General features: G+C 64.0%; 63 protein-coding genes (2 of these 63 running past the window's edge). 24 read left to right on the plus strand and 39 right to left on the minus strand.

All coding sequences use genetic code 11. The features are described 5' to 3' along the window. The 3 genes from ffh to ACTHNE_RS11125 form a co-directional block, all read right to left on the minus strand. Positions 1-379: the start of a signal recognition particle protein gene (ffh, locus tag ACTHNE_RS11115; protein WP_440269282.1), read on the minus strand. It extends 1,007 nt beyond the left edge of the window; only the first 379 of its 1,386 coding nucleotides appear in the window; the start codon lies at positions 377-379; the stop codon falls past the left edge of the window. A gap of 88 nt (positions 380-467) precedes the next feature. Then, positions 468-1,112 (minus strand): SdpI family protein, encoded by a 645-nt coding sequence (locus ACTHNE_RS11120; protein WP_440269283.1) that lies wholly within the window; start codon positions 1,110-1,112, stop codon positions 468-470. After that, a complete protein-coding gene (locus ACTHNE_RS11125) occupies positions 1,109-1,396 on the minus strand; it encodes an autorepressor SdpR family transcription factor (RefSeq protein WP_324947154.1) in 288 nt (95 codons plus the stop codon). The genes ACTHNE_RS11120 and ACTHNE_RS11125 overlap by 4 nt, the downstream gene beginning before the upstream one ends. Positions 1,397-1,516: 120 nt before the next feature. Between ACTHNE_RS11125 and ACTHNE_RS11130 the strand changes: the two genes are divergently transcribed. Further along, entirely contained in the window at positions 1,517-2,323 is an 807-nt protein-coding gene (locus ACTHNE_RS11130) for a cytochrome C assembly family protein (protein ID WP_324947156.1), read from the plus strand. A gap of 6 nt (positions 2,324-2,329) precedes the next feature. Here the strand turns inward: ACTHNE_RS11130 and radA are convergent, their stop codons facing one another. The 9 genes from radA to ACTHNE_RS11175 all read right to left on the minus strand — a co-directional run bounded on the left by radA (position 2,330) and on the right by ACTHNE_RS11175 (position 9,196). Further along, positions 2,330-3,709 carry a DNA repair protein RadA gene (gene radA, locus ACTHNE_RS11135; RefSeq protein ID WP_324947157.1) on the minus strand — a complete coding sequence of 460 codons (1,380 nt, stop codon included), beginning with the start codon at positions 3,707-3,709 and terminating at the stop codon, positions 2,330-2,332. Positions 3,710-3,820: 111 nt separating this feature from the next. Continuing rightward, on the minus strand, positions 3,821-4,129 hold the full coding sequence (locus ACTHNE_RS11140; RefSeq protein WP_324947159.1) for a type II toxin-antitoxin system RelE/ParE family toxin: 309 nt from the start codon (positions 4,127-4,129) through the stop codon (positions 3,821-3,823). 14 nt (positions 4,130-4,143) lie between these two features. Next, positions 4,144-4,419 (minus strand): type II toxin-antitoxin system Phd/YefM family antitoxin, encoded by a 276-nt coding sequence (locus tag ACTHNE_RS11145; RefSeq protein ID WP_324947161.1) that lies wholly within the window; start codon positions 4,417-4,419, stop codon positions 4,144-4,146. Positions 4,420-4,470: 51 nt separating this feature from the next. Further along, positions 4,471-5,559, minus strand: a complete 1,089-nt coding sequence (alr, locus tag ACTHNE_RS11150; protein WP_324947164.1) for an alanine racemase — start codon at positions 5,557-5,559, stop codon at positions 4,471-4,473. A gap of 122 nt (positions 5,560-5,681) precedes the next feature. Further along, the gene (locus ACTHNE_RS11155; protein WP_324947166.1) at positions 5,682-7,073 is read right to left on the minus strand and encodes a replicative DNA helicase; all 1,392 of its coding nucleotides are present in this window, start codon (positions 7,071-7,073) and stop codon (positions 5,682-5,684) included. 326 nt (positions 7,074-7,399) lie between these two features. Further along, positions 7,400-7,852, minus strand: a complete 453-nt coding sequence (rplI, locus tag ACTHNE_RS11160; protein ID WP_324947168.1) for a 50S ribosomal protein L9 — start codon at positions 7,850-7,852, stop codon at positions 7,400-7,402. A 101-nt stretch (positions 7,853-7,953) separates the two neighbouring features. After that, positions 7,954-8,184 (minus strand): 30S ribosomal protein S18, encoded by a 231-nt coding sequence (gene rpsR / locus ACTHNE_RS11165; RefSeq protein WP_324148854.1) that lies wholly within the window; start codon positions 8,182-8,184, stop codon positions 7,954-7,956. Positions 8,185-8,201: 17 nt separating this feature from the next. Then, the gene (gene rpsF / locus ACTHNE_RS11170) at positions 8,202-8,630 is read right to left on the minus strand and encodes a 30S ribosomal protein S6 (protein WP_324947172.1); all 429 of its coding nucleotides are present in this window, start codon (positions 8,628-8,630) and stop codon (positions 8,202-8,204) included. 239 nt (positions 8,631-8,869) lie between these two features. Then, positions 8,870-9,196: a HesB/IscA family protein gene (locus ACTHNE_RS11175; protein WP_324947174.1), complete on the minus strand. Its 327-nt coding sequence runs from the start codon at positions 9,194-9,196 to the stop codon at positions 8,870-8,872. Positions 9,197-9,325: 129 nt separating this feature from the next. Here ACTHNE_RS11175 and asnS point away from each other — a divergent pair, with 129 nt between their 5' ends. From asnS to ACTHNE_RS11210, 7 genes are all read left to right on the plus strand, one after another. Beyond that, positions 9,326-10,726, plus strand: a complete 1,401-nt coding sequence (gene asnS, locus ACTHNE_RS11180; protein WP_324947176.1) for an asparagine--tRNA ligase — start codon at positions 9,326-9,328, stop codon at positions 10,724-10,726. A gap of 14 nt (positions 10,727-10,740) precedes the next feature. Next, positions 10,741-11,541, plus strand: a complete 801-nt coding sequence (locus tag ACTHNE_RS11185) for a MalM family protein (protein WP_324947178.1) — start codon at positions 10,741-10,743, stop codon at positions 11,539-11,541. After that, a complete protein-coding gene (locus tag ACTHNE_RS11190) occupies positions 11,538-11,861 on the plus strand; it encodes a hypothetical protein (RefSeq protein WP_324947181.1) in 324 nt (107 codons plus the stop codon). The genes ACTHNE_RS11185 and ACTHNE_RS11190 overlap by 4 nt, the downstream gene beginning before the upstream one ends. A 31-nt stretch (positions 11,862-11,892) precedes the next feature. After that, positions 11,893-12,684 (plus strand): SDR family oxidoreductase, encoded by a 792-nt coding sequence (locus ACTHNE_RS11195; protein ID WP_324947183.1) that lies wholly within the window; start codon positions 11,893-11,895, stop codon positions 12,682-12,684. 42 nt (positions 12,685-12,726) lie between these two features. Continuing rightward, complete coding sequence (locus tag ACTHNE_RS11200; RefSeq protein WP_440269284.1) at positions 12,727-14,181, plus strand: aldehyde dehydrogenase; 1,455 nt, start codon at positions 12,727-12,729, stop codon at positions 14,179-14,181. Between the two features lie 177 nt (positions 14,182-14,358). Continuing rightward, positions 14,359-15,027 (plus strand): carbonate dehydratase, encoded by a 669-nt coding sequence (gene can / locus ACTHNE_RS11205; RefSeq protein WP_324947187.1) that lies wholly within the window; start codon positions 14,359-14,361, stop codon positions 15,025-15,027. Beyond that, complete coding sequence (locus ACTHNE_RS11210) at positions 15,024-15,455, plus strand: RidA family protein (RefSeq protein WP_440269285.1); 432 nt, start codon at positions 15,024-15,026, stop codon at positions 15,453-15,455. Before can ends, ACTHNE_RS11210 begins: the two co-directional genes overlap by 4 nt. 55 nt (positions 15,456-15,510) lie before the next feature. Here ACTHNE_RS11210 and ACTHNE_RS11215 read toward each other — a convergent pair whose 3' ends face one another. The 4 genes from ACTHNE_RS11215 to ACTHNE_RS11230 all read right to left on the minus strand — a co-directional run bounded on the left by ACTHNE_RS11215 (position 15,511) and on the right by ACTHNE_RS11230 (position 19,426). Beyond that, positions 15,511-15,735, minus strand: a complete 225-nt coding sequence (locus ACTHNE_RS11215; protein ID WP_324947190.1) for a hypothetical protein — start codon at positions 15,733-15,735, stop codon at positions 15,511-15,513. 182 nt (positions 15,736-15,917) lie between these two features. Then, positions 15,918-16,697, minus strand: coding sequence for an N-formylglutamate deformylase (gene hutG, locus ACTHNE_RS11220; RefSeq protein WP_324947192.1), 780 nt, complete (start codon positions 16,695-16,697; stop codon positions 15,918-15,920). A gap of 24 nt (positions 16,698-16,721) precedes the next feature. Beyond that, complete coding sequence (gene gorA / locus ACTHNE_RS11225; RefSeq protein ID WP_440269286.1) at positions 16,722-18,068, minus strand: glutathione-disulfide reductase; 1,347 nt, start codon at positions 18,066-18,068, stop codon at positions 16,722-16,724. Positions 18,069-18,166: 98 nt separating this feature from the next. Beyond that, positions 18,167-19,426 carry an NAD(P)/FAD-dependent oxidoreductase gene (locus ACTHNE_RS11230; protein ID WP_440269287.1) on the minus strand — a complete coding sequence of 420 codons (1,260 nt, stop codon included), beginning with the start codon at positions 19,424-19,426 and terminating at the stop codon, positions 18,167-18,169. Between the two features lie 194 nt (positions 19,427-19,620). Between ACTHNE_RS11230 and ACTHNE_RS11235 the strand changes: the two genes are divergently transcribed. From ACTHNE_RS11235 to ACTHNE_RS11250, 4 genes are all read left to right on the plus strand, one after another. Continuing rightward, positions 19,621-20,958 carry a hypothetical protein gene (locus ACTHNE_RS11235; protein ID WP_324944060.1) on the plus strand — a complete coding sequence of 446 codons (1,338 nt, stop codon included), beginning with the start codon at positions 19,621-19,623 and terminating at the stop codon, positions 20,956-20,958. Positions 20,959-21,239: 281 nt separating this feature from the next. Continuing rightward, complete coding sequence (locus ACTHNE_RS11240) at positions 21,240-21,755, plus strand: C40 family peptidase (protein ID WP_324944066.1); 516 nt, start codon at positions 21,240-21,242, stop codon at positions 21,753-21,755. Between the two features lie 132 nt (positions 21,756-21,887). Then, entirely contained in the window at positions 21,888-22,355 is a 468-nt protein-coding gene (locus ACTHNE_RS11245) for a MarR family winged helix-turn-helix transcriptional regulator (RefSeq protein WP_440269288.1), read from the plus strand. Continuing rightward, complete coding sequence (locus tag ACTHNE_RS11250; RefSeq protein WP_440269289.1) at positions 22,352-22,783, plus strand: organic hydroperoxide resistance protein; 432 nt, start codon at positions 22,352-22,354, stop codon at positions 22,781-22,783. Before ACTHNE_RS11245 ends, ACTHNE_RS11250 begins: the two co-directional genes overlap by 4 nt. A gap of 141 nt (positions 22,784-22,924) precedes the next feature. On the opposite strand, the gene ACTHNE_RS11255 is transcribed toward ACTHNE_RS11250, so the two are convergent. Together ACTHNE_RS11255 and ACTHNE_RS11260 are read right to left on the minus strand one after the other, a co-directional pair. Beyond that, positions 22,925-23,410: an FKBP-type peptidyl-prolyl cis-trans isomerase gene (locus ACTHNE_RS11255; protein ID WP_440269290.1), complete on the minus strand. Its 486-nt coding sequence runs from the start codon at positions 23,408-23,410 to the stop codon at positions 22,925-22,927. Positions 23,411-23,445: 35 nt separating this feature from the next. Beyond that, positions 23,446-24,666: an MFS transporter gene (locus ACTHNE_RS11260; RefSeq protein WP_324937170.1), complete on the minus strand. Its 1,221-nt coding sequence runs from the start codon at positions 24,664-24,666 to the stop codon at positions 23,446-23,448. Positions 24,667-24,844: 178 nt separating this feature from the next. Between ACTHNE_RS11260 and ACTHNE_RS11265 the strand changes: the two genes are divergently transcribed. Next, a complete protein-coding gene (locus tag ACTHNE_RS11265; RefSeq protein ID WP_440269291.1) occupies positions 24,845-26,164 on the plus strand; it encodes a DEAD/DEAH box helicase in 1,320 nt (439 codons plus the stop codon). 96 nt (positions 26,165-26,260) lie between these two features. Here the strand turns inward: ACTHNE_RS11265 and ACTHNE_RS11270 are convergent, their stop codons facing one another. Beyond that, a complete protein-coding gene (locus ACTHNE_RS11270; protein WP_440269292.1) occupies positions 26,261-26,815 on the minus strand; it encodes a GNAT family N-acetyltransferase in 555 nt (184 codons plus the stop codon). A gap of 4 nt (positions 26,816-26,819) precedes the next feature. Further along, positions 26,820-27,569: an SDR family NAD(P)-dependent oxidoreductase gene (locus ACTHNE_RS11275; RefSeq protein ID WP_440269293.1), complete on the minus strand. Its 750-nt coding sequence runs from the start codon at positions 27,567-27,569 to the stop codon at positions 26,820-26,822. Between the two features lie 111 nt (positions 27,570-27,680). Here ACTHNE_RS11275 and ACTHNE_RS11280 point away from each other — a divergent pair, with 111 nt between their 5' ends. Together ACTHNE_RS11280 and ACTHNE_RS11285 are read left to right on the plus strand one after the other, a co-directional pair. After that, positions 27,681-29,525 carry a DEAD/DEAH box helicase gene (locus ACTHNE_RS11280; RefSeq protein ID WP_440269294.1) on the plus strand — a complete coding sequence of 615 codons (1,845 nt, stop codon included), beginning with the start codon at positions 27,681-27,683 and terminating at the stop codon, positions 29,523-29,525. A gap of 188 nt (positions 29,526-29,713) precedes the next feature. Continuing rightward, positions 29,714-30,523, plus strand: coding sequence for a DODA-type extradiol aromatic ring-opening family dioxygenase (locus tag ACTHNE_RS11285; protein ID WP_440269295.1), 810 nt, complete (start codon positions 29,714-29,716; stop codon positions 30,521-30,523). Here ACTHNE_RS11285 and ACTHNE_RS11290 read toward each other — a convergent pair. Continuing rightward, on the minus strand, positions 30,510-30,833 hold the full coding sequence (locus tag ACTHNE_RS11290) for a cupredoxin domain-containing protein (RefSeq protein ID WP_440269296.1): 324 nt from the start codon (positions 30,831-30,833) through the stop codon (positions 30,510-30,512). The genes ACTHNE_RS11285 and ACTHNE_RS11290 overlap by 14 nt on opposite strands. Before the next feature lie 29 nt (positions 30,834-30,862). Next, complete coding sequence (locus tag ACTHNE_RS11295) at positions 30,863-31,810, minus strand: metallophosphoesterase family protein (RefSeq protein WP_440269297.1); 948 nt, start codon at positions 31,808-31,810, stop codon at positions 30,863-30,865. Positions 31,811-31,932: 122 nt separating this feature from the next. Between ACTHNE_RS11295 and ACTHNE_RS11300 the strand changes: the two genes are divergently transcribed. Beyond that, positions 31,933-32,496, plus strand: coding sequence for a sigma-70 family RNA polymerase sigma factor (locus tag ACTHNE_RS11300; protein ID WP_440269298.1), 564 nt, complete (start codon positions 31,933-31,935; stop codon positions 32,494-32,496). Beyond that, positions 32,483-33,232 carry an anti-sigma factor family protein gene (locus tag ACTHNE_RS11305; RefSeq protein WP_440269299.1) on the plus strand — a complete coding sequence of 250 codons (750 nt, stop codon included), beginning with the start codon at positions 32,483-32,485 and terminating at the stop codon, positions 33,230-33,232. The genes ACTHNE_RS11300 and ACTHNE_RS11305 overlap by 14 nt, the downstream gene beginning before the upstream one ends. A 198-nt stretch (positions 33,233-33,430) precedes the next feature. Here the strand turns inward: ACTHNE_RS11305 and ACTHNE_RS11310 are convergent, their stop codons facing one another. Together ACTHNE_RS11310 and ypfJ are read right to left on the minus strand one after the other, a co-directional pair. Further along, entirely contained in the window at positions 33,431-33,775 is a 345-nt protein-coding gene (locus tag ACTHNE_RS11310; protein ID WP_324938022.1) for a YkgJ family cysteine cluster protein, read from the minus strand. Positions 33,776-33,791: 16 nt separating this feature from the next. After that, positions 33,792-34,646 carry a KPN_02809 family neutral zinc metallopeptidase gene (ypfJ, locus tag ACTHNE_RS11315; protein ID WP_324938020.1) on the minus strand — a complete coding sequence of 285 codons (855 nt, stop codon included), beginning with the start codon at positions 34,644-34,646 and terminating at the stop codon, positions 33,792-33,794. A 101-nt stretch (positions 34,647-34,747) separates the two neighbouring features. Here ypfJ and ACTHNE_RS11320 point away from each other — a divergent pair, with 101 nt between their 5' ends. Together ACTHNE_RS11320 and ACTHNE_RS11325 are read left to right on the plus strand one after the other, a co-directional pair. Continuing rightward, on the plus strand, positions 34,748-35,140 hold the full coding sequence (locus ACTHNE_RS11320; RefSeq protein ID WP_324938037.1) for an MAPEG family protein: 393 nt from the start codon (positions 34,748-34,750) through the stop codon (positions 35,138-35,140). A 13-nt stretch (positions 35,141-35,153) separates the two neighbouring features. Next, entirely contained in the window at positions 35,154-35,951 is a 798-nt protein-coding gene (locus ACTHNE_RS11325) for a lysostaphin resistance A-like protein (RefSeq protein WP_440269300.1), read from the plus strand. 59 nt (positions 35,952-36,010) lie between these two features. On the opposite strand, the gene ACTHNE_RS11330 is transcribed toward ACTHNE_RS11325, so the two are convergent. From ACTHNE_RS11330 to ACTHNE_RS11360, 7 genes are all read right to left on the minus strand, one after another. Continuing rightward, positions 36,011-36,598: a Maf family protein gene (locus ACTHNE_RS11330; protein WP_440269301.1), complete on the minus strand. Its 588-nt coding sequence runs from the start codon at positions 36,596-36,598 to the stop codon at positions 36,011-36,013. A gap of 37 nt (positions 36,599-36,635) precedes the next feature. Continuing rightward, a complete protein-coding gene (locus tag ACTHNE_RS11335) occupies positions 36,636-37,565 on the minus strand; it encodes a hypothetical protein (protein ID WP_440269302.1) in 930 nt (309 codons plus the stop codon). A gap of 60 nt (positions 37,566-37,625) precedes the next feature. Further along, complete coding sequence (locus ACTHNE_RS11340; protein ID WP_324947807.1) at positions 37,626-38,075, minus strand: GNAT family N-acetyltransferase; 450 nt, start codon at positions 38,073-38,075, stop codon at positions 37,626-37,628. Between the two features lie 41 nt (positions 38,076-38,116). After that, positions 38,117-38,587 carry a 23S rRNA (pseudouridine(1915)-N(3))-methyltransferase RlmH gene (gene rlmH, locus ACTHNE_RS11345; RefSeq protein WP_324947805.1) on the minus strand — a complete coding sequence of 157 codons (471 nt, stop codon included), beginning with the start codon at positions 38,585-38,587 and terminating at the stop codon, positions 38,117-38,119. A 14-nt stretch (positions 38,588-38,601) separates the two neighbouring features. Beyond that, positions 38,602-38,991 carry a ribosome silencing factor gene (rsfS, locus tag ACTHNE_RS11350; protein ID WP_324947803.1) on the minus strand — a complete coding sequence of 130 codons (390 nt, stop codon included), beginning with the start codon at positions 38,989-38,991 and terminating at the stop codon, positions 38,602-38,604. Between the two features lie 380 nt (positions 38,992-39,371). After that, positions 39,372-40,028, minus strand: coding sequence for an NrsF family protein (locus tag ACTHNE_RS11355; RefSeq protein WP_324947802.1), 657 nt, complete (start codon positions 40,026-40,028; stop codon positions 39,372-39,374). Positions 40,029-40,189: 161 nt separating this feature from the next. Then, positions 40,190-40,771 (minus strand): RNA polymerase sigma factor, encoded by a 582-nt coding sequence (locus tag ACTHNE_RS11360; RefSeq protein WP_414649784.1) that lies wholly within the window; start codon positions 40,769-40,771, stop codon positions 40,190-40,192. 228 nt (positions 40,772-40,999) lie between these two features. Here ACTHNE_RS11360 and ACTHNE_RS11365 point away from each other — a divergent pair, with 228 nt between their 5' ends. Next, complete coding sequence (locus tag ACTHNE_RS11365; RefSeq protein ID WP_440269303.1) at positions 41,000-42,724, plus strand: cytochrome c biogenesis protein DipZ; 1,725 nt, start codon at positions 41,000-41,002, stop codon at positions 42,722-42,724. Between the two features lie 19 nt (positions 42,725-42,743). Further along, positions 42,744-43,358 carry a peptide-methionine (R)-S-oxide reductase MsrB gene (msrB, locus tag ACTHNE_RS11370; RefSeq protein WP_440269304.1) on the plus strand — a complete coding sequence of 205 codons (615 nt, stop codon included), beginning with the start codon at positions 42,744-42,746 and terminating at the stop codon, positions 43,356-43,358. A 75-nt stretch (positions 43,359-43,433) separates the two neighbouring features. Here msrB and nadD read toward each other — a convergent pair whose 3' ends face one another. The 8 genes from nadD to ACTHNE_RS11410 form a co-directional block, all read right to left on the minus strand. After that, complete coding sequence (gene nadD / locus ACTHNE_RS11375; protein ID WP_440269305.1) at positions 43,434-44,078, minus strand: nicotinate-nucleotide adenylyltransferase; 645 nt, start codon at positions 44,076-44,078, stop codon at positions 43,434-43,436. After that, positions 44,075-45,085 (minus strand): DNA polymerase III subunit delta, encoded by a 1,011-nt coding sequence (gene holA, locus ACTHNE_RS11380; RefSeq protein WP_324947794.1) that lies wholly within the window; start codon positions 45,083-45,085, stop codon positions 44,075-44,077. The genes nadD and holA overlap by 4 nt, the downstream gene beginning before the upstream one ends. Before the next feature lie 15 nt (positions 45,086-45,100). Beyond that, a complete protein-coding gene (locus ACTHNE_RS11385) occupies positions 45,101-45,691 on the minus strand; it encodes an LPS-assembly lipoprotein LptE (protein ID WP_324947792.1) in 591 nt (196 codons plus the stop codon). 4 nt (positions 45,692-45,695) lie between these two features. Next, the gene (gene leuS / locus ACTHNE_RS11390) at positions 45,696-48,329 is read right to left on the minus strand and encodes a leucine--tRNA ligase (protein WP_440269306.1); all 2,634 of its coding nucleotides are present in this window, start codon (positions 48,327-48,329) and stop codon (positions 45,696-45,698) included. A gap of 208 nt (positions 48,330-48,537) precedes the next feature. Then, positions 48,538-49,146 carry a PqiC family protein gene (locus ACTHNE_RS11395; RefSeq protein ID WP_440269307.1) on the minus strand — a complete coding sequence of 203 codons (609 nt, stop codon included), beginning with the start codon at positions 49,144-49,146 and terminating at the stop codon, positions 48,538-48,540. Beyond that, on the minus strand, positions 49,143-50,828 hold the full coding sequence (locus ACTHNE_RS11400) for a PqiB family protein (protein ID WP_324944179.1): 1,686 nt from the start codon (positions 50,826-50,828) through the stop codon (positions 49,143-49,145). The genes ACTHNE_RS11395 and ACTHNE_RS11400 overlap by 4 nt, the downstream gene beginning before the upstream one ends. After that, positions 50,821-51,444 carry a paraquat-inducible protein A gene (locus tag ACTHNE_RS11405; protein ID WP_324944177.1) on the minus strand — a complete coding sequence of 208 codons (624 nt, stop codon included), beginning with the start codon at positions 51,442-51,444 and terminating at the stop codon, positions 50,821-50,823. Before ACTHNE_RS11405 ends, ACTHNE_RS11400 begins: the two co-directional genes overlap by 8 nt. Further along, positions 51,444-52,091, minus strand: a complete 648-nt coding sequence (locus tag ACTHNE_RS11410; RefSeq protein ID WP_324944174.1) for a paraquat-inducible protein A — start codon at positions 52,089-52,091, stop codon at positions 51,444-51,446. Before ACTHNE_RS11410 ends, ACTHNE_RS11405 begins: the two co-directional genes overlap by 1 nt. A gap of 63 nt (positions 52,092-52,154) precedes the next feature. Here ACTHNE_RS11410 and trxA point away from each other — a divergent pair, with 63 nt between their 5' ends. The 3 genes from trxA to xylA all read left to right on the plus strand — a co-directional run. Next, the gene (gene trxA, locus ACTHNE_RS11415) at positions 52,155-53,051 is read left to right on the plus strand and encodes a thioredoxin (protein WP_440269314.1); all 897 of its coding nucleotides are present in this window, start codon (positions 52,155-52,157) and stop codon (positions 53,049-53,051) included. 54 nt (positions 53,052-53,105) lie between these two features. Then, on the plus strand, positions 53,106-53,558 hold the full coding sequence (locus ACTHNE_RS11420; protein WP_440269308.1) for a DUF4442 domain-containing protein: 453 nt from the start codon (positions 53,106-53,108) through the stop codon (positions 53,556-53,558). Positions 53,559-53,860: 302 nt separating this feature from the next. Further along, positions 53,861-53,912, plus strand: the 5' portion of a protein-coding gene (xylA, locus tag ACTHNE_RS11425; protein WP_440269309.1) for a xylose isomerase. The gene runs 1,286 nt beyond the window's last position; only the first 52 of its 1,338 coding nucleotides appear in the window; it begins with the start codon at positions 53,861-53,863; the stop codon falls past the right edge of the window.

A 53,912-nucleotide genomic window follows, 5' to 3' on the forward strand; every position in this document is an offset into this window, starting at 1 on the left:
GCTCGGTGAGGAAACGCGCCAGCTTGGCGACGGTGGTGGTCTTGCCCGCGCCCTGCAGGCCCGCCATCAGCACCACCGCCGGCGGCTGCTGCGCGAGGTTCAGTTCGGCATTGGCGGTGCCCATCAGTGCCGTCAGCTCGTCGCTGACCACCTTCACCAGCGCCTGGCCGGGCGACAGGCTCTTGAGCACCTCCTGGCCGACGGCGCGCACCTTCACGCGTTCGATCAACGCCTGCACCACCGGCAGCGCCACGTCAGCTTCCAGCAGGGCAATGCGCACTTCGCGCAGCGATTCGCGGATGTTTTCCTCGGTCAATCGGCCGCGGCCGCGCAGGCGGTTGACGGTGGCGGAGAGGCGTTGGCTGAGCGACTCGAACATGGCTATGGGATGGGCAGGGCAAATGGACTGGCAAATATACCAGAGCTGGGCGTTTCCCCAGGATTAGCCCGCCATCACAGGCTCCATGTTAGTGATGCAACTCCAGACGTCGATAGGCGATATACGAGTAGACCGTCAACGCCAGCGCAACGCCCAGGACGATCGCGACCAACACGCCAAGTGGCCCTCCTGCCAGCGCCAGAGCGATGCCAGCCGCACCCGCCAGCATGAACAGCCATCCACCCACGCGATGAGTGCGCTCCCACACCGCGTCGCTGGCAAGCGTCCACGGCGTACGGATACCGATGAAGAAATTCTTGCGCAGCTTGCCCAGGTAGTTGCCGACAATCATGAGCAGCGCACCGATCCCCAGCATGCTGATCAATGGCATCTGCACGGGGTGGCCTGCCGCATTCAAGAGCACGGCCAATGCGGTAACCAGCACGAACGCCTGCACCGCCAGCATGATGAGCGCGAAGATCGAACCGAAAGGCATGATGGCAAAGCCGCGCGGCGAAATGGCCGGCAACAACAGCGTAAGCATCGCAAGCACGGCGATCACGATCATCGGCGTCAGCATTGCGCCAAGCGGCGACATGTAGCCGTTGACCTGGCCTTGCGCATTCCAGTGCGTGGGCACGCGGGCCGGCATGTGCGGGGAAAGCCACACAAAAGCCAATAGCAAAATCAGCACAAACAAGGCCGAAATAAACAACGTACGTGCAGGTTTCATCGTTTGCCTCCTCGCGTCCCGGCGGATGGGAACAGGTCAAGCACCATGCGGGTAAGGTCTTCCATCACGGTGCTGTTGAGCGAATAGACGATGTACTGGCCGCGCCGCTCGGTACGCACGAGATCCGCGTGCTTGAGCACGGTGAAGTGATGCGAGAGCGATGCGCCGGTAATGTCGAAAGCCTCGCCGATTTCGCCCGCGCTCATCGGCCCACCCTGCAGGCGCTTGAGGATGGCGCGGCGAGTGGGATCGGCGAGAGCGCGGAACACGGCTTGCTGCTTCATGCGTCAACGGCTTCGATCAGATGCCTAGATATTTAGACAAATTTCTAAATATCGCAAGTGCCAGCATGCGAACCCTCTCACGTTCACCCGGCCGCCTGCCCTGTGCCACACTTGCACGCCATGCTTACCGCCCTCGCCGTTTTCGCCATAGCCTGTTACCTGCTTGCCAGCGGACTGCTGGCGTGGCCGTTGTTCGACGGCAAGGGCGGACCGACGAAGCTGGCGCGCCCCGCCCTGGTGGTCGGCACGCTCGCGGTCGCCGCGCACGCTGCATGGCTGCTCGCGGCGCATCGCGGTGCGCTGGATCTGCATTTCTTTGCAGCCCTCTCCTTGGTGGCGTGCGTGGTGTCGGCATTGACGCTGGCGGTGAACCTCACTCGCCCGGTCGTGGCGCTGGGCGTGATCGTGTTTCCGCTCAGCGCGCTGCTGTTGTTCGTCGACAGCTTTTTCGCGCCGCCCACCCTGCCAATGGCGATGGACTGGCAGATCAAACTGCACGTCACGGTGGCGCTGCTCGCCTTCAGCGTGCTCTCCATCGCGGCGGCCATGGCGATCCTGCTGGCGATCCAGGAGCGTGCACTGCGGCATCGCCACATCACGCCCTGGTTGACCGCCCTGCCGCCGCTGACGCTCACCGAATCGCTGCTGTTTCGCCTGATCGGCGCCGGTTTCGTGCTGCTCACGGTGGCGTTGCTTACCGGCATCCTGTTCGTCAGCAACCTGTTCGGCCAGCATCTGGTGCACAAGACCGTGCTGTCGATCATCGCCTGGCTGGTGTTCGGCGCCCTGCTCTACGGCCGCTGGCGGCACGGCTGGCGCGGACGCAGCGCGGTGAATCTCACCTTGATCGGCATGAGCGTGCTGGTGCTGGCGTTCTTCGGCTCGAAGTTCGTGCTGGAAGTAGTTCTGCACCGCGCGGTGGATTGAGCGCATTCAACGGCAGGCATCGATCGCCTGCGACAGCCGCTCCACGCCGATCACTTCCATTTCGCCGACGCGCCCTTTCTTGCTCGCATTCGCCTTCGGCACGATCGCGCGCTGAAAACCATGATGCGCCGCCTCCTTCAGGCGATCCTCGCCGTTCGGCACCGGGCGAATTTCGCCGGACAGGCCGACTTCGCCGAAGGCGATGGTTTTTTCCGGCAGCGGGCGATCGCGCAGCGAGGACAGCACCGCCAGCAGCACGGGCAGATCGGCAGCGGTTTCCTGCACGCGAATGCCGCCGACGACATTGACGAACACATCCTGGTCGTACGCCGCTACGCCGCCGTGCCGGTGCAACACCGCCAGCAGCATGGCCAAACGGTTCTGCTCCAAGCCCAACGCGACGCGCCGTGGATTGCCCAGCGAGGATTGATCCACCAGCGCCTGCACTTCCACCAACAGCGGCCGCGTGCCTTCGCGCGTGACCATCACCGCGCTGCCCGAGGTGGGACCGCTATGCGCGGAAAGAAAAATCGCGGAGGGATTGGGCACCTCGCGCAAGCCTTTTTCGGACATCGCGAACACGCCCAGTTCGTTCACCGCGCCAAAGCGGTTCTTGAACGCGCGCAGCACCCGGAAACGGCTGCCCGATTCGCCCTCGAAATACAGCACGGCATCGACCATGTGCTCGAGCACGCGCGGCCCGGCAATGCCGCCTTCTTTGGTAACGTGGCCGACCAGGAACACCGACGTGCCGGTTTCCTTGGCGAAGCGCGTCAGCTTCGCCGCCGATTCGCGCACCTGGCTTACTGAACCCGGCGCCGCGGTAAGCAGATCGGTCCAGATGGTCTGGATCGAATCGATCACCAGCACACGCGGGCGTGTCGCGGCGACCTGATCGAGAATACGCTCGATGCCCGTTTCGGCCAGCGCATGCAACGGTTGCAACGGCAGGTCAAGACGCTGCGCGCGCGCCGCCACTTGCGCCAGCGATTCCTCGCCGGTGACGTACACGCTGGACAGTTTCTCGCCGAGCTTGCCCAGCATCTGCAACAGCAGCGTGGACTTGCCGATGCCGGGATCGCCGCCGATCAACACCACCGAGCCATCGACCAGACCGCCGCCGAGCACACGGTCCAGCTCGCCGATGCCGGTGAGCGTGCGCGACTCGGCCGTTACGAGCACTTCAGTGAGCGGGGTGACGCGCGCTGCGCCATTGGCCACGCCGGCATAGCCGCTTTGCCTTGCTGCGCCAGCCGATTTCGATGCCGGCTGCACCACGAATTCCGACAACGTGTTCCACGCGCCGCATTCCACGCACTGCCCTTGCCATTTGTTGTGTTCGGCGCCGCAATCGGCGCAGACGTAGGCGGTTTTGGCTTTAGCCATGATGACGGTATTTAAAATGCGGTGAGGAGAGCTTAGCGTGCGGTGATCGCACGTCGCGAGACATTTCGTCCCTGATTCACGCCGCTCCTGGGAACGCCACGCGTAGGCAGATCAGCCACTAAGCAAGCGCTGCTGAAGCAGCGAGCCCATATCGCGACGGCTGTCGGCAATCAAATGAATGACGATATCGCCATCCTCCATGCTGTAAATCACGCGCCAGGGAGGTTGAATGAGCTGTTTGTATTGCGTCAACCCAAGCGCGGCCAGCTCACGCGGCCTGCTTCCCCGATCCGGAAACTCGGCCAGCGCATTGGCAAGACTCAAAATGCGATCGGCGATGCGCTCGGCCTGTGCGATCGAATCATGTTCGGCGATGTAATGACAGATATCTTCGAGGTCCAGCCTGGCATCGTCGGTCACCAGGACTCGACAGGTCATTCTTGTTTCCAACGTTTGCGCAAGCCCGCCACCACTTCTTCAATCGGGGTGACCTTGCCTTCTTCGACCTGTCGCTTGCCCCGCGCAAGTATCTTCAGCAAGGCGAGCGTTTCCTGGTTCTTTTCGTAAGAAGCGATGTCCTGGATCACCGCCTTGGCCTCGCCATTCTGCGTAATGATCATCGGCTCATGCGTTTCGGCGAGCTTCTCCAGCACCTCCGCCGCGTTCGCCTTGAGGTAACTGATCGGCTTGATTTGCGATGCCAGGCCCATGGCCGTCTCCGTTTGCAAGTGGACCGAATATAGCCCTTTATCGGTCCTTCCTCAACGATCGTCCTCGACGAACAGTACGCGACGCGTCATGCCGCATGTGAGGTCATAGCTGATGGTGCCGGCCTGGGAGGCGACGATTTCCACCGGCAGCTCCGGTCCCCACAGCGTTACGCGATCGCCCACTTTGGCGTCGGGCGCGCTGCGCAAATCCAGCGTGATCAGGTCCATCGATACACGCCCGACCAGCGGCACGCGCCGATCGCCGACCAGCACCGGCGTGCCGGCCACGACGCTGCGCGGATAGCCGTCGCCATAGCCGACCGCCGCCACGCCCACCGACATATCTTCCGGGCATTCCCACAGGCCGTTGTAGCCGATGCGTTCGCCGCGCTTGATGTGATTGATGGCGATCAGTCGCGTGGACAGTGTCATCGCGGCATGGAAGCCGAAATCGGCGCCGCTTTTTCCCTCCACCACGGACAGGCCATACAGCAGGCCACCGGTACGTACCCAATCGCCGCGTGCATCGGGCCAGCCCAGCACCGCGGCCGAATTGGATAGCGAGCGTGGGCCAGCCAGCCCGCGCGTAGCCGTTTGAAAACGTTCGAGCTGCTGGCGAGTACGCTCGCCGTGGAATACCTCGGACTCGGCGAAATGCGTCATCAAGCCGATATCCGGATCGATGCCCGCCATGCTCGCCAATTGCGCGTGAACCTCCGCGACGCGCTCGGGCGCAAAGCCGAGCCGGTGCATGCCGCTGTCGACCTTCAGCCAAACGCGCAAACGGCCGCGCGTCGGCGAGGCTTCCGACAACCAACGCAACTGGCTCTCATGGTGAATGGCCGCATCCAGCGCCAGCCGCTGCATTTCCGCGATATCGCCGGGCTGATCCGGGCCCGACAGCACCACGATGCGCTGACGATGGCCTGCCGCACGCAAACGCAAACCATCGCCCAGCGACGCCACCGCAAACGCATCGGCATCGCCATCCAGCGCGCGCGCGACGCGCTCCAGGCCGTGACCGTAGGCATCGGCCTTGACCACCGCCATCACCTTGGCGGGCGCAGCCAACTCACGGATTCGCGCAAGGTTGTGGCGCAATGCGCCCAGATGAATGGTGGCGACGGTGGTACGGCTCATGCTCCGGACTGCTTGTGGTGGTTAGCTGAAAAGCGAACCATGCCAGGCCCGCTGGCGCACAGCGTAGCGGGCCGCGCGTGGCCGGTCAGGGCGAAGAGATGGCCGTGCGCGGGCAGCACGCGCTAGAAATGCCCGGTGTACGAATCGGGGCTGTAGTTCTCGAACTTGGTGTAGTGGCCGAGGAAGGTCAGCTTCACCGTATCCGTCGGGCCGTTACGCTGCTTGCCAATGATGATTTCGGCCAAGCCTTTATCCGGCGATTCCTTGTTGTAGTACTCGTCGCGGTAGATGAACATGATCACGTCGGCGTCCTGCTCGATAGCGCCCGATTCGCGCAGGTCCGACATCATCGGGCGTTTGTCCGCACGCTGTTCCAGCGAGCGGTTCAACTGCGACAGCGCGATCACCGGCACGTTGAGTTCCTTGGCCAGGCCCTTCAGCGAACGCGAGATTTCCGAGATTTCGGTGGCGCGGTTTTCCTTGTTGCCAGGCACCTGCATCAGCTGCAGGTAGTCGATCACGATCAGGCCAAGGCCGCCGTGTTCGCGCGCCAGGCGCCGCGCGCGCGAACGCAGTTCAACTGGCGAAAGGCCCGGCGTGTCGTCGATGAAGATTTTCGCTTCGGACAAGAGCGCAATGGCGTTGGTGACACGCGGCCAGTCCTCTTCGGCCAGGTCGCCAGTGCGCAGGTGCTGCGCATGGATGCGGCCGACGGACGAGATCAGACGGAAGGCCAGCTGCGAAGCGGACATTTCCATCGAAAAGATCGCCACCGGTTTCTTCGCGCGCAACGCGCAGGCTTCGGCGATGTTGACTGAAAAGGCGGTCTTGCCCATTGATGGACGCGCCGCGACGATGATCAGGTCCGAGGGCTGCAAACCGGAAGTGAGATTGTCCAGATCGGAAAAACCTGTGGAGATGCCGGTGAGCTGGCCGCGGTTCTGGTAGCGCTCGTGCAATTGGCGGAAGGCGTCCTTTACCGCCTCGCGCATGGACACGGTGTCCTTCTTGCCGCGCGCACCCGATTCGGCGATGTGGAACACGCGTTGCTCGGCCGTTTCCAGCACTTCGTGCACGGTCTTGCCTTCGGGGCGATAACCGTCTTCGGTGATCGCGGTGCCGGCGTCGATCAGCTGCCGCAGCACGGATTTTTCGCGCACGATCTCGGCGTACGCAATGATGTTGGCCGCACTCGGCGTGCTGTTGGCCAGCTCCACCAGATAGCTGGCGCCGCCAACCATCTCGGCCAGCCCGTTGGCTTCGAACCAGTCGCCCAGCGTGATCGCATCGCAGGGCATGCCCTTATCGGCCAGTTCGGTGATGGCGCGCCAGATCAGGCGATGATCCTTGCGATAGAAATCCTGTTCGCCCAGCTTGTCGGCGACGCGGTCGATCGCGTCGGCGGCCAGCATCAAGCCCCCCAGTACCGCCTGCTCGGCATCGATGGAGTGCGGCGGTACGCGCAGGGCCTCGACGGCGCTATGGGCGGATTTGCGTTCGGGGACGAAGGACATGGACATTCCCTGTAGCAAGTGGGGCGCGCAAAGCCGTGTAGGCAGACACAAGCTGCGAGCATACGCGTTGGCGTCTCACGGAACGAGATGGAAAGCTGTGGAAAACTTGTGGAAGTTTGGGGATAACCCGGGAATCGGGAATCGGGAATCGGGAATCGGGAATCGGGAATCGGGAATCGGGAATCGGGAATCGGGAATCGGGAATCGGGAATCGGGGCAGCAAAAAAGGCACTCACGCTTCCGCACAAGTGCCTCCAGAAAATACCGCCTGATCAAGAAGGCGAGTCTTGCCCGCCTTTACGCGATTGACGATCCCGACTGACGGTTTACGCCTTCTCGGGAACCACGATCACCTTGACCGAGCTGTGCACGTCGGCATGCAGGCTGATCTGCACTTCGAACTCGCCGGTGTGGCGGATGGGGCCTTCGCCCTGGATCACTTCACCCTTGTGGATGTCGTGGCCAGCGGCCTGCAGGGCGTCGGCGATTTCGCGCGGACCCACCGAGCCGTACAGCTTGCCTTCCGGGCTGGCGTTGGCGGAGATCGTCACCGACACGTCGGCCAGCTTGGCCTTGCGGCTTTCGGCGCCGGTCAACAGGTTGTTGGCCTTGGCTTCGTATTCGGCGCGGCGCGCTTCGAACGCAGCCAGGTTTTCAGCGTTGACGCGCACGGCCTTGCCCTGCGGCAGCAGGTAGTTGCGGCCGTAGCCCGGCTTCACCTTGACCTTGTCGCCGAGGTTGCCGAGGTTGCGCACCTTTTCAAGCAGAATGAGTTCCATGATTGATTCCTCGATTCGTTAGCACCGGATGGGCCCGGCGCAGCCGTGGACGGTTGTCCGAAGGGAACTGCCGCCGCGTGGAAGCGGCGGCAGGTAAAGCATTAAACGTCGTGGTTGTCGGTGTACGGCAGCAGCGCCAGGAAGCGCGCGCGCTTGATGGCCGTGGCCAGCTGGCGCTGGTAGCGCGCCTTGGTGCCGGTGATGCGGCTGGGCACGATCTTGCCGTTCTCGGTGATGTACTGGCGCAAGGTGTTGAGATCCTTGTAGTCGATCTCTTTGACCTTTTCGGCCGTGAAGCGGCAGAACTTACGGCGGCGGAAGAACTTGGACATGGCGTTGGGCTCCTGGATCAGTCTTCGAGATCGGCGTCGTCGCTATCGGCGCGGCCGACACGGCGGTCATCGCCATCGCTGTCATCGTCACGACGACGGGAAGACTTGGCGTCGTCCTTTTCCTTGCTCTTGAGGATGAAGGACTGCTCGGTATCGGCGGCGTCGCGCTTGATCACCAAGTGGCGCAGCACGGCGTCGTTGAAGCGGAAGCCCGACTCCAGCTCGTTCAGCACACCCTGGCTCACTTCGATGTTGAGCATCACGTAGTGGGCCTTGGCCAGGTTCACGATCGGGTACGCCAGCTGGCGGCGGCCCCAGTCTTCCAGGCGGTGGATCTTGCCGCCGTCGGAGGCGATCAGCGCCTTGTAGCGCTCGATCATCGCCGGAACCTGTTCGCTCTGGTCGGGATGGACCAGGAATACAACTTCGTAATGACGCAAGGTCATTGGGAAACTCCTTATGGATGCGACCCTTGCGGGCCTCGCAGCCTCCCGCGACAGGCGGTGAGGCAAGGGCTGCACTGCGCCTGTTTGGCGTAGGCAGAAGCGGAATTGTAAGCGGGGTGAGCGAGGTGGCGCAAGTCATTGAATGGGCTGGACGTGCCCGTGAGTGCGGCATCCTCGCGAGATTGGCCCCTCACCCCGACCCTCTCTCCTAAGGGGAGAGGGGGAAATAAGGTGGGCGCTCAGCCGACCGTAAAGCTCTCGCCGCAACCGCATTCGCCGGTGGCGTTGGGATTGCGGAAGACGAAGCTGGCGTTGAGGCCCTGGCGCTGGAAGTCGATCTCGGTGCCTTCCACCAGCGGCAGGCTCTTGGTATCGACGATCACCGGCACGCCATCGATCTGGAAGGTCTGGTCGTCATCGCCGACGCGCTCGGCCAGATCCACCACATAGGCGAAACCCGAGCAGCCGGTGCGCTTCACCCCGAAGCGGACACCCGCGGCGGAGGGCGATTGCGCAAGGAACTGGCGCATGCGTTGGTTGGCGGAGGGAGTGATCGAGATGGTCATGGCTACGGCGGTTCGGATCGGCACGTGAGTGCGCAAGGCATGTCGCAGTGCGGCACGACTACATTATCATGCCCGCTTCGCCTTTCGCGCTCATCACCAGATGGGCGCCTTCCCGAGGAGTTTCAATCCATGACGGTGGTCAGCGTCAAACAGGCCCTTTCCGGCAAGCTCGAGGCCGGCAGCAAGGTGACCGTGCGCGGCTGGGTGCGCACGCGCCGCGATTCCAAGGCGGGCCTGTCGTTCGTGAATATCAGTGACGGCTCCTGCTTCGATCCGATCCAGGCGGTGGTGCCGGCCACCCTCGGCAACTACGAGAGCGAGGTGAAGCATCTCACCGCCGGCGCCGGTGTGATCGTCAACGGCACGCTGGTGCCCTCCCAGGGCAAGGGCCAGAGCTTCGAACTGCAGACTGAAAGCGTGGTGGTCACCGGTTTCGTCGACGATCCGGAAACCTATCCGATCCAGCCCAAGCAGCACTCGATGGAGTTCCTGCGCGAAGTGGCGCACCTGCGCCCGCGCACCAACCTGTTCGGCGCGGTGACGCGCGTGCGCCACACGATGATGACGGCGATCCACCGCCACCTCACCGAGCAGGGTTTCTTCTGGATCAACACGCCGATCATCACCACTTCCGACGCCGAGGGCGCCGGCGACATGTTCCGCCTGTCCACGCTGGACCTGGCCAACCTGCCGCGCGACGAGAAGGGCAAGATCGATTTCCGCAAGGATTTCTTCGGCCGCGAAGCGTTCCTTACCGTGTCCGGCCAGCTCAATGTGGAGGCCTACTGCCTGGCGATGAGCAAGGTCTACACCTTCGGCCCCACCTTCCGTGCGGAAAACTCCAACACGCCGCGCCACCTGGCCGAATTCTGGATGGTCGAGCCCGAGATCGCCTTCGCCGACCTGTCCGCCGATGCCGACTGCGCGGAGAGCTTCCTCAAGGCGATCTTCAAGGCCGTACTGGAAGAGCGCGCCGATGACATGGCGTTCTTCGCCGAGCGCGTGCTGCCCGAAGCGATCACCCGCCTGGAAACCTTCATCAGCCAGCCGTTCGAGCGCATCGATTACACCGACGCCATCGAGATCCTGAAGAAGTCCGGCCAGAAGTTCGAGTTCCCGGTGGTGTGGGGTGTGGACCTGCAGACCGAGCACGAGCGCTACCTGGCCGAGAAACATATCGGCCGTCCCGTGGTCGTCATGAACTACCCGGAACAGATCAAGGCCTTCTACATGCGCCTGAACGACGACGAGAAAACCGTGGCCGCGATGGACGTGCTGGCGCCGGGCATCGGCGAGATCATCGGCGGCAGCCAGCGCGAAGAGCGCCTGGACTACCTCGATCGCCGCATGGTCAAGTTCGGTCTCGATCCTGCCACGTACGGCTGGTACCGTGACCTGCGCCGTTACGGCACCGTGCCGCATGCGGGCTTCGGCCTCGGGTTTGAGCGTCTGCTTGTATATGTGTGCGGCCTGACCAATATCCGTGACGCCATTCCTTATCCACGTGCGGCAGGGAGCGCCGACTTCTGATCCCCGAAGACCTCATGCGCTTTCGACTGGTACTGCTCACCCTCGCTTCCGTGCTGCTGCTTGCCGCTTGCCATAGCGTCAAGCTGCCGAAGCTGCCGCTGCCCACCGATCTGCTGCCGCAGGCGCAGCCGATCCGGCCGCTCGCCGACGCCAAGAAAATCCTGCAGGACGCCACGCCGTGCTGCACGACCTTCGCCGATTTCTCCTACCAGATGCTGCTGCCATGGCGGCCGCAGCGCTTCCAGCTTGGCCCCGGCAGCCCGGTGGTTGCGATCAACAATTCGCGCAGCTATTTCTTGAGTTTCACCTTGCCGCCCGACGTGAAACTGCCCTACACCATCGGCTTGAAATCGGAGCTGGTCGGGCGCTCCGTCACCAGCGGCAGTTATCTGTTCGCACCGACCGTGGTGCAACTGGATGAAACCTTCCAGCCGATCGATACGCAGGACGTGAAACTGTGCGAATACATGGGCTGGACCAATGACGAAAGCGGCGCTTTCGGCAGCGTGGAAGTCACCAGCAACAAGGCGCGCTACCTGGTGGTGTACAGCTCGGCCAAGCAGCAATCCGACAGCACCTACTGGGAACAATCGGCCAGCACCTTCTCCACCAGCACCACCACCAATACGCCTGCAGCAACCACCATCGGCGGCAGCTACAAGATCCAGCATGGCCCCGAAGGGGTGGTATGGGTCGGCATGATGGATCGCACCTACAAGGAAGCGGTCAGCAAGGCCGTATGCGGCAAGGCCCCGCAAGGCAATGGCCTGCTCAATTCGCTGGGTGCGGATCTTGGCCTGCGGAGAAGCCCTTGATTCCCTTTGCGCTCTATATTGGCCTGCTGGTGATCGGCCTGGTCTGCTTCATCACGCACGCCGTGTTGCCGTTTCGCATCGCCAAGCATCTGCGCGAGGACTACCCGCAACACTGGAAGGTGATCGTCGACACCGGCGGTGCGCAGGCTGCCCGCGGCCCGCAACTGTGGCTACGCATGCAGAACGTGTTGCGCTCCCCGGCCATCGCCGCCATCGACGATGCCGCGATCACGCGCCTGTGGCGCATCTGGCGCTACAGTCAATGGCTGGCCTGGGGCTGCTGGCTGGGTGCCCTGGCGATGCAGTGGCGCAGCCGCTGACACATTAAGCAGGCTCTAATCGGGAGAGCACATGGATTTGAATCTGCGCGGCCGTCACGCCCTGGTGTGCGGCGCATCGCAAGGCATTGGGCACGCCGCGGCGATCGAGCTGGCCGAACTCGGCGCCGACATCACCCTGCTGGCGCGCTCCGCCGATAAGCTGGCCGCGCTCGCCGACAACCTGCCGCGCACGCATGCCGCGCAACGCCATGGCTGGCGCAGCGTCGACATGCTCGATTCCGAAGCCCTGCATGTCGCGGCAGCCGACCTGGTGCTGACCCGGCCGGTGCATATCCTGGTCAACAACACCGGTGGCCCGCCCGGCGGCGCCATCCACAGCGCCGAATCCAGCGCGTTCGAGAACACTTTCCGCCAGCACGTGCTGGCCGCCCATACGCTGTTGCAGGCGGTGCTGCAAGGCATGCGCGACAGCGGCTACGGACGCGTGGTGAACGTCATCTCCACCTCGGTCAAGGAACCGATCGCCGGACTCGGCGTATCCAACACCGTGCGCGCTGCGATGGCCGCCTGGGCCAAGACGCTGTCGGGCGAACTGGCGGCCGACGGCATCACTGTCAACAATGTGCTGCCTGGCTACACACGCACCGCCCGGCTGGACGGACTGCTCGCCGTACAGGCGCAGAAAACCGGGCGCAGCGAGCAGGAGCTGGCCAAGGAGATGGCGGCAGCGGTTCCCGCGCGCCGTTTCGGCGAACCCGGGGAAATTGCCGCCGTGATCGCGTTCCTGTGCACGCCGGCCGCGGCCTACGTCAACGGCGTGAGCATCGCGGTCGACGGTGGCCGGACCAAGGCACTGAGCTAGCGTCCGGTGCAATCCACCGCTTCTGGTCCTAAGCTTGCAGGGATGCCAAGCACTCGCCTCGCCAATCTCATCGATGGTCGCCTCGCGGCGCCGTTGGACGATCACTGGCTGGATGTCTATGAACCGGCCACCGGCGCCGTGTTTGCGCAATGTCCCGATTCCAGCGCTGCCGATGTGGCCGCCGCCGTGTACGCCGCGCAGCGGGCGGCGCCGGGATGGGCGGCGACGCCGGCCGACACGCGAGCGCAGTTGCTGCATCGGCTGGCCGACCTGATCGAAGCGCGCCTCGACGAATTCGCCGCCCTGGAATCGCGCGACAGCGGCAAGCCGGTATCGCTCGCCCGGCGCCTGGACATTCCCCGCGCCGTTTCCAACCTGCGCTTCTTCGCCGCCGCCATCGTCGCCTGGGAGAGCGAAGCGCACGCGATGGAAACCGGCGCGATCAACTACACCCTGCGCCATCCGCTCGGCGTGGTCGGCTGCATCAGTCCGTGGAATCTGCCGCTATATCTGTTCACCTGGAAAATCGCGCCGGCGCTGGCCAGCGGCAACGCGGTGATCGCCAAGCCATCGGAAATCACGCCGTGCACCGCCGCCCTGCTCGGCGAACTCAGCATCGAAGCGGGCTTTCCGCCGGGCGTGCTGAACATCGTGCAAGGGCGCGGCCCGGCCACCGGCCAGGCGATCGTGGAGCATCCCGCGGTGAAAGCCATTTCCTTCACCGGCAGCACACGCACCGGCGCCAGCATTGCGGCGACCGCTGCGCCGCAGTTCAAGAAACTTTCGCTGGAACTGGGCGGCAAAAATCCCGCGATCGTGTTTGCCGATGCGGAGCTCAGCGACGAAAACCTCGACACCATCGTGCGCTCCGGTTTCGCCAACCAGGGCGAGATCTGCCTGTGCGGCTCACGCCTGCTGGTACAGCGTTCGATCTATGACAGTTTTCGCGAGCGCTATCTGGCCAAGGTCAACGCGTTGCGCGTCGGTGATCCGCAGCAAGCCAGCAGCGATCTCGGCGCGCTGGTGTCACGCGAACATTTCGACAAGGTGATGCGCTGCATCGCGCAAGCGCGCGACGAAGGCGGACGCATACTTTGCGGCGGCAACGCATTGCAACTCGAAGGGCGCTGCGCCGACGGCTGGTTCATTGCACCCACGGTGATCGAAGGTTTGTCGAACGACACGCTCACCAACCAGCAGGAAATCTTCGGCCCGGTCGTCACGCTGATTGCATTCGATGACGAAGCCGACGCGCTCGCCATCGCCAACGGTACCGGCTACGGGCTTGCCGCGTCGCTTTGGACCGGCGATCTGTCGCGCGCGCATCGCATGGGCGCGCAGCTGGAGTTCGGCATCGTGTGGATCAACTGCTGGCTGCTGCGCGACCTGCGCACGCCGTTTGGCGGCAGCAAGCAATCCGGTGTCGGGCGCGAAGGCGGCGTCGAAGCGCTGCGTTTCTTCACCGAGCCGCGCAACGTGTGCATTCGCTATCTGTGAACTGTGAACTGTGAACTGTGAACTGTGAACTGTGAATCGTGAATCGTGAATCGTGAATCGTGAATCGTGAATCGTGAATCGTGAATCGTGAAAAGCGTATACCCAAAGCCAAGGCAGGCAACCAGCCTGCTGTCTTCGATTGACGATTGACGACTCCCGACGTTAGAGGAAACTGCCTTGACCAATCCCCTACAAGAACTGATCGACAGTAACCGCCGCTGGTCGGCCGCCGTCACCGAAGCCGATCCGAAATTCTTCGAGCGGCTCGCCAAGCAGCAATCGCCCAAGTACCTGTGGATCGGCTGTTCCGATTCGCGCGTGCCGGCCACGCAGATCGTGGACCTGCCCCCTGGCGAGATCTTTGTACAGCGCAATGTCGCCAATGTGGTCTCGCACACCGACCTCAACTGCTTGAGCACCATCCAGTTCGCGGTGGACGCGCTGAAGGTGGAACACATCATCGTGGTCGGCCATTACGGCTGCGGCGGCGTGCAGGCGGTGCTGGACGATGCGCGCCTGGGTCTGGTCGACAACTGGCTGCGCCATGTCGGCGATGTGGCGCATAAACACGTCGACAAGTTGACGAGCCTGGATTCGATGCCCCTGCGCAACATGCGCCTGTGCGAACTCAACGCGATCGAACAAGTGGTCAACGTGTGCCAGACCACCATCGTGATGGACGCCTGGGACCGCGGCCAGCCGCTTTCCGTGCACGCATGGTGCTACGGCCTTTCCAACGGCCACATGCATGACTTGGGCATGCACGTGTCTTCGCGCGAAGCGCTGCGCCCGGCGTACGAGCAGGCGCTGGAGCTGCTGATGCGTCGTTCGAAGGAACTGCGATGAGCGACGTGGTACGCACCGATGCCGCGCCCGTGCCGGTCGGTGCGTATCCGCACGCGCGCCGCGTGGGCAGCCTGCTGTTTCTTTCCGGCGTCGGGCCGCGCGAGCCGGGCAGCAACGCCATTCCCGGCAATGTCTACGACGCCGACGGCAAGCTGGCCGATTACGACATCGAACGGCAATGCCGGCAGGTGTTCGCGAACGTACGCGCCGTGCTCGAAGCCAGCGGCGCGCGCTGGGAAGACATGGTGGACGTCACCGTGTTCCTTACCGACATGGCGCGCGATTTTCCGGCCTACAACCGCCTGTATGCCGAGTACTTCAAGGGCGTGGACGCCTGCCGCACCACGCTGGGCATTACCGCGCTACCCACGCCGATCGCGATCGAATTGAAATGCGTGGCCGCGCTGCGGGCTTCATCGCAGCCATAAAAAAACCCGGGGGCCTGCGCCCGCCGGGTCTTTGCATCCGAATCGGATGAGAGGATTACTTGCCAGCGGTGCTGCTGGAAGCCGGAGCCATCTCTTCGCCGGTCTTCTTGTGCGACTTGGTGTGCGACTTATGGGTCGAGGACTTGTGGTGGGTGTGCTTGGCGGGGGCAGCCGAGGTCGAAGCGGGCGCCGGAGCAGCCGACGTGTCCTGGGCCAGCACCGAACCGGAAAGAGCGACACCTGCCACGAGCAGAGAAGCGATCGCAAGTTTACGCATCATGATCATGAGCCTCGAAATTTTGGTTGCCACGGACCCGGCCGGAACCCGGCTATCGCGGGCGGCGTGACGGCCCTAACAATGCAACCACCTCGGCATACCGAAACTGAACGACGGTCGGAACATGACGACGACGCCGGTAGCCTTTTAAACAAATGCCTCCAACCGCCGACAACGCGATCGGCTCAGGCAAGGCAGCAGCGCAGCAAAGCCTGGATGGTTTCCTGCACCTGTTTCGCCTTGCCTTCTTCCCAGGCGAAGCTTTCCTCGTCCATGTACTGGCACTGCGCCAGCTCCAGTTGCACCGCCTCAACGCCGTCAGCCGGACGCCCGTAATGGCGCGTGATGTGGCCACCCTTGAAACGCCCGTTGACGACGAAGTCGTAGCGGCTCTGCGCCTCCAGCACGTTGGTGAGCCGCCACTGCAGCTCGCTGCCGCAGCTCGCGCCATCGGCCGTACCCAGGTTGAAATCCGGCAGGCGTCCTTCGAACAGCATGGGCACCTGGCTGCGGATGGAATGGCCGTCCCACAGCACTGCCCGGCCGTGTTCCGCTTTGAGCCGCGCAAGCTCACCGGCAAGCGCCTGGTGATAGGGGCGCCACCAAATGTCTACCCGCTGGTGGATTTCGTCGGCATCCGGCTCCTTCCCCTCCAGATACAACGATTGCCCGTCGAAACCGATGGTCGACACCAGGCCCGTTTCGCGCCGTCCCGGATACAGCGCGTGGCCGTCCGCGGGGCGGTTGAGATCGACCACATAGCGCGAGGCGACCGGCTTGATCACGCTGGCACCCAGCTCCCGCGCAAGCGGCTCGTACAGCCGCGCGACATGCCAGTCGGTGTCGGGTACACGACGGGCGGCGGGCTGCAGCCGTTCGGCCAGCTCGCCGGGAAGATGGGTGCCGTCATGCGGCAAGCTGATCAGCAGCGGCGCGTGGCCGCGGGTAAGGGTGAACGTATCCATGCCCGAAGTGTGAGCCCTTGGCGATCAGTGCAGCAACAGCAGTTCCTCGGCGGCAGTGGGGTGAATCGCGATCGTGGCTTTCAGATCGCGCCAATACAGCCCCTTCTGCATCGCCACCGCGAAACCCTGCAGCAACTCGTCGCTGCCCGGTCCCAGCACATGGATGCCGACCACCTTGCGCTCCTCGCCCACGGTGACGAGCTTCACCACGCTTTGCTCGGCGCGGCCGGCCACCATCCATAGCAAGGGCGTATAGCGGCCGGTGTGCACGTTCACCGCATCGCCGTAACGGGCGCGCGCCTGCTGTTCGGTAAGGCCGACCGCCGCCAACGGCGGTTCGGCAAACACCACGCTGGGAATGACGCTGTCGTCGAACTTGGCGTCGGCCTGCCCGCCGATCAGCCGATCGGCCAGCGCACGTCCTGCTGCCACAGCCACCGGCGTGAGCGCCCGGCGATCGGTGACGTCGCCCACTGCGTATACGCCGCGCACGTTGGTGTTCTGGTAGGCGTCCACCAGGATGTGACCGCGTTCGTCGCATTCCACGCCGAGCGCCTCCAGGCCGAAGCCGCTGCTGTTCGGCACGCGTCCCACCGCCCACAACACCGCATCGTAAACACCGTGCTCGGCGCCATCGAGCGCTTCCAGCGTCACCCTGCCCGGTTGCCCGCGAGCGGCCTTGATGCGCGTATTGCGCAGGATGCGAATGCCGTGCGCCTGCATCTGCACGGCCAGCCCCTCGACCAGTTCGAGATCGAAGTCGTTCAACATGTTCTCGCGCACCAGCAGGTCCATCTGGCAACCGAGTCCGCTCAGCACACCGGCGAATTCCACCGCCACGTAGCCACCGCCCACCACCGCGATGCGCTGCGGCGGCGCATCCAGCTCGAAGATCTGGTCGGAAACGATGCCCAGTTCGAAACCGGGGATATCAAGCCGATGCGGCCTGGCGCCGGTGGCGATCACGATGTGCGGTGCGCTGGCCTGCATGCCTTCTGGCGTAACCACCGTATCGCTGGAAAGCAGGCGCGCCGATGCTTCGATGACGCGAATGCCGGCCAGGTCCAGCCGCGTGGCATAGCGATGGCGGATGCCCGCGATGTACTGATCGCGCAAGGTACGAAAGCGCGCCCAGTCCAGGCGCAGCGGTTCGGCATCGAAACCGATCTCGCGGCCAAGCCGATGCATATCGGCGATCTGCGCCGCGAACCACATCGCCTTCTTCGGCACGCAGCCGCGATTGACGCAGGTGCCACCCAGCGGATCGGGCTCGAACAATGCGACGCGTGCACCGAGGCGCGCCGCGCGCTGCGCCACGCTCAAGCCACCGGAGCCTGCGCCCAGCACGATCAGATCGAAGCGTTCGCTCATGCATCCTCCTGCCGTGATTGTTTCCCGCCGCCATGCCACGCCGAACTGGCGATGCACGGTCAAAACATGCTTTCAAGTTACGTGTGCAACACGCACAGCTAAAGACCGAAACGTGCTGGCGCATAAGGCGCCGGATCGATCGCCGGCGCGGCGCCGTAGATCTGCGCAGCGACCAGTTCGCCGGTTGCCGCTGACATGCTCACACCCAGCATGCCGTGCCCCGTCGCCAGATGCAGGTTCGACCAGCGCACGCTCGGCCCGATGATCGGTATTTCATCCACGCTCATCGGACGCCAGCCCCACCATTCTTCTTGCAGTTGCGGGCCTTCGGGTTCGTGCAATCCTTCCGCGGCGCCACGCCGCAGGGCATCCATGCGCTTGCGGTTGAGACCTTCCGAATAGCCGGAGAACTCCATGGTGCTGCCCAGGCGGAAACCGCTGTCCCAGGTGGTGATGCACACCTTCGCTTCGCGCAGCACCATCGCATAGCGCGGCGCCTGTTGCGGCCGGGTGTAGGTCAACGAATAGCCTTTGCCGGGCTGCATCGGCAAGCGCAAACCCAGGCGCTTGCCGAGCAAAGGCGACCACGCGCCCAGCGCCAGCACCACGCGATCGCCGGTGAAATCGCCGCGTGAGGTGGTGACGCCCACGATGCGTTTGCCGTCGGTGGCGAAATGCTCGATCTTCGCGCCGGTCTCGATCACGCCGCCCAGCTCGCTCACCCTGCGCGCCAGCTCGGCGGCGTAGCGGTCCGGCCGCAGACGTGCATCGTCCGGATGGAACAGGCCGCCTTGCACGCCCGGCTTCAGCGCCGGCTCCAGCGCTTCCACTTCGGCGCCCCGCAGGCGCTGCACCGGCACGCCCATGCGATCGAGCAACTGTGCGTGATGGTGTTCGTCATCGGCCATCTGCGCAGCACTGCGATAGACGTATAGAAGGCCTTCTTCCACGAATTCGCAATCCAGCCGGTCATCGCGAACCAGGTCGGCGATCAGGCCGCGTGAGCGTTGCAGAATCGCCGCCCGCGCTCGCGCCGCGTGTTCGAAATCGCGCCAGGTGCATCGCCGCGCGAAACCAAGCAACCAGCGCAGGCGCGCGCTATCCAGCCGTGGATTCAAATAAAGCGGCGCATCGGCCTGGAGCATCGAGCGCAAGGCCACGCCCAGCGTACCGGGCATGCACAACGGCGCCGCGTGGCTGGGCGTGATGGTGCCGCAATTGCCATGGGAGCTGCCGCAGCCGGGCGTGCCCTGCTCCAATACGCGCACCCGCGCACCGCCTTTGAGCAGATGCAGTGCGCACGAAAGACCAATGACGCCACCACCCAGAATCAGTATGTCGCTGCGAGAGGAATTCATCGGACCATTGTAGCCGTCCAGCCCGTTCGAACCATGGTGGCCTTGCGCAAAACGAAACCATTGGTGCTTGATTCTGGGCGCCCGAGCCTGTCGCTGGCAGCCACGCCCGGCATTTGCTGCACAAGTACTTGCGCAGCGCCAGGCTTCGTCGCAGGCTGGTGTCGCATCCACGACCTCCCCCAACGCCGATGCGCATGAAGATGGTGATGTGCCTGCTTTGCACGACCGTGCTGGTGGCCCCGGTCAGCGCGCGCGAGCAGTTGTCCGCCCCTTCCACCACCGAACTGCTCGATCACTTCGGCACCGCGCCCAACGGGCTGGCGCGCTACGAATACTTGAGCTCGGTACTACCCCTGCTTGCCGGCGAAGACAAACTGCTCGCGAAGCAACTGCTGGCGACCGTGGACAGCGAACTGGGCCTGTACAACGAAGCCATGATGGCCTTCCCGTTCGACAACCGCGTGGCGCCACCACGATCCACGCCACTGCCGCAATCGGATCAATGGCAAGCCGTCGATGCGGCCGACGTGATCGCCAAGCTCGCCGCCAATCGTCGCATCGTGATGGTCAACGAAGCACATCACGATGCACACACCCGCGAGCTCACGCTGGCCTTGCTGCCGCGCCTGCGCGAGCTCGGTTACCAGTACTTCGCCGTTGAAGCGCTCAGCGCCAAGGACGTCGACCTGATGCGCCGCGGCTACGCAACCGAAAGCTCCGGCAGCGAATACGTGCTCGAGCCGCTGTATGGCGAGATCGTGCGCCAGGCGATCCGGCTGGGCTACACCGTCCTCCCCTACGATCCCGAAGACGCCACCACCGAAAACCGTGACGGCGAGCAAGCGCGCACGCTGCAGAAAGTATTCGACAAGGACAGCCACGCCAAGCTGTTCGTGCATGCGGGCTACGCGCATATCGACAAGGCGGTGGGCAACCTGGGCAGCCGCATCCAGCCGATGGCGATGCAGCTCAAGCGCATCACCGGCGAGGATCCGTTGTGCGTGGACCAGACGCAATTTCGCGATGTGGCGGTGGGCGGCCTGGATTTCGGTTTCTACAACACCGTGGCCAGCCGCTTCCCGCAACAGCAGCCTTATGTGCTGCGTGCGAAGAGCGACGGGCAAATCTGGAGTTCCGATCCACGGCAGCACGATGTGACGGTGGTGCTGCCGCCTGCCGCGGAACGCGATCTGGACGTGAACGGCTTGATGCGCAGCGATGCATTGCACCGCGAGGTCATCTTGCCGCGCACGCCTTTCGATCTCGACCAGCGGCCCTCATGGCTGGCCTTGGGCGGTGCGCGCGATCGTTATCCGATCAACACGGATCTTTGCGACAACCAGGTTCCCTGCGCGATCGACGCGCATTATCCGAACGAGCCCGACAACGCCACACCGGCCGATCGCTACACCTTCCTGCACAGACGTTCGCACAATGTGCTCTATTTGTTCCCGGGCCATTACCGCCTGCGCGCCTGGGACGCCACCGGCAAAACGCTGCATCAGCAAGATATCGAGGTACCGCCTCGCTGATCGCGCGAGAATGGTTCTTTGCTTTCTTGTTGCCGTTTCGCACGCACGAGTAGCTTTGCCGGGCAAGACGACCACCATCCACGGCAATGCGCAGCATCTGCGCAGGTGCGGTGACGTTCTTGAGCCCGGCTTGCCGCTGCTGCCGGAAAGCTCTTCCAGTCCCTGAAAACTTCCATGCAAACCGTTGATTTGCTATAACCTCGACGCAAACACGCCGAGGTTTTCTTATGGGTTTGGCCGGCGCCGAAGATCCCGACAAACATCGATCGTTCGTCCGCGCCATGCGCCTGGGCGCGCTGGCCGCCGTGCTGCTGTTGCTGGCCGCCTGCGCCAGCTCGCCCCGCCGCGAGGCCACCTACAAGCCATCGCGTTCGGCGCTTGCCGATGAACCCGCGCGCGCACCCGAAAACGCCGTCGGCACCGCCAACGACGTGCTGTTCCGCGCCATGGCCCTGGTCGGCACGCCGTACCGCTACGGCGGCAACACGCCGGCGGGCGGCTTCGACTGCAGCGGACTGGTCGATTACATCTATCGCAACGCGGCCAACATCGCGCTGCCGCACAGTTCACGCGACATGGCTTCGGTCATTGGCTCCAAGATCAAGCGCATGGACGACCTGATGAGCGGCGACCTGGTGTTCTTCGCCATCGGCGGCGGCATCAGCCATGTCGGGGTCTACGTCGGCAAGGGCCGCTTCGTACATGCACCCAATAGCGGTGGCACGGTGCGGCTGGACGATATCGACGGGCCGTACTGGCGCGATCACTTCGCCTACGGCAAACGCTTGCTGGATTGAACCTCGGGCGGGGGCGCAGCCCCCAACATCCGGAATGCAGATACATGTCGACGTTGGGGTTTGCACCCCAACCTACATGCCTTCACGAAAATTAAATTGTACACAATTTAATTTGATGCTATCGTTTGCTGCATGAAGAAATCCGTCGACCCCTCCCTGCTGCTGGACGAACAGCTCTGCTTCGCGCTCTACGCCGCCTCACGCCGGATGACGGCGGCGTACCGCCCGCTGCTCGACGCATTGGACCTCACCTACCCGCAGTACTTGGTGATGCTGGTGTTATGGGAACAGGACGGGCTGACCGTGCGCGAGCTGGGCGAACGCCTGCAACTGGACTCGGGCACGCTCACGCCGCTGTTGAAGCGGCTGGAACAGGCCGGCTTGCTGGGCCGCCAGCGCCGTCGAAGCGACGAGCGCGAAGTGGAAATCACCCTGACCGATGCCGGGCATACGCTGCGCGAGCGCGCGGCCGACGTACCGCGCTGCATGGCCGAAAAACTTTGCATGACCGTCGATGCTTTCAAACAACTGCGCGACGAGCTCAAAAAACTGGCGACGCAACTCGCCTCCCCCTCCGACCCAAGCGAGAAAAACCTATGAGCAACCCGACCAAAGTCCTCTACACCGCTACCGCCACTGCCCAGGGCGGCCGCGAAGGCCATATCCACAGCAGCGATGGCGTGCTGGATTTCGATCTGAAAGTGCCGAAGGAACTCGGCGGCCCGGGCGGCGCCGGCAGCAATCCGGAACAACTCTTCGCCGCCGGCTATTCGGCCTGCTTCGAAGGCGCCGTGCGCTATGTGGCGCGCGAGAAGAAAATCACACTGAAGGATGCCTCGGTAACCGGTCACGTCGGCATCGGGCCGCGCGAACCGACCGGTTTTGCCATCACTGTGAAGCTGGAAGTGAGCCTGCCGGGCATCGACCGCGCCGTGGCGCAGGAATTGGTCGACATCGCGCACCGCGACATCTGCCCGTATTCGCATGCCACGCGCGGCAATGTGGATGTGCAGATCAGCCTGGTTTGATGTGAGCGGCTGATTGATAAAGCAACGGCGTCGAAAGGGCGCCGTTGCTTTATTTGAGTGACGTGTCGGCTGGGATGCCAATCCCAGCTTTTGGCGTCGCGCGATGCTGGGATTAGCATCCCAGCCTACGAATTGCGCCGATCAATGGGCCTCGGCGCCCGGCGGATGCGCATGTCCGTGCTGGATCTCTTCTTCCGTCGCCTCGCGCACTTCCTGGATCGCCACGTCGAAGTTCAGCGTCTTGCCCGCCATCGGGTGATTCAGATCCACATCGACCGTGGACATGCCGACCTTGTGCACCGTCACCGCGCGCTGACCGCCCTGCTTCAGCGACAACACCGTCACCATGCCCGGCTTCAGGCGGTTGCCCTGCTGGAAATATTTCTTCGGCACGCGCTGGATCTGGCCTTCCTGGCGTTCGCCGTAGCCCTCGGCCGGCGGAATTTCCACTTGCAGCGTGTCGCCGGCGGCGTGCTCTTCCAGCGCCTTTTCCAGGCCGGGAATGAGCTGGCCATGGCCAAGCAGTATCCACAACGGCTCGCCGCCGTCGTGCGAGCTTTCGACCTTCTCGCCATCTACGGTGAGCGTGTAGTGGAACGCGATGACCTTGTCCTTGCCAGCCTTCATTGCCTGTTTCTCGTGCGGTAAAGGCGGCGATTCTATCAGCTACCGAAGCGCACGCCGCGCGCCTCCGGCCCTAGCCATACCAGCAAGGCCAGCAGCAAAGCCACAGCGGCGATCCACAAGGACATCACCAGCGGCAGCCCGGCCCCCTGCGACGCCAGCCAGGACTGCGCCGTGGCGGTGCCGGCGGCGATCAGATTGCCCATCTGGTAGGCGAAGCCCGGCAAGGTACCTCGCACGGCATCCGGCGAGAGCTCGTTCAGATGCGTGGGCACCACACCCCAGGCGCCCTGCACCATCACCTGGATCAGGAACGCGCCCACGCCCAGCAGCCATAGCGAGCCGCCGTACGTCCACAAGGGGATCACCGGAATGGCGAGCAGCGCGGCGGTGATCATCGCGCGGCGGCGGCCGATTTTCTCCGACCACGCACCGAAGCAGATGCCGCCCACCAGCGCGCCGAGATTGAGCATGGCCACCAGCACAAACGCCGCACTCGAGCCGCTCGGCAGATGCAGGTTCACCTCTTCGAAGGTGTGATACATGTCCTGCGAGCCATGGCTGAACATATTGAAGGCCGCCATCAGGCACATCAGGTAGATCGCCAGCTTCCAGTGGCCGCGCATCGCCTGGCCCAGGCTGAGCTTGCCCTGCGCTGCCTGGCTCGCCTCCCATGCCGGCGATTCGGGTACGCTGCGCCGGATATACAGCACCAGCAGGGCCGGCAACGCGCCCACTACGAACAGGCCGCGCCAGCCGATGTGATCGATCAGCAGCCAGTTCACCAGCGCGCCCAGGAAGAAACCGCAGGGATAGCCACTCTGCAGCAAACCCGACACAAGGCCGCGCGATCTGGCCGGAATCGACTCCATCGCCAGCGAGGCGCCGATGCCCCATTCGCCACCCATCGCCACGCCGAACAGGAAACGCAGCGCCAGCAGCATCGTGATCGAGGTAGAAAACGCGGTTGCCAGCTCGAACAGCGAAAACAGCAGCACGTCGATCATCAGCACCGGCCGGCGACCGAAGCGATCGGCCAGGCGCCCGAACAACAATGCACCGATCGGACGCGCCGCCAGGGTCAGAAACACGCCCAGCGTGACTTCGGTGCGATCGACGCCGAATTCCTTCGCGATACCGACGATCACGAAGGTATAGAGAAAATAGTCGAACGCATCGAGCATCCAACCCAGGAAACTCGCCAGCACGGTATGTCGTTGCTCGTGATTCAACTCGCGAAGGGCGGACAGGACAGACATGCTCGGCTCCCATTGAGTGGCGCGAGGCTACCATGCTGCGAAAGCCCTACAAACGGCCGGTGCGCCATTCATGTATACTGCGCGCTCGAACGCATCCCATCCTGGACGCGTTCCTCCCAACCCTTATCGATAGCAACGCGGTTCTGCATGAAGGCTCCGGGTTGCACAGGAGCATTTCATGTCTTTCGAATCGCTGGGCCTAGCCCCTGCGTTGCTGCGCGCGCTCGCCGAACAAGGCTACGCCGAACCCACCCCGATCCAGGCCGGCGCCATTCCGGTGGTACTGGAAGGCCACGACCTGCTGGCCGCCGCGCAAACCGGCACCGGCAAGACCGCCGCGTTCGCGCTGCCCTTGCTGCAGCGCATGTCCACCACCACGCCTGCAAGCAAGCGCCCGCGTGCGCTGGTGCTTACGCCCACGCGCGAACTGGCGGCGCAAATCCACGACAACATGCGCACCTACGGCAAGCATCTGCGCGTAGGCAGTGCGGCCATCTTCGGCGGCGTCAGCATGGGCCCGCAGATCCAGGCGCTGCGTCGTGGCACCGATGTCATCATTGCCACACCGGGCCGCTTGGTCGATCACATGCAGCAGCGCACGATCGATCTGTCCGGCATTGAAGTGCTGGTGTTGGACGAAGCCGATCGCATGCTCGACATGGGCTTTCTGCCCGCGCTCAAGCGCATCATCGGTGCGCTGCCGAAACAGCGCCAGACGCTGCTGTTCTCCGCTACCTTCGCGCCGGAAATCAAGGCGCTGGCGATGCAGTTCATGCACTCGCCGCGCGAAGTGTCGGTGACGCCGGCCAACAGCGTAGCGACCACGGTCAGCCACGAAGTGCATCCGGTCGATGCGTCCCGCAAGCGCGACCTGCTGCTGCACGTGCTCAGCAAGGACAGCCGCCGCCAGACGCTGGTGTTTTCCCGCACCAAGCACGGCGCCGATAAACTGGTGCGTTACCTGGAGCAGTCGGGCCTGCGTGCGGCCGCGATCCACGGCAACAAGAGCCAGAATGCGCGCACGCGTGCGCTTTCCGATTTCAAGAGCGGCCGCGTCACCGTGCTGGTGGCGACGGACATCGCCGCGCGCGGCATCGATATCGACCAGTTGCCGATCGTGATCAACTTCGATCTGCCGATGGTGGCCGAAGACTATGTGCACCGCATCGGCCGCACCGGCCGCGCCGGCGCCAGCGGTCTGGCCTTGTCCCTGGTGAGCCATGAGGAATCGGGCCTGCTGCGCGATATCCGCAAGCTGCTGAATCAGGAAATCACCATCAGCGACGTGAGCGGTTTCGAACCGTCCGCGCCGCTGCGCCTGGATGCGCATGCGCCGCGTCCGAAGCAAGGCCAACGCCAGGCGCGCCCGCCGCGGCAAGGTGGCAACGGGCATCGACCGCACGGCCATGCGCCGCAGAACAATGGCGGCGGTGAACATGCGATGGGCAATCGCAAGCGCCGGCGCCCGCGCGGTGGCAAGCCGGCGGCGAAAGCGTAACGGCGCTTTCCGTGCAGGTTGGGGTGCAAACCCCAACATCGCGATTTGTTGGAGATGGCAATGTTGGGGTTTGCACCCCAACCTGCGGGAAGTTGTTCATGCGCCGGGGCAGACCAGCGCCGTAAGGATGTGGTCCTCCCACACCCCCGCGATCTGCAAATACCACTTCGCGTAACCTTCCCGCTCGAATCCTAGCGACGCCAACAGTTTCGCGCTGCGTTCGTTGCGTGGCAGATAATTGGCCATGATCCGGTGCAGGCGCAATTCGCCGAACGCCCAGGCCATGCCCGTCTCCAGCACTTCACGCATCAATCCCTGGCCTTGCATGCGCGCATCGACGCCGTAGCCCAAGTGACACGCCTGAAATGCGCCGCGCACGATGTTGGCGAAGGTGCAGGTTGCGAGGATGGCCTCCTCCGCGTGGTCGAACACGAACAAGGGATAACCGCGATCATGCATCGCGTTATCGCGTCCATCGGCGATCGTCTTCGCGCAGTGTCCGAGCGTATAGTAGGCCGGTTCACGCAGGGGTTCCCATGGCGCCAGATGCTCGCGATTGTCCACGCGGTAGCGCAGCAGTTTCGCTGCATCCGCCTGCCCCGCAAGGCGAATGCGCGTGCGTGGCGTCTGCAGAATCGGTGATGCAACCACGCGCTTAGCGCTCCTGATCCGTCGGCCGCATCAGCACTTCGTTGATGGATACGTAGTCCGGACGCGTCACGCAGAACAGGATGGTGTCGGCGATGTCCTCGGCCTGTAGCTGGCGCATCTCGCCCGCACGCATGTCCAGCGCGCGGCGGCTGGCCTCATGACCGATGTGTTCACGCAATTGGGTGTCCACCATGCCGGGCTCGATCACGCTGACGCGGATGTTGTCCTTGTAGACCTCGCGCCGCAGCGATTCGGAAAAACCCACCACGCCGAACTTGGTCGCCGCATAGGCCGCCGCGTTGGGATTGGCCACGCGCCCGGCCACCGACGAGACGTTAACGATGTGCCCGTCGCGCCGCGCGCGCATGCCGGCCAGGGCGGCCTGCGTGGAGGCGATCAGGCTCAATAGGTTCAATTCCAGCATGCTGCGCCAGCGGCCCAGGTCCGCTTCGGCGACCGGCTCCAGGTACATCACGCCGGCATTGTTGATGAGGATATCCAGGCGGCCATAATGCGTCTCGGTTTCCTTCACGACGCGTTGCGCCCCGGCTTCTGAAGCAAGATCGGCCACCAGCACCAGCGGTTCGGCGCCCAGCCCGGCAAGCTTGGTCGCGAGCTGATCCAGCCGGTCCTTGCGCCGCGCGGCGATTGCCACCCTGGCGCCCTGCTCGGCCAACGCCAGCGCGGTGGCTTCACCGATCCCCGAGGACGCTCCCGTAACCAGGGCAATGCGATCTTTCAGGCGGTTTTTCATCCATAGCTCCGTGTAACGATGCCAACTTCCAAGAGTATGTCGTCCCCGGGCTGTTACAATAGTCACCTTTCTCCTGCATGCCCCGTGCATGCTTCGTCGAGGTTCTCCCCCATGTCGTCCCCGTCTTCCGACTCTGCCCCGGCCGCCGCTGGTTTCTCTGCGCTTGCGCTCTCGCCGGAAGTGCTGCGCGCATTGGCCGACGTGGGTTACGAATTACCCTCGCCGATCCAGGCCGCCACCATTCCTTCCCTGCTCGAAGGCCGCGACGTGCTGGGACAGGCGCAAACCGGCACCGGCAAGACGGCGGCGTTCGCGCTGCCGATCCTTTCGCGCATCGAAATGCGCCCTGGCAAACCGCAGGCGCTGGTGCTGGCGCCGACGCGCGAACTGGCCATCCAGGTGGCCGAAGCGTTTCAGCGTTACGCCGCGCACATGCCCGGCTTCCAGGTACTGCCGATCTACGGTGGCCAGAGCTATGGCCCGCAGTTGCACGCGCTGCGTCGCGGCGTGCACGTGGTGGTCGGCACGCCCGGCCGCGTGATCGATCATCTGGAGCGTGGCACGCTGGATCTTTCCGAACTGCGTTTCATCGTGCTTGATGAAGCGGACGAAATGCTGCGCATGGGCTTTATCGACGATGTCGAAAAAGTGCTGCAAGCCACGCCTCCGGAACGCCAGGTGGCGCTGTTCTCCGCCACCATGCCGGCGCCGATCCGCAAGATCGCGCAGCGGCATCTGAAGAATCCGGTGGAAGTCACCATCAAGGCCGCCACTACCACCGCAGCGAACATCCGCCAGCGCTACTGGTGGGTGAGCGGCATGCACAAGCTGGATGCAATGACGCGCATTCTCGAAGCCGAGCCGTTCGACGCGATGATCATCTTCGCGCGCACCAAGCAGGCCACCGAGGAACTGGCCGAGAAACTGCAGGCGCGCGGCCTGGCCGCCGCCGCAATCAACGGCGACATTGCGCAGCCGCAGCGTGAGCGCGTGATCCAGCAGCTCAAGGACGGCAAGCTCGACATTCTCGTCGCCACCGACGTCGCTGCGCGCGGTCTGGACGTGGAACGCATCAGCCACGTGCTGAACTACGACATTCCCTACGACACCGAAAGCTACGTGCACCGCATCGGCCGCACCGGCCGCGCCGGGCGCAGCGGCGAAGCGATTCTGTTCGTCACCCCGCGCGAAAAAGGCATGCTGCGCGCGATCGAACGCGCCACGCGCCAGCCGATCGAGGAAATGAAGCTGCCCACGGTGGAAGCGGTGAACGACCGCCGCATCGCGCGCTTCAAGCAGAGCATCAGCGATACGCTGGCGATGGGCGGCATGGAGCAGTTCCAGCAATTGATCGAGCAATACGAACAGGAGCACGACGTACCCGCGGTCGAAATCGCCGCCGCACTGGCGCGCATTGCGCAAGGCGATCGCCCGCTGCTGCTGGAAGCGCCGCCCAAGCGCGAGCGCACGCACGAACGCGAAGCGCATCCGGCCCGCTCGCATGACGGCGACAGGCCACCGCGCGAAGCGCGTCATCGCGAAGAAAACACGCGCGACTTCGCCCCGCGCCAGCTGCGCCCGCACGCCACCGAGGCCGGCAAGCGCACGTACCGCATCGAAGTCGGCCACGAACACGGCGTTAAGCCCGGCAATATCATCGGCGCCATCGCCAACGAGGCCGGCCTGGAAAGCCAGTTCATCGGCCGCCTGAGCATCCGCGGCGACTACAGCCTGATCGACCTGCCCGACGGCATGCCCAAGGAAGTGTTCCAGCACCTGCAGAAGGTGTGGGTGAACCAGCAGCAGCTGCGCATTCGCGAGTGGGATGGGACCGAGCAGGAGGAGTCAGGCACACGCGCACCGCGCAAGCCGGGTTTCAAGCCGGCGCACGCGCGTGGGCATGCGGGCAAGCCGAAGCATGCGCGCGGCGGTGACAAGCCGCCGCGCCGTAAATAACCGTAGGTTGGGGTGCAAACCCCAACGTCGACATGCATGTCGTGACGTCGGAAGTAGCAGGCCGAAGTTCGTTCCATCCAGAGCAACAGTGTGTTCTTGGCTGCCTACCACCGCCCATGTGTTCATGCGGCCATAATGCTTCGCCTGAATATCCTTGCGTTGGGGTTCGCACCCCAACCTACGCCAGCATGAACACACTTCCGAGCCTCTTCATCTCCCACGGTTCGCCGATGACCGCCCTGCACCCCGGCCGAGTCGGCGAGCGGCTTGCGGAGACGGCCGCCAGCCTGCCGCGCCCGAAAGCCATCGTGATCGCCACCGCCCACTGGCTGGCGCGCCAGCCGAGTGTGGGCGGTGCGGCGCAGCCAGAAACCGTCTACGACTTCTACGGTTTTCCGCGCGAGCTGTACGAGCTCCGCTATCCAGCGCCGGGCGCACCCGAAGTGACTACGCAGGTCGCGCACTTGCTCGGTCAGGCGGGTTTGACCGCCGCGATCGACCCGCACCACGGCCTCGATCACGGCGCATGGGTACCGTTGCGCCTGCTCTATCCGCACGCCGACATTCCGGTGGTGCCACTGTCGATCCAGCCGCACCTGGGGCCTGCGCATCACTACGCGGTCGGCCGCGCGCTTGCGCCGCTGCGCGAACAAGGCGTGCTGGTGATCGGTTCGGGCAGCATCACGCACAACCTGCACGATCTGCGCGCCGGCTTCAGCGAAAGCAACGAAGCGCCGTACGTGCGTCCGTTCATCGGCTGGTTCGAACAGAAGATCCAGGCCGGCGACGTCGACGCCCTGCTCGACTACCGCCGCCAGGCCCCGTTCGCCGAGCGTGCGCATCCCACCGACGAACATCTGCTGCCGCTATACGTGGCGCTCGGGGCTGCCGGCGAACACTTCGACGGACGGCGCATCGATGCGGGCATCGACCTGGGCTTCCTTGCCATGGATTGTTACCGCTTCGACGGTGCAACCGCTGCCGTCACTGCACAATGACTGTGCCGACCATCATCGGACGGATCGAACAGTAATAGGTGTAGGTGCCCGGCTTCAGGAACATCACCGTATAGGTGTCGCCTGAATCCAGCGCTTTGGACGCTACGAACGCCCCGCCGGCACTGGTTACCACGTGCGGCTCCTCATCATGGTTGGTCCAGACCACGCGCGTACCCACCGGCACCACGAGTGATTTCGGCGCGAAGGCGAAATTCTGGATCGCCACCTCATGGGTGACGCCCTTGGCCGGCGCGGCGTCCGCCGCTGCGCACGAGGCCGCGACGCTGCACAGGGCGATGGCCGCAGGCATGCCAATCCCCCTCCATCTCCATAAGGGTTTCATGCCAGCACCTCGTCGGTTACCGCCAGTGCACCGCCCCTCTGCACATGCCGCACATCGCGAATGCCAAGGTAACGATGCAGTGCCTGCGCGGTCACGCTCTGCAACGGTCCCGGTCCAGGACCGTCGCCCGGTGCAGGCTGCGGATAGGCGGTGGAACGCGTGGTGTAGAACGTGATGCTGCCTTCCACCTTCTGCTGGATCTGGTGGATGTGTCCGTTGAGCACAGTGACCGAGCCGAAGCGGCGTAGATAGCTCAGCGCCTCGCTGCTGTCGTCCGTACCCCAGCCCCATTGCGGATACAGCGGCCACAACGGCATGTGCGCGAACACCACCACCGGCGTTTCGGCCGACCGGCCGGCCAGATCGTTCTTCAGCCAGGCCAGTTGATCCGCACCCAGCGAACCCAGTCCACCGGCCTTGAGGTTAAGCACATTGATCAATCCGACGAAATGCACGCCATCCTGATCGAAGCTGTACCAGCCGCCGGCGTTTTGCTTTACGCCGAAGCGGCGGAAGAATTCGGTGCCGTTGTCGCCGATCACATCGTGTTCGCCGGGCACGTAGAAGCGCTGGCTGACGCGGGCTTCCTGCATCAATCCGTTCAAAGTGTCGAATTCCTCGGGCTTGGAAAGATGGGTCAGATCGCCGGTATGGAGCAGAAACGCCGGTCGGGTCTGCTGCGCATTGATCATCGCCAGCGAACGACGCAGCGTTCCGATCACGTCCGGATTGGGCGCCTTGTGAAAACCGATGTGCGAGTCGCTGATCTGCACGAAGCCGAAAGTGCCGCCCTTGATGGCAGGCGCATCGCCGAGCGGGTGCGCGCGCAACACGCCGCCCTTCATCATCCATAAGGTGCCGGCGCCGGCCCAGGCCATGCATTTGAGAAACTGCCGACGACCGCCGGCTTCCTCGTCGATCCTGTTGTCGTGGTCCTGCATCATCGTCACTCCGCCGCTTGGGCCGCCCAGCGCCGCCCTCACCTGCCTTTACCTGCCTGCAGGCCGGCCTATTCCGTGTTTTCCGGCGTGGGAATAAAGTCGCCGCCATACCGGTAGAAGGTTTTATGCCCTCCGACTTCCGCCCCTCCGCAGCCGTTTCCCGCAGCGCCCATTTCGAGGCCTGCGTGCTGCCGCATCTGGATGCCGCCTACAACCTCGCACGCTGGCTGGCGCGCGACGATGCGGACGCCCAGGATGTCGTGCAGGAGGCGATGCTGCGCGCATTCCGTTACTTCGAAAGCTTCCATGGTGGCGAAGCCCGCGTATGGCTGTTGGCGATCGTGCGCAACACGTTCTATTCGTTGCGCGCCAAGAGCGCCTCCGACGATGCGCATGAAACCTTCGACGACGATGCCCACGTCGTGATCGACGAACAGCCCTCGCCCGAAGCGCGCGCCCTGCTCGCCGTCGACGTCGATGCATTGCAGACCGCGCTGGCCCACCTTCCGCACCCCTTGCGCGAAGCCATCGTGCTGCGCGAGCTGGAAGAATGCTCCTACAAGGAAATCGCTGCGATCACCGGCCAGAAGATCGGCACGGTGATGTCGCGCCTCGCCCGCGCACGCGAACGGCTGCGGTCCGAACTGTCCACCACTTTCACGGAGGCACGCCGTCATGATGTGCGATGACGCCAGGCTGCTTCTGCACGCCTATCTGGATAACGAACTGGATGCCGCGCAAAGCGTGGCCATCGATCGGCATATGCAAGGATGCGCCGCCTGCGCAGCGTTGCATGCGGACTACGCGCAGTTGCATGAGGGCTTTGCGCGCGCATCGCTATATCGGCGCGCACCCGATACGTTGCGCAAAGCATGGTCCGCCGAACCGGTCGTGCCGCGCGCCGTGCGCGCACATCGTGCACCTGTTGCGTTGGCGATGGCGGCGGGATTCGTCGCCGCGCTGCTACTTGCCGCACCGGCGTGGTGGTACACGCTGCATCGCGGTACTGGCCAGTCACTCGACGAAGTGGTTTCCAGCCATATCCGCTCGATGCAGCCGCAACACCTGATGGACGTGATTTCCACCGATCAGCACACGGTAAAGCCATGGTTCGACGGCAAGCTGGATTTTTCGCCGCGCGTGAAGGATCTGGCAAACCAGGGTTTTCCGCTCGTCGGCGGACGACTGGACGTGCTCGATGGCCGTACCGTGGCCGCACTGGTTTACCGGCGGCACCTGCACGTGATCAATCTTTATCAGTGGCCGATATCGGCATCCGCCTCCGCACAAGATGTTGCGCAATGGCATGGCTACACCGTGATCCGATGGACGGACGAGCACATGCGTTTCGTGGCGGTGTCCGACGTCAATGAAAGCGAGTTGCGGCAGTTCGTGCAGATGTTTCAGGGAACCACGCAACCGTAGCGCCAATCCGCAGTGGAGATTTGTGCTTGTCGAGAGCCGCAATCCGCCTTACCGTCATTCCGGCGAACGCCGGAATCCAGTCAGGAATGACGTGCGAAGCACACCAGAGAGAAAATTTTGTGTGCTTAGCACGACGTGTTCAAACTGGATTACGGCGTTCGCCGGAATGACGACGAGGTACCAAAACCTAGCGGCTCGCTATAGCCAGTCGTCCATGGCCAACGGCGCAAGACCGTGCATGCTGCGCGCCTTGTCGCATTGCGGACTCGGCGTGCCGGTTTCCCAGGCGGGTTGAACGTCATGGCAGATCGATGGCCGCCGCGCGTAGATGCTGCAACGGGTAGCGGCGCCGACCGTGCCTTCCAGCGCCACACATCGCGGCCAGTAGGCTTGCGTACCGCGCATCGCCACGCGATGGGGATCAAGTTTTTCAGTGAGTTCAGGCGGCACCTGGCCGCCCATCGACGCGTCCGCTTCCATCCAGTGAAAGGCGACGCGGAAGCTGGCGCAACAAGCGCCACAGCGTTGGCACGGATGGATCACGACACTAGCCAGGCATTCATACCGGCCCGCTGAACGTGTTGCACTGGCGGATATCTCCGCTCTCCAGCCCCGTCTTGAACCATTTCACGCGCTGCGCCGAAGTGCCGTGCGTGAACGAATCGGGTACCACGGTGCCGCGCGCTTCACGTTGCAGGGTATCGTCGCCGATCTGGCTGGCGGCATTGAGCGCCGACTCCACATCACCCGGCTTCAGCCATTGCAGGCGCTGCTGCGTGCGATTGGCCCATACGCCGGCAAAGCAATCGGCCTGCAGCTCCTGCCGCACGGACAGTCCGCCGGCGCCTTCCATCGCCACACCTTGCCGCTGCAGTTGCTCGCTCTTGGCGAAAACGCCGAGCTGGTTCTGCACGTGATGGCCGACCTCATGCGCAATCACGTAGGCGCGCGCGAAATCGCCGCTGGAATGGAAACGCGTTTGCAGTTCGCGGAAGAAATCCAGGTCAAGGTAAACCTTCTGGTCGCCGGGGCAATAGAACGGCCCAACGGCGGTCGATGCTGCACCACACGCAGTATTCACGCCGCCACTGAACAAGTGCAGCTTGGGATCGACATAAGTGCGCCCCATGCTGGCAAAGATGTCGCTCCAGGTTTTTTCGGTGGAACCAAGCACGCGGCGCACGAAGTCCATCTGCTGCGGATCGACCTGCGCCGGCTGGCTGCGCGGCGCATAGCCGGACGGCTGGCTACCACCCTGATCGAGCAGCGCGAGCGGATTCTTGAAGAAGATCCAGCCGAGCAAGGCGAGAATCAGCAGGCCACCAATGCCCATCCGGCCGCCGCCGAAACCGCGGCCACCACCGCCTTGATCGACTTCGACGTTCTGACTTTCTTCGCCCTTTTGCCAGTCCATAACGCCTCCCGCGCGCCATCGCATGCCATACCGGCCAACCCCCACAGCATGGCACCAAAACCGCTACAGTGGCAGCTCCTTTCCTACGCGTACGCACCATGATTCAGAACCTGCCCGCCCTGGTTACCTTGCTGACTGTCCTGTTGCAATTCGCAACCATGTGGGCCGTCGGCCACGCACGCAGCAAGTATCAGATCAAAGCACCGGCCATCAGCGGGCACCCCGCGTTCGAACGCGCTTACCGCGTGCAGATGAATACGCTGGAAAGCACGGTGATGTTCCTGCCTGCGCTGTGGCTGGCGGTGCATTACGGCTATGTGCTTTGGGGTGGTATCGCCGGCTTGGTGTGGATCGTTGGGCGCACGTGGTATGCCTGGGCTTATCTGGGCGATGCCAACAAACGCGGACCGGGTTACGCGGTCGGTATGCTGGGCTGGGCCGCGCTGGTGGTGATGAGCGCGCTCGGCCTGGGTCGCGCCATGCTGGCAGGCTGATGCAAGGCAGCCGATGAGCGCGACGGACGCATCGACACGCTCGCCCTTGCCGAACGCACCAGGCGTGCTGCAGGCCTTTGGCCTGATCCTGCTCTATTTCCTGTTGCAGGTGGTGGCGGGCACGCTGATGGGCGTGATGGCGGGCGCGATCGAAAAGATCAGGCACCCGCAATTGCCGCTGGCCGAAGTACGCAAGCATGCCACGGACGTGCTGCAGCAACCGGACAGCAACGCGATGCTGGTGGTAGTCGCCGTACCGTTGATCGCGATGCTGCTGTTCTGGCTGGTGCATCGTACCTGGCCGTTGTTGTGGATTCGCGCCATGCCGCCGGGCTTTGGGGTGCACGGCCATGCCGCGCCCCGCTGGTATGCCGCAGCCCTGCTGGTCGGGCTGGCGATGCCGCCGCTCGGTGCGTTGATCACCCAGTGGCTGGCGCACGGCCACGAAGTGACGCAGAACGTGGAAGAACTCGGCCGGCATGCGTCGGCGCCTTTGCGGCTGCCGCTGGGCATCGTGGCGGTGACCGTCGGCCCGATGATCGAGGAACTGATGTTTCGCGGCGTGCTGCTATCGGCGCTGCTGCGGCGCATGTCGACGGCGATGTCGATCGTGATGAGTTCCCTGCTGTTCGGCGCGGTGCATCTGGCCGGGCTGAATTTTCAGTGGTACGCCTTGCCGAACCTGATGTTGCTGGCGGCGGCGTTGTGCTGGTTGCGATTGAAGTCCGCATCGCTGTGGCCGGCGATGCTGGCGCACGGGGTGTTCAATCTGTTTGCGCTGGTGGCGTTGTTTTCAGTGGGGAATGGATAAGCCGCGACGGCCATCGTCATTCAACAAAAAACTCATCGGAACGACCAACCATTGTTGGGTTACGCTGCGCCAACCCAACCTACGCCAAACTTCCGCAATAGCCGTGACGTTTCGAACAGCGGCAAACCCATCACGCCGGAATAGCTGCCTTCCAGATGTTCGATCATGGTGGCGCCCAGGCCCTGGATGGCGTATGCGCCCGCCTTGCCGAACGGCTCACCGGTCGCCACGTACGCCGTGACATCCGCTTCGCTCAACTCGGCGAAGCGCACGCGCGACACGCACACATCGCCGTGCTCCTGTTTGGCCGACATCATGCAGACCGCCGAGATCACTTCGTGCGTACGGCCCGATAGCGCGTGCAGCATTTCCGCCGCGTCATCGGCGTCCTTCGGTTTGCCGAAGACACGGTTCTCCAGCACCACTTCCGTATCGGACGCGATCACCAGCGCATCGTCCTGCGCTTCGCGCGTCAGCGCTTCCCAGCCGGCGTGCGCCTTGTCGCGCGCCACGCGCCGCACATAGTCCAGCGGCGTTTCTTCCGGATACGGTATTTCGGCCACATCCACGTCGAGAATGGAAAACGTAACACCGAGTTGCCCGAGCAGCTCGCGCCTGCGCGGCGATTGGGAGGCGAGATAGAGCATGGATCACCTGTTCCTTGCCAAACATCCGTCGCACAACTTACCGCAACCAGGGCGACGATGTACTCCAGAAGATGATGCGTGCACCAAGATAGTGCCGCCCGAAATCCTCGAACTCCGCCTTGGTGAACGGTTTGCCCGTGCGGGGGTTCGTGTAGGTCAAGGTGGGCTCCTGCACTGCCATTGCGACCAGGCTGAGCCGATCCTTGTAGCGATGGAAGAACGGATAGGCGTTATGCATCTGCGCCTTCCGATACGGCACGATGTCCGGTCCGCCCAAGCCGATGCCATGTGCAGCAGCGGCTTCGAACAGGCGCTCCATGTAGCGATGGTCGTTGTCCCATTCGCACGGCCAGAAGTTGACATATTGCACCACCGCCGAGCGCGTGAACGCCCGCCGCGCGAACAGCATGTTTTCCAGTTCGGCCTCGAAATAGGCGTCGCAGGTGAAACCCGTCTCGTCGTTTTTCTGGTCGATATCGATCGCCGTTTCCGGCAGATTGATGCCTTGCACGCGTCCGTCGAACGCCTTGGCGAGCGCCTGCAGCAGTTGCTGATAGCGCTCACGCAACTGCGGATTCCACTGCTGCGCCACCCAACCCTGGGCCTGCGGCTTGCCTTCACCGGGATTGTCCACCTGCGCCACCAAGCCACCGTTGTAAACGGAATCGCTGAGCAGGTAATCGGGCAGGTTGCGTGCGTCCTTGCTGAAGAAACGGTCTTGAAGCTGGATGAACAGCGCCTTGTGCAAGGCGGTGGCGCGGGCAAGATCGTGTTCGATGGCGGAGAAGTCGTAGCGTCCCTTTTGCGGTTCCAGCTGCCTCCAGGTGTAGACGATCTGCACGCCGTCGATATCGGGGCGGCGCAACAGCTCCGCATGTCGATCGATCTCGCCCTGACCGAGGAACAGAAAGTTCTGAGCTTCGCCACCCTTCGCCATGATCGGCAGCGACAACAACAGCGAGGCCATGATCAACAACAGACGTATCGCCCCGGCCATCCTTGTCCTCTCTGCGCGTGGATCGCGCTGCTACAAACTCAGTGCATAGTCGCAAAAATCCGGATCGCGTTGCCACCCGGCCGATTCGTACAACGCCTGCGCGGAGATATTGCCCAGTTCCGTCTGCAGCCACAATCTGGCTGCGCCCAGGGCGCGCGCGTGTTCGGCCGACGCCTTGAGCAAGGCTTTGCCCACACCATGCTTACGCGCATCCGGCGCCACGAACAGATCGTTGAGCAGGTAGATGCGCGCCATGCGCACGGATGAAAACAATGGAAACAGCTGCGTGAAACCCAGCCCTGCGCCGTGCTCATCACAGGCGAGCAGGATCAGCGACTCGTGATGCGCGAAACGTTCGGCGAGAAAAGCGCGCGCCCGCTCCGGGTCGGACGGCTGCCGGTAAAACTGCCGGTAGCCGTCGAACAAGGGCACCAGCGTATCCAGATCGAAAATGCTCGCCTGGTGAACCTCGAAGTGCATGACAACTCCCGTGACAAAGCGGTGACGGCGGCGTGCGCCGGTCAGGCGCGATGGTAAGGATGGCCGGCCAACAGCGTGGTAGCGCGATAAAGCTGCTCCACCAGCACCAACCGCACCAGCATATGCGGGAGCGTCAAGGGACCCAATGACCACTTTTGATCGGCGCGCGCCACCACTTCCGGCGCATGACCGTCAGGGCCGCCAATAAGGAAGGCCAGATCGCGCCCGGCCATGCGCCATTTCGCGAGCTGTTCGGCCAGCTCTTCGCTGGACCACGCCTTGCCGCGGCCGTCGAGCGCAATCACATGGGTATCGCGCGGTAGCGCGGCGAGCATGGCGACGCCTTCGTCGTGCATCGCGCGCGCATCGTCGCGACCCTTGCCGCGTGCGCCGGGCTTCAGTTCGATCAATTCGAGGGGCAAATCGTGGGAGAGCCGTTTGCGGTATTCGGCAAACCCTTCTGCAACCCATGCAGGCATGCGTTCGCCGATGGCGATCAGGCGCGCGCGCATGCCAGATTTTCCGTTTAGCCCGTTGCCAGCGCGGCTTCGCCTTCGGCGTCGCGATCACCCACGGTCCACAGGCGCTCGAGGCCGTAGAACTCGCGAATGCGCGGCAACATGACGTGCACGATGACGTCGCCCAGGTCTACCAGTACCCACTCTGCTTCCTGTTCGCCTTCGACACCCAGCGGCATCACGCCCGCCTGCTTGGCGAACTTGACGACTTCGTCGGCGATGGATTTTACGTGGCGGGCCGAGGTGCCGGAAGCGATCACGAGCAGGTCGGCGATGGAAGTTTTGCCGCGTACATCGATTTCCCGGATGTCCTTGGCTTTGAGATCTTCAAGGGCGGCGATAACGGTCTTGCGCAGGGAGGCCGTGTTGACGGCCTTGGTATGGCGGATGGTGGTCAAGAGTGGGGGCCTCGCGGCGTATCGGCTGCGCGGGATCGCGCCAGTGCAGTATATCCGCCCTGGTGTAATGGCTCGTCAAGCCTGCTGTTGCGCTTAAGGCAACACTGATCAAGTATCGCCATCGTCATGATGCCTGGAAGGCTCGCAGGGTGTGTTGCGTGGCGCCGGGAAGACTGGCCGTCTTGCCAAGCCGTGCGGCGCAGCCTGCGGGCCTTCCAGGCATCACCCCATCATTTAAATGCAATACGTGGGGCCAGCCCTGTCTGTCCGCATGCCGCAGGTACCCGCCTCGACGATGCGCCAGTCTGCCTTCGCCGACGTCCCTGTGGCCTGCGAACAGACAGGACTGGTGACGGCGGCGATACTTGGTCAGTGTCGCCTTAAGCCCTCGACAACAACCGCCCACCCATCAGCGCGTTCAACCCTACCACCAGCGCCACCGCCACCGCATGCATCACCAGGTCGGAAGCCGCGGCGTCAAAGTTGTGGCAGATCTCCAGCAGGCTGGCCGAGGCCGCGGCGCTGGCCAGCCCCACCAGCACGGCGGTCAGCACCGGTCGCAGGGGACAGGCGCGGCGCAGCAGCCAGATCATTACCCCGGACAGCGGTAGCGAAAAACTGACGATGAAGATCAGGCAGTCGTTGGCGCCGTGCAGGTTCAGGACCGGCATGCCCGGGATGTGCGCCCGCAGGCAGCCCAGGCCGCTGGCGCCGATCCAGACCAGGGCGCTGGGCACCGGCAGCCATGCCCAGCGGATCGAACGCCCCGGCACTGCCAGCACGAACGAAGCCAGCGCGGCCGTGATTGCGGTGATCACCGCGCCGCAGGCGGCCACCCCCAGGTCGGGCGCGGCGCTCCAGCGATGCAGCATGGTGCCGGCACCGAAGCGCATGAACAGCGCCACGGCGAGCACCGCCACGATCGCCAGCCAAGCGAGCGCGCGCCGCCATGGCGGCAGCAAGCGCCGCACCGGCGTCAGCTCGGCGCCGAGCGCGTCGATCAGGGCTTGGTGGCGTGGTGCGGAGCCTGTTTTCATATGCCAAGTGCTTGGGATTGTGTCTGAGTGGTCGCCAGGTGGCGGCGCGCGGCGCAGCGCCAGACTGGCCGTCTGGTCAAGCCGTGCGCCGTCGCATGGCGGCCACTCAGGCGCAACGCGAGGTGCTTGGCATATGAAAGCAGGCTCCCAGACATGAGCGGTCAGGATTCTCCATGCAGGCGATCGCGCAGCGTTTTCAATGCGCGATGCAGGTTTACTTTCAGCGCGCCGGTATTGCGACCGGTACGCTCGGCGGCCTCGGCCAGCGTACGTTCCTTGAGGCCAAGTTGTTCCACCGCCTCGCGCTGCCCCGGCGGCAGGGTTTCGATCGCCTTGCGCAGGCGTTCGGCCTCCTGTTGGCGCAGGGTGCCGGTACTGGCGTCCTCGCGGTCGGCGTGCGTGTCCATCGCGAATTCGTCGTGCACTTCACGATGCTCACGCCGGCCATGGCTGCGCAGCAGATCGATGGCGCGGCGCGCGGCGATCGCCGACAGCCATGCATCGTAGGAGCGCGACGGATCGAACGTATGTCGCACGCGATGCACGGTCAGCAGGGTTTCCTGTACCACGTCGTCCAGCGCATCCACCGCCACGCCCTGCCGCCGCGCTACCGCGCGGATCAGCGCCACCGAATCGTTCAGCACGCGCGTATAGGCGCGCTGGTCGCCCGCTTGCGCGGCGGCCATCCATGCTGCCCGCTGCCGGTCAGCCTGTTCGCTGGCACTTGGGATGTCGGTCGGCACGGCCTTGTCGCTATCGGACCCCCTTGGCGGAGGCTGGCGTAGTAGGACCCACGGACCCTCAAACGTCAAGGCGACTGATGACATGCTGGCGATCGTTGATTGCTTGAGGATCCATTCGCCGAATGCGGGTATAGGGTTACCTCGCACAGCGCAAATTTCCGGGCCTGTCCACGTAACCGGGGCACGCTACCCGGCGAATACTTCACCAAACCCACGATCACATTCGCCATGCTTATCCTCATCCTGGCCTTCCTCGGCGGCATCCTCACCATCCTCAGCCCGTGCATCCTGCCGGTGCTGCCGTTCGTGTTCGCACGCGCCGATCGGCCGTTCGCGCGTAACGGCTTGCCGATGCTGATCGCCATGGCCATCACCTTCGCGCTGGTCGCCACGCTCGCCGCGGTCGGCGGCGGATGGGCGGTGCACGCCAATCAGTACGGCCGCTATTTCGCGTTGGCGGTGCTGACGGTGCTCGGCCTGACCTTGCTGGTGCCGCACTTCGCCGAGTGGATCAGCCGGCCGTTCGTGAAGCTCGGCAATCGGCTGACCGAAAAAACCGAAGCCCTGCAGGACTCGCCATGGTCTGCGGCTGGACTGGGCATTGCCACCGGTTTGCTATGGGCGCCGTGCGCGGGACCGATCCTTGGCCTGCTGCTCACTGGCGCGGCACTACAGGGCGCCAGCGCGACGACCAGCCTGTTGCTGCTCACCTATGCCGCCGGCGCGGCGGTCTCGCTGGCGCTTGCCCTGGTGGTCGGCGGGCGCGTTTTCGCACTGATGAAGCGTTCGCTCGGCGCCGGCGAATGGGTGCGCCGCGCACTCGGCGTGCTGGTGCTGGCCGGCGTGGTCGCGATCGCGCTCGGCGTAGATACCGGTCTACTGACGCGCGTGTCGCTGGCCAGCACAGGCAGCTTCGAACAGAAACTGATCGACGCCGTGCGCCCTGCCCCGGTCAATGCCGCGCCCGCACCGAAGACCGGCGCGCCGCTGCCGGTGGAAGGCGAACTGCCATCGCTGGCCGGCGCGACGAAATGGTTCAACAGCGCGCCGCTGACGCCCGAAGCGCTGCGCGGCAAGGTGGTGCTGGTCGACTTCTGGACCTATTCGTGCATCAACTGCATCCGCTCGTTGCCGTACGTGAATGCATGGGCGCAGAAGTATCGCGATCACGGCCTGGTAGTGATCGGCGTGCACGCACCGGAATTCGCGTTCGAGAAAGATCCGGCCAACGTCGCCAAGGCGATCAAGGATTTCAACATCGGCTATCCGGTGGCGATGGATAACGACTACGCGATCTGGAAAGGCTTCAACAACGAATACTGGCCGGCGCACTATTTCATCGATGCGCACGGACAGATTCGCGCGCACCATTTCGGCGAAGGCAACTACGCCGGCAGCGAGGAAGTAATCCGCCGTTTGCTGAGCGACGCCGGTTACAAGGATCTGCCCGGCGGTTACGTACAACCCGGTGCATCCGGTGCCGAAGCCGCCGGTTCCGGGGACATGCGCCGTTCCCCGGAAACCTATGTCGGTTATGCGCGCAGCGAAGGCTTCGCCGGCGGGCAGATTGCGCACGACGATAGCTGGAACTATCAGGCGCCCGATGCGCTCGCCGCCAATCAGTGGGCGTTCGACGGAACCTGGACGGTCAACGCCCAGCACGCCACGCTCGACAAATCGAACGGCCGCATCGTCTATCGCTTCCGTGGCCGCGACCTGCACCTGGTGCTGGGCCCTGGCGAAGACGGCAAGCCGGTGCGCTTCCGCGTCACGCTCGACGGCAAGCCGCCAGGTGACGATCACGGTACCGACATCGATGCCGAGGGCAACGGCGTCGTCAACGGACAACGCCTGTATCAACTGGTGCGCCAGGCGCACGGCACGGGCGAGCGCGTATTCGAAATCACCTTTCTTGATCCGAACGTGCGCGCGTACGCGTTCACGTTCGGCTGAGAGCAACAGGAGCAAGACAATGACTTCAGCTTACGACGACAAAGGCCTGGAGCGGCGGCGATTCCTGCTTGCCCTGGTGGGAGGCGGTGCGGTGGCGGTCGTGGGCGGATCGACAATGCTGCGGCTGCTCGGCGGCAAGGGTAACGCCACGCCCGCCGCGACCATCCGCGCTGACACCGTATTGCTTGAATGCTTCGCCGACGACGATGGCCATCATCTCGGCCCCTGCGATGTGCGCAAGCTGGTGTTGACCGATGCGCAGTGGCATGAACGGCTTTCCGGCGCCGCGTTCGATGTGATGCGTCGCGCAGGTACCGAGCGGGCGTTCAGCGGTCCGCATGAAAGGCCGCGCAGCAAAGGCCTGTATCGCTGCGCGGGTTGCGACACCGCCTTGTTCGATGCGGCTACGCAGTTCGATTCGGGCACGGGCTGGCCGAGTTTCTGGCAGCCGATCGCCAAGCCGAATGTGATCGAAACTCGCGATACCGCTTTCGGCATGGTTCGCACGGCGGTGAATTGCGCCGGCTGCGATAGCCATCTGGGCCATGTGTTCGACGATGGCCCGCCGCCGACCGGGTTGCGTTACTGCATGAATTCGGTGGCGTTGCGGTTTGTGGCGTATCGGGTTTCGTGAGCCCATCGTAGGTTGGGGTGCAAACCCCAACGCCTTCGTGCATGAACATGGCGATGTTGGGGTTTACACCCCAACCTATGTGCGGTACGGCTCCAGCAACGCTGCGTCATCGAACAACCCTGCCGGCAGCAGATAGCGCGGATCGCGTCCCGTCGCGAGCAATTCGCGAATGCGCGTCGCGGACACTTCCAGCGGCGTGACCGCGAGTTCGATCACCTTGCCTGCCGGCATCGAGCGAATCACGCCGGGATCATCCGTGCGCCGTGCGGCCACCGCGCGTTCCAGTTCCACCGGAACGCATGCTTCGATGCCAGGGCGGTTGATCACGCCAAGATGCGTGACGTCGAACAACTCGCGCCAGCGATGCCAACTGCGCAGGCCCGCAAAGGCATCCGCGCCGAGCAACAGCACCAGCGGCCGTTCGCCGTATTCGCGGCGCAGTTCTTCCAGCGTGTCGATGGTATAGGACGGACCGCTGCGCTCGAGTTCGCGCGTATCCAGCGCCAGCCGCGATTGCCCGCGTAACGCCGCGCGCAGCATGTCCACGCGCTGGGTGGCGCTGGCGGTGGGCGGCGGGCGATGCGGCGGCACGTTGGCGGGCATCAGGCGTACTTCGGCATCGAGCAGTTCGGAGGCTTCCCAGGCGACGCTGAGATGGCCGATATGAATCGGATCGAAGGTGCCGCCGAAAAGCGCCAGCGGAGAGACGGAACGGCTCATACCAATGCCTGCGCCGCCCGCGGTTCGGCCATCGCTGCAATCAGGCGCTGCGCTTCCAGCCAGGCATCGCCGGACTCGCGACCCTTGGCGATGCGATCGATCTTCGCCGCGCGCGCCAGGCATTGCATCCAGTGTTCGCGCGGCGCACGGCGCAGCGCCTTGCGGAAAAGCTGTTCACGCGCCGGCCACAAGCGTTCGGCGCGCGCCTGCGCAGCAAAGTCCTGCGCGTTGGCCAGGCGCAACGCGAGCTGCAATTGATTGACCAGCCAGCCCATCAGCGCAATCAGTTCGTCGCCTTCCGCACGCAGGCCGTCGAGGATGCGCAGCGCGCGCGCGCCATCACCACCGAGCGCGGCGTCGGTGAGCTTGAAAGCGTCGTAACGGGCGCTGTCGGCAACCAGGTTTTCCATCTCCGCCGCATCGACCTTGCCTTGTCCGTGCAGCACGGCGAGCTTGTCGATTTCCTGCGCGGCGGCAAGCAGGTTGCCTTCCACGCGCTCGGCGAGCAGCGCGGCCGCATCATGTGTGGCGGCCAATCCGCGCGAGGCGAGGCGCGCGCCGATCCAGGCTTCCCATTCGTTCGGACGCGGCGCGTTGAACACCACCAGGCAACCGGCGGCGTCGACCTGCTTGGTCCACGCGCCTTCGTGCTTGCTGCTCCATTCCACTGCGGTGATCAACAGCGTCACGTCCGGCGGCGGGTTGGCACAGAATTCGACGATGGCCTTGGCGCCTTCGACACCGGGACGCCCGGTAGGCAGGCGCAAGTCGAGCAGGCGGCGCGTGGCGAACAACGACATGCCCGCGGCAGAGCGGGCCAGTTCGTCCCAGTCGAAATGCGCGCCGACATCCAGCACCTGGCGTTCGCTGTAACCGAGCTTGCGCGCCTGCGCGCGCAGCGCGTCGGCCGCTTCCAGCACCAGCAGTTCTTCGCCAGCCAGCAGGTAGACGGGCCGAAGGCTATCCGCGGCCAGCGCCTTCTGCCACTGGGCGTGGTTGAGCGGCATAGGTCAGCGCCTGCCTCAGTTGCCGATCGGCGTGGGCACGTATTGCGGCGGTTGCTGCGTGGTGCTCGCGGTCGCCGGCATCGGACCGACCGCCTTGGCCGCCGCCGTGGTGCCGTGCTCGGCCACCGCCTGCAAGCGGAACAGCACCGCCTGGATGGCGTCGTCGATCAGGCTGCCCTGGATCTGCTCCATCTGCGATTGCGTGCCTACCGGCTGGCTGGCGTCGTAGCTGAATTCACGCTGCAGATCGATGGTCTGCTCCGGCACGATCACCTTGCCATCCGAATCGGTCGCGGCGAACGCCACATGGAAGCGCACGGCGAACTCGGTCACCTGCGCGGCGCCGTTGATGGTGAGCGACTGCACGGTGAAGTTCTGCGCCGGCACACGCAGTTCGGCGACACCGGGGCCGGCGGAATCTTCAAGCGTGACATTGGACGCGAGCAGTGCGCGCGCCAGCTTGCGCTGGAAATCGCCGCTGCCGCCGACCGTAAGGTGCACGCGTTGCATACCCTGGGGCATGGCTGCGCTTCCGCGCAAATGGAAACCGCATGCGGCCAGGGCGAGCATGGGCAGCAGCGCGATCAGTCTAAGAGCCTGATTCATGAACTCATCCTGCAACGATGTTGACGATCTTGCCGGGCACTACGATCACCTTGCGCACGGTCTGCCCTTCCAGGAAGGCTGCCACATTGGGTTGCGCGCGCGCCAGCGCCTCGGCTTCTTCTTTCGAGGCGTTGGCGGGAAGCTCAATGGTAGCGCGCAGCTTGCCGTTGACTTGAACCGCCAGGGTCAGCGTATCGCGCACCAGTGCGGCCGGGTCCACCTTCGGCCAGGGCTGGTCGTCCAGCACCGCCTGCGCATGGCCCAGCGCCTGCCACAGCGCGTGGCTGACGTGCGGCACTACCGGATTGAGCAGCAGCACCATGGTTTCCAGCGCCTCGTGGCGCACGGCACGGCCCTGCTCGCTCTGGTCGGTGAACTTGCCCAGCGCGTTGAGCAGTTCCATCAGCGCGGCGATGGCGGTGTTGAAGGCGTGGCGGCGGCCGAAGTCGTCGCTGACCTTCTGGATGGTTTCGTGCAACTGACGGCGCAGCGCCTTTTGGCCGGCGTCGAGCTTGGACGGATCGACTTGCGGATGATCCGGCTGGCCGACGTGCGTCAACACCTCGCGCCAGAAGCGGCGCAGGAAGCGCGCCATGCCTTCCACGCCAGCCTCGTTCCATTCCAGCGACTGCTCCGGCGGCGCGGCGAACATGGAGAACAGGCGCACCGTGTCGGCGCCGAACTTGTCCACCATCGCCTGCGGATCGACGCCGTTGTTCTTGGACTTGGACATCTTCTCGATGCCGCCGATGTGGACCGGCTGGCCGTCGGCTTTCAGCACCGCGCCGATCACGTGCGCTTTCGCGTCGCGCTGGATTTCCACGTCGACGGGGTTTATCCAATCCTTCGAGCCGTCGGCGTTGTCGCGATAAAACGTTTCCGCGATCACCATGCCCTGGCACAGCAGGTTGGTGGCCGGCTCGTCGGAATGCACCAGGCCCGCGTCGCGCATCAGCTTGTGATAGAAGCGGAAGTACAGCAGATGCAGGATCGCGTGCTCGATACCGCCGATGTATTGGTCGACCGGCAACCAGTAGTTGGCGCGCTCGTCGACCAGGCCGTTCGCACCGGGGCTGGTGTAGCGCGCGTAGTACCAGCTCGATTCCATGAAGGTATCGAAGGTGTCGGTTTCGCGCTCGGCCGCGCCGCCGCATTGCGGACAGGTGGTCTTGCGCCATTGCGGATCGGCCTTGATCGGCGACTGCACGCCGGAGAAGGCGACGTCTTCTGGCAGCACCACCGGCAGTTGATCTTCCGGCACCGGCAACGCGCCGCAATGCGCGCAGTAGATCACCGGAATCGGGCAGCCCCAATAACGCTGGCGGCTCACGCCCCAATCGCGCAGGCGCCAGTTGACGCGGCGATGGCCCTTGCCGGCGGCTTCCAGCTTGGCGGCGATGAAGTCGAACGCGTCGCGGTAGTTCTTGCCGTCCATCTCGCCGGAGTTGATCACGAACATGTCGGCGCGCGACTTGTCCGAATACCACTCCTTCCAGCGCTGCGGGTCGTAGCCGGTTTCTTCGGCGCTGACCGCGATCACCTGCTTGATCGGCAAGTTGTATTTGTGTGCGAATTCGAAATCGCGCTCGTCATGGCCGGGCACCGCCATCACTGCGCCGGTGCCGTAACCCATCAGCACGAAGTTGGCCACCCACACCGGCACTTTTTCGCCACTGACCGGATGGATCGCGAACAAGCCGGTGGCCATGCCGCGCTTTTCCTGCGTTTCCAGTTCGGCTTCAGAGACACCGCCGTGACGCAGTTCTTCCAGGAATGCGGCCAGTTGCGGGTTGCCCGCGGCGGCCTTCTGCGCCAGCGGATGCTCGCCGGCGATCGACACGAAGGTGACGCCCATCAAGGTATCCGGGCGCGTGGTGAACACGGTCAGCGGTTCGGCTTCGCCTTCCACCGCGAAATGGATGTCCACGCCTTCGCTGCGGCCGATCCAGTTGCGCTGCATGGTCTTGACCGCATCCGGCCAGCCGGGCAGCGTGTCCAGGCCATCGAGCAGTTCCTGCGCGTAGTCGGTGATCTTCAGGAACCACTGCGGGATCTCGCGCTTTTCCACCAGCGCGCCGGAGCGCCAGCCGCGGCCGTCGATCACCTGCTCGTTGGCCAGCACGGTCTGGTCGACCGGATCCCAGTTCACCACCGCGTTCTTGCGGTAGGCCAGGCCTTTTTGCATCAGCCGGGTGAACATCAGCTGTTCCCAGCGGTAATAGTCCGGCTTGCAGGTGGCGAATTCGCGCGACCAGTCGATGCCGTAGCCCAATGACTTGAGCTGCTCGCGCATGTGGTCGATGTTCTTGTACGTCCACTTCGCCGGCGCGGTGTTGTTCTTGATCGCCGCGTTTTCCGCCGGCAGGCCGAACGCGTCCCAGCCCATCGGCTGCAGCACGTTCTTGCCGGTCATGCGCTGGTAGCGGCTGATCACGTCGGCGATGGTGTAGTTGCGCACGTGGCCCATGTGCAGCGCGCCGGAGGGATACGGCAGCATCGCCAGGCAGTAGAACTTCGGGCGGGAGGGATCCTCCTTCACCTCATACGCGCGCTGCGCGTTCCAATACAGCTGCGCGGCGGATTCCACCGCCTGCGGGTTGTAGTCGTTGGAAGAACCCTGGTCTTGATTGTCCTGCATGATCGGCGCCGTGATGCGTTTTCGGTAGCGCGGGCGTCCGTCGCCGTGCGCTGCGTGGAACCCGGCAGACTAGCAGAAACGGGGTCTTTCATCCCCTCTCTCTGGGGGAATCATCGTAGGTTGGGTTAGCGCAGCGTAACCCAACGTCTTCGAAGCGGCATCGCTGGGTTACGCTCCGCTAACCCAACCTATGGGTGGTTTCCAGACTTCAGGAAGCCGGGCAAGCCGGCACGCTGCCCGCCGCCATCGCCGGCGCCACGCTGGCGATCTGCCCGGCCAGGGTCAACAAGGCGCGCTGGTGGCCGGCGACCAGGTCGCCATAGCCCTGCCCCACGCTTTCGCTGATATGGCTGGTGCAGGTGAGTGCGGCCTGGCTGCGCAGTTCGCGCACGGTCCAGGTGGCGTCGATCTGCGCATAGTTGCCGGGCGAGGAATCGAAGCGGCGCAGGTCCACCTTGATGCGCAGCACCGGCTTGCCGTTCGCCGCCACGCCGCCGCTGATGTCCTGTGCGTGGGTGCGTTGCGCCAGGTCGACCGACAGCGCACCGCGCACCTCGTCGCCCAGCGGGGCGACCCAGCGCTCGCCATTGAGCAGGCTGACGGCCTGCCCGCCCTGGCGCACCACCAGTTGCGGCACGTCGTTCTGCGCGGGAATGCCGACCGGCAGCAATTCGAACTGGAACGGCGCGGGCGCCACGCTTGCGGCCGGCGCGTCATCGGATGGCGGCACCAGCGTGTAGTAGTGCACCGGCGCCGAAGCGCACGCCGCCAGCATCGCCACGCCGCATGCCGCCAGCAGGTATCGCATACGAATCATGGCTTGCTCCCTTGCTGCGGCTGGGCGTTGGATGGCGTGGCAGTGCTCGCCGGCGGCGCATCCTTGGTACGTCCGCGGATCAGCGAACTGGGCTGGGCATTCAAGTAATCGGTAAGCACGCGCAGCGAACGGGCCATGCGTTGCAGCTCCTGCATGGTGCTGTTGAGGTTCTGCTGCAGCGGCGAATCGGCCGACAGCGCGTTGTTGGCCGTGCCCAGCGTCTGGTTGGCGCCCTTGAGCGTCTGCTTGAAGGCCGGCAGCACGTCGCCGTTGAGCTGCTTGATGGTGCCGTCCAGATCGGCCAGCGTGTGGTTGAGGTTGTTGCCGATCGCGTCGAACGGAATCTTGTTCAACTTGTCGACGATCTCCGCCATCTGTTCCTGCAACTTGTCGAAGCTGCCGGGAATGGTGGGAATTTGCAGCGGACGCGCGTTCGGATCGTAGTCGTTGGCCTTGGACGCCTTCGGCTCGATATCCAGCGAAATGAATAGCTGGCCGGTAAGCAGGTTGCCCACCTTGGCCTGCGCGCGCAGCCCTTGCGCCACCAGTGTGGTGACGATTTGCGACATATTCTCGTCGCCCTTGGACCGGGCGATGGCCGCCAGCTTGGTATGCGCACGGCCGAGGCGCTCCGGATAGATCAACGCGCCCACGTAGATTGGGAATTCGTTGGTCTTCTCGTCGTAATCCATGCGGATCGACACGACCCGGCCGAAGTTGATGCCGCGGAATTCCACCGGCGCATCCACCGCCAGGCCACGCAGTGGCTGGTTGAAGCGCATCACGATATAGCGCGGCTCGCCATCGGGCGGCGCCATCGCGTTGCTCTGGGTATCGAACAAGGTAAAGGTGGTGTTCTCCGGCGCCGGCGTTTCGCCGGGGTGCGGGCCGGGCGCATCGTTGAACGCCACGCCGCCGGCCAATACGGTGGCCAGCGATTGCGTGTTGAGCTTCAGGCCATCGGCGCTGATCGATACGTCGACGCCGCTGGCGTTCCAGAAGCGTGACTCGGTGCTGACGAAACGGTCGTAAGGGCTGTCCACAAAAATCTGCATGGTGACGCCCTTGCCATCTTCATCCAGTTTGTAGGACGCCACGCGGCCCACCTGGATGCGCCGGAAATAGATCGGCGAGCCGATATCCAGCGAGCCCAGGTCGCCGGCATGCAAGGTGTAGCTCTTGCCGCGCGAGTCGTGCAGCACGGACGGCGGATTCTCCAGCCCGACGAAATCGGTCTGTGGCTGCGAGGATTTGCCCACGTCCACGCCAATGAACGACCCCGACAACAACGTATCGATACCCGACACGCCACCCAGGCCGATGCGCGGGCGCACCACCCAGAAGCGCGAATCGGACACGGCGATGCCGGCCGCGCTCTTGTCCAGGTCCACCTTCACGATCACCTTGCTGTGATCCTGGCTCAGGCGAATGTTGGTGACCTTGCCGATCACTACGTCCTTGTACTTCACCACCGTCTTGCCCGACTCCAGGCCCTGCGCGGTCTGGAAGCTGATGTTGATGGCCGGCCCCTGCTGCCGCCACGCGTTGATCACCAGCGACAGGCCGACCAGCGCCGCCACCGCCGGCACCAGCCAGATCCATGCGGCGTTCACGCGCTTGCGCCGCACGACCGGTTCGGGCAGGTCGCCGCCCACGCGGGGTGGTTGGTTGTGGTCAGTCATCGTCGTCCTTGCAGTCCCAGATCAGGCGGGGGTCGAAACTCTGCGAAGCCAGCATGGTAAGTATCACGGTGAGGCCGAAATACACCACCCCCGGCAGCGGTTCCACCTGGCTGAAGAAGCCGAACTGCACCAGGGCGGTAAGCAGCGCCACCACGAACACGTCCAGCATGGACCAGTACCCGATGAATTCCACCAGCCGGTACAGCAAGGCGCGCTGGCGGCGTGCCCAGCTGGTGCCACGATGCGCGCTCAACAGTAGCGTGCTCATCACCAGGAATTTCAACATCGGCACCACGATGCTGGCGGTGAACACAATCACGGCCAGGTCCGGCGAGCCTTTCACCCACAGCTCGACCACACCGCTGAGGATGGTGTTGTCGTCCACGTCGCCCAGGCTGACCGTGCGCATGATCGGCAGCACGTTGGCGGGAATGTAGAAAATGAAGGCGGCGATCAACAGCGCCCAGGTGCGCGCGGCGCTGTAAGGCTTGCGCCGATGCAGCGAACTGCCGCAACGCGGGCAGGCCGCGTGATCCACCTGCGTGTCGCGGCAGATCTGGCCGCAGACGTGGCAGCCGATCAGGCCCAGTTCGTGGGCGCGCGGCAACACGGCCATTATGCGGGCTCCTCGGGGATCTTGTCCCATAGCTGGCGCAGATCGATGCCGGCAAACACCGTGATCAGCAGCGCCAGCGCGGCATACGCAAACACACCCACATCCGGCGTCACGTCGAAATACATGTGCGCCTTCACGATCGACACCAGCACGCCGAGCACGAACACCTCGCTCATCGTCCATGGCGCGATGTAATGCAGCACCACCATCAGCGGCACGAAGCCGGGCGCGCGCTTTCCCTGCCGACCAAAGATCAGCAGCCAGCCCAGGATGCCCATCTTGCACAGCGGAAAGAAGAACAGCGTGGCCGCCGCCAGCACCGACACCACCTGCGAGTGCTCCTTCCACATCATGATGATGATGCCCCACAGCGTGGCGTGGATCTGCTCCCCGTTGAGGCCCAGCGTGATGATCGGCCACACGTTGGCCTGCACGAACACCACCATCACCGTCACCACCAGCGCCAGCATCGTATCCAAACCGATGCGCTGATGGCGTTCCAGCACCGCGTTGCAACGCATGCAACGGGCCACCTCGCCGCGCGCGAGCGGCCGGCGGCGGTGCACGGTGTCGCAGTGTTCGCAGATCAGCAATGTCGACGACATCGCCTTCTGCGCTTGCTCGACACTGGCCGGGGGGACACTCATAGTGGCGATTCTCGCAAATCCTTAAAGCTCTTGCGCGCACTTGATATGCTGCGCGACGCCCCGATGTGCGTGGGGTTCATCCCTCTGGAGCCTACCGTGAACGCCGCAGCTTCCTTGCACACATTCGATGTCAACCAAGACAACTTCGAAACCGAGGTGCTGCAAGCGTCGCTCGAAACGCCGGTACTGGTGGATTTCTGGGCCGAATGGTGCGGCCCGTGCAAATCGCTTGGACCGATGCTGGAAAAGCTCGCCGCCGAATACAACGGCGCCTTCCGCCTGGGCAAGGTGGACGTGGACAAGAACCAGGAACTGGCCGGCATGTTCGGCATCCGCAGCATTCCCACCGTGATCATGGTGAAGGACGGCCAGATCCTGGACGGCTTCGCCGGCGCCCTGCCCGAAGGCCAGTTGCGGCAATTCCTCTCCCGCCATGTGCAGCCGCTGGAAGGAGATGTCGAAGCGGAGCCCGAAGAAGCGCCGCTCGAATCGCCCGAGCAGACGATCGATCGCCTGCAACAGGAGATCGCCGCCCATCCCGACCGCGCCGAGCTCAGGCTCGACCTGGCCGCCGCCCTGGCGCAAGCCGGCCACGCCGCCGCCGCGGAAACCGAACTCAACGCCCTGCCCGCCAACCTCGCCACCGATACCCGCGCCGTGCGCCTGCGCAGCCAGCTCGACCTGGCCCGTTCGCTGGAAGGCACGCCGCCGCTGGACGTGCTGCAACAACGCCTCCACGCCAATCCGCAGGACTGGGAAGCGCACGATTTGCTGGGTGTGCGCCTGCTGCTCGGCAACGATCCGGCCAGCGGCCTGGAGCACTGGCTGCTGATCCTCGAAAAAGCCCGCGACTGGAACGATAACCAGGCGAAGAAGCGGCTGCTGGCTGCATTCAATACCTTGGATGATGCGGAGCTGGTGGGGCGGTATCGCAGGCGGATGGCGTCGTTGCTGTTCTAATCATCCATACGCAAAAGTATGGCAAGCTGAAAGCTCCTCAACCTGGAGCTTTCCATGCGCGCCTCCACCTTCCGCCGCCTGCTCAACCTGTGGCCGCCGTTCCTGTTCAACAGCATTCGCGTGTTGAGCCTGGATGACGCCTACACCGAGGCGCGCGTGGTGTTGCGGTTGCGGCCGTGGAATCGCAATTACGTGCGCACGCAATTCGGCGGCAATCTGTTTGCGATGGCCGATCCGTTCTGGATGCTGCTGATCCTGCATCACCTGGGCAAAGACCACTTTGTGTGGGACAAGGCGGGCACGATCGATTTCGTTGCGCCGGGGCGCGAAGATGTGTACGCGCATTTCAAGCTCGAACGCCAGGTACTGGACGAGCTGCGCCACGCCGCCGCAGCCGGCGAGAAGGTGCTGCACTGGTTCGATGTGCCGATCAAGACGGCTGCGGGCGAAGTGGTGGCGGTGGTGCGCAAGCAGCTGTATGTGCGGTTGAAGCCCAAGCATCGGTAGCCGCTTGCGCACCTGCTTCAGACGCAATGACTCCCACTTGAGCATTGTCGCCCCGGCGAACGCCGGGGCCCGGTGACTTTTGATGCATTCTTCGATGCATTGCAAAATTTGCACTCGCGCTGTTGTCGCACTGCTCTCCGTCGTTTTCGTCTTCGCCATTAGCGCAATGCAGCATGACATCGTGCATGCGCACATCCATTGATCTCAGCAGTACCTACGACCTATGCACCCACACCGCGCTTGCCAGTCGCATGCCTCTGCGATAATGATAGCGCTAACATTTTGGGGATAGAGCAAATCTCATGGGCACGCCTTTCATAGGAAAACGCGAATTCTTTCCCGGCATCGGCCGCA

The organism is Dyella sp. (assembly GCF_051954575.1).
Taxonomy (GTDB): Bacteria; Pseudomonadota; Gammaproteobacteria; order Xanthomonadales; family Rhodanobacteraceae; genus Dyella_B.

What these genes read in the sequence shown, in the direction of transcription:
- ACTHNE_RS11130 (WP_324947156.1), top strand. Translation starts at nt 1,517, where the DNA reads ATGCTTACCGCCCTCGCCGTTTTCGCCATAGCCTGTTACCTGCTTGCC.
- ACTHNE_RS11395 (WP_440269307.1), bottom strand. Translation starts at nt 49,146, where the DNA reads ATGATTCGTATGCGATACCTGCTGGCGGCATGCGGCGTGGCGATGCTG.
- ACTHNE_RS11275 (WP_440269293.1), bottom strand. Translation starts at nt 27,569, where the DNA reads ATGAAAAACCGCCTGAAAGATCGCATTGCCCTGGTTACGGGAGCGTCC.
- ACTHNE_RS11330 (WP_440269301.1), bottom strand. Translation starts at nt 36,598, where the DNA reads ATGCTCTATCTCGCCTCCCAATCGCCGCGCAGGCGCGAGCTGCTCGGG.
- trxA (WP_440269314.1), top strand. Translation starts at nt 52,155, where the DNA reads ATGTGCGTGGGGTTCATCCCTCTGGAGCCTACCGTGAACGCCGCAGCT.
- msrB (WP_440269304.1), top strand. Translation starts at nt 42,744, where the DNA reads ATGACTTCAGCTTACGACGACAAAGGCCTGGAGCGGCGGCGATTCCTG.
- leuS (WP_440269306.1), bottom strand. Translation starts at nt 48,329, where the DNA reads ATGCAGGACAATCAAGACCAGGGTTCTTCCAACGACTACAACCCGCAG.
- rpsF (WP_324947172.1), bottom strand. Translation starts at nt 8,630, where the DNA reads ATGACCTTGCGTCATTACGAAGTTGTATTCCTGGTCCATCCCGACCAG.
- ACTHNE_RS11365 (WP_440269303.1), top strand. Translation starts at nt 41,000, where the DNA reads ATGCTTATCCTCATCCTGGCCTTCCTCGGCGGCATCCTCACCATCCTC.
- ACTHNE_RS11325 (WP_440269300.1), top strand. Translation starts at nt 35,154, where the DNA reads ATGAGCGCGACGGACGCATCGACACGCTCGCCCTTGCCGAACGCACCA.
- ACTHNE_RS11195 (WP_324947183.1), top strand. Translation starts at nt 11,893, where the DNA reads ATGGATTTGAATCTGCGCGGCCGTCACGCCCTGGTGTGCGGCGCATCG.
- ACTHNE_RS11250 (WP_440269289.1), top strand. Translation starts at nt 22,352, where the DNA reads ATGAGCAACCCGACCAAAGTCCTCTACACCGCTACCGCCACTGCCCAG.
- ACTHNE_RS11230 (WP_440269287.1), bottom strand. Translation starts at nt 19,426, where the DNA reads ATGAATTCCTCTCGCAGCGACATACTGATTCTGGGTGGTGGCGTCATT.
- ACTHNE_RS11210 (WP_440269285.1), top strand. Translation starts at nt 15,024, where the DNA reads ATGAGCGACGTGGTACGCACCGATGCCGCGCCCGTGCCGGTCGGTGCG.
- ACTHNE_RS11405 (WP_324944177.1), bottom strand. Translation starts at nt 51,444, where the DNA reads ATGGCCGTGTTGCCGCGCGCCCACGAACTGGGCCTGATCGGCTGCCAC.
- ACTHNE_RS11125 (WP_324947154.1), bottom strand. Translation starts at nt 1,396, where the DNA reads ATGAAGCAGCAAGCCGTGTTCCGCGCTCTCGCCGATCCCACTCGCCGC.
- ACTHNE_RS11260 (WP_324937170.1), bottom strand. Translation starts at nt 24,666, where the DNA reads ATGTCTGTCCTGTCCGCCCTTCGCGAGTTGAATCACGAGCAACGACAT.
- ACTHNE_RS11340 (WP_324947807.1), bottom strand. Translation starts at nt 38,075, where the DNA reads ATGCACTTCGAGGTTCACCAGGCGAGCATTTTCGATCTGGATACGCTG.
- holA (WP_324947794.1), bottom strand. Translation starts at nt 45,085, where the DNA reads ATGCCGCTCAACCACGCCCAGTGGCAGAAGGCGCTGGCCGCGGATAGC.
- ACTHNE_RS11305 (WP_440269299.1), top strand. Translation starts at nt 32,483, where the DNA reads ATGATGTGCGATGACGCCAGGCTGCTTCTGCACGCCTATCTGGATAAC.
- ACTHNE_RS11265 (WP_440269291.1), top strand. Translation starts at nt 24,845, where the DNA reads ATGTCTTTCGAATCGCTGGGCCTAGCCCCTGCGTTGCTGCGCGCGCTC.
- rpsR (WP_324148854.1), bottom strand. Translation starts at nt 8,184, where the DNA reads ATGTCCAAGTTCTTCCGCCGCCGTAAGTTCTGCCGCTTCACGGCCGAA.
- alr (WP_324947164.1), bottom strand. Translation starts at nt 5,559, where the DNA reads ATGAGCCGTACCACCGTCGCCACCATTCATCTGGGCGCATTGCGCCAC.
- ACTHNE_RS11155 (WP_324947166.1), bottom strand. Translation starts at nt 7,073, where the DNA reads ATGTCCTTCGTCCCCGAACGCAAATCCGCCCATAGCGCCGTCGAGGCC.
- ACTHNE_RS11215 (WP_324947190.1), bottom strand. Translation starts at nt 15,735, where the DNA reads ATGATGCGTAAACTTGCGATCGCTTCTCTGCTCGTGGCAGGTGTCGCT.
- ACTHNE_RS11120 (WP_440269283.1), bottom strand. Translation starts at nt 1,112, where the DNA reads ATGAAACCTGCACGTACGTTGTTTATTTCGGCCTTGTTTGTGCTGATT.
- gorA (WP_440269286.1), bottom strand. Translation starts at nt 18,068, where the DNA reads ATGAGCGAACGCTTCGATCTGATCGTGCTGGGCGCAGGCTCCGGTGGC.
- ACTHNE_RS11410 (WP_324944174.1), bottom strand. Translation starts at nt 52,091, where the DNA reads ATGAGTGTCCCCCCGGCCAGTGTCGAGCAAGCGCAGAAGGCGATGTCG.
- rlmH (WP_324947805.1), bottom strand. Translation starts at nt 38,587, where the DNA reads ATGCGCGCGCGCCTGATCGCCATCGGCGAACGCATGCCTGCATGGGTT.
- asnS (WP_324947176.1), top strand. Translation starts at nt 9,326, where the DNA reads ATGACGGTGGTCAGCGTCAAACAGGCCCTTTCCGGCAAGCTCGAGGCC.
- ACTHNE_RS11245 (WP_440269288.1), top strand. Translation starts at nt 21,888, where the DNA reads ATGAAGAAATCCGTCGACCCCTCCCTGCTGCTGGACGAACAGCTCTGC.
- ACTHNE_RS11240 (WP_324944066.1), top strand. Translation starts at nt 21,240, where the DNA reads ATGCGCCTGGGCGCGCTGGCCGCCGTGCTGCTGTTGCTGGCCGCCTGC.
- ACTHNE_RS11235 (WP_324944060.1), top strand. Translation starts at nt 19,621, where the DNA reads ATGAAGATGGTGATGTGCCTGCTTTGCACGACCGTGCTGGTGGCCCCG.
- ACTHNE_RS11300 (WP_440269298.1), top strand. Translation starts at nt 31,933, where the DNA reads ATGCCCTCCGACTTCCGCCCCTCCGCAGCCGTTTCCCGCAGCGCCCAT.
- ACTHNE_RS11285 (WP_440269295.1), top strand. Translation starts at nt 29,714, where the DNA reads ATGAACACACTTCCGAGCCTCTTCATCTCCCACGGTTCGCCGATGACC.
- ACTHNE_RS11145 (WP_324947161.1), bottom strand. Translation starts at nt 4,419, where the DNA reads ATGGGCCTGGCATCGCAAATCAAGCCGATCAGTTACCTCAAGGCGAAC.
- ACTHNE_RS11280 (WP_440269294.1), top strand. Translation starts at nt 27,681, where the DNA reads ATGTCGTCCCCGTCTTCCGACTCTGCCCCGGCCGCCGCTGGTTTCTCT.
- ACTHNE_RS11200 (WP_440269284.1), top strand. Translation starts at nt 12,727, where the DNA reads ATGCCAAGCACTCGCCTCGCCAATCTCATCGATGGTCGCCTCGCGGCG.
- ACTHNE_RS11420 (WP_440269308.1), top strand. Translation starts at nt 53,106, where the DNA reads ATGCGCGCCTCCACCTTCCGCCGCCTGCTCAACCTGTGGCCGCCGTTC.
- ypfJ (WP_324938020.1), bottom strand. Translation starts at nt 34,646, where the DNA reads ATGGACTGGCAAAAGGGCGAAGAAAGTCAGAACGTCGAAGTCGATCAA.
- nadD (WP_440269305.1), bottom strand. Translation starts at nt 44,078, where the DNA reads ATGAGCCGTTCCGTCTCTCCGCTGGCGCTTTTCGGCGGCACCTTCGAT.
- ACTHNE_RS11175 (WP_324947174.1), bottom strand. Translation starts at nt 9,196, where the DNA reads ATGACCATCTCGATCACTCCCTCCGCCAACCAACGCATGCGCCAGTTC.
- hutG (WP_324947192.1), bottom strand. Translation starts at nt 16,697, where the DNA reads ATGGATACGTTCACCCTTACCCGCGGCCACGCGCCGCTGCTGATCAGC.
- ACTHNE_RS11385 (WP_324947792.1), bottom strand. Translation starts at nt 45,691, where the DNA reads ATGAATCAGGCTCTTAGACTGATCGCGCTGCTGCCCATGCTCGCCCTG.
- ACTHNE_RS11290 (WP_440269296.1), bottom strand. Translation starts at nt 30,833, where the DNA reads ATGCCTGCGGCCATCGCCCTGTGCAGCGTCGCGGCCTCGTGCGCAGCG.
- ACTHNE_RS11295 (WP_440269297.1), bottom strand. Translation starts at nt 31,810, where the DNA reads ATGATGCAGGACCACGACAACAGGATCGACGAGGAAGCCGGCGGTCGT.
- ACTHNE_RS11255 (WP_440269290.1), bottom strand. Translation starts at nt 23,410, where the DNA reads ATGAAGGCTGGCAAGGACAAGGTCATCGCGTTCCACTACACGCTCACC.
- radA (WP_324947157.1), bottom strand. Translation starts at nt 3,709, where the DNA reads ATGGCTAAAGCCAAAACCGCCTACGTCTGCGCCGATTGCGGCGCCGAA.
- rplI (WP_324947168.1), bottom strand. Translation starts at nt 7,852, where the DNA reads ATGGAACTCATTCTGCTTGAAAAGGTGCGCAACCTCGGCAACCTCGGC.
- ACTHNE_RS11400 (WP_324944179.1), bottom strand. Translation starts at nt 50,828, where the DNA reads ATGACTGACCACAACCAACCACCCCGCGTGGGCGGCGACCTGCCCGAA.
- ACTHNE_RS11335 (WP_440269302.1), bottom strand. Translation starts at nt 37,565, where the DNA reads ATGGCCTCGCTGTTGTTGTCGCTGCCGATCATGGCGAAGGGTGGCGAA.
- ACTHNE_RS11355 (WP_324947802.1), bottom strand. Translation starts at nt 40,028, where the DNA reads ATGAAAACAGGCTCCGCACCACGCCACCAAGCCCTGATCGACGCGCTC.
- ACTHNE_RS11185 (WP_324947178.1), top strand. Translation starts at nt 10,741, where the DNA reads ATGCGCTTTCGACTGGTACTGCTCACCCTCGCTTCCGTGCTGCTGCTT.